Here is a 55,104-nt window from a genome sequence, read left to right on the forward strand (position 1 = left end):
AGAGCGGTGGCGAAAACCTCCATAGCGGCCGCCTTTCATAAATTGTCTTGTATGTAGAAAAGCGCGCGCCCTTCGTTGGGCGCGCGACGACGTGTCGGCTTAGTTCAACTCGACACCATAGGCTTCCTTCAGCCAGTTCAGGACATATTGCTTGGCATTGTCATCCACATTGGTCGCGGTTTGCAGCGCAGCTTTTGAGCCGTCGCCGACGAACACCGGATACTTGCCTACGCGTTTGGACGAAATGTCTGCAAAGTCACCACGCTCGGTTACAGCTTGGAACGCCGCGGTGTAGGCATCGACGACCTCTTGTGGCGTGTCACCGGGCAAGAAGGCCAGTTTCTGAACCGGGAAGCCCGCCACGAAGAAGGCTTTCCATGCGTCCCATGCTTCACCGCTGGTTTCACAGCCATCGGTCGCCTCGCAGACCTCTTTGAAAGTCGGGATATCCGGGAAAGTCGGATCGCGCACGATGTTGCCGTCTGCATCCAAGGCACCCCATGTCATCATCGGCACGGCCTGACCAGCCTCGACCAGCGGCGCCGAACCGCCCAGATAGCCCGAGGAGGTTTGATAATCGATGTTGGCCTCTCCACGTTCGAACATCAGGCGTCCGTCTCCACGGCCTTTGATGCCAAAGACAGGCTCAACATTCATACCCAACATCTGCCACGCCAGCAGCGGGACCAGATCCAGCCGGGTCGCGCCCTGCGAGCCGTAGATGAAGTTGGTGTCTTTCAGCGCGTTTGCGGAGCCATCAAACTTTGCGCCATCCTCAGCGTTCAGATAGGCGACGCCACCGGTTCCCGATGCCATAACCGGAATCCAGTCGTTATATTCATAACGCACGCGCGGATCGTTCAGCAGATACGGGAATTGAGTTGAACCCGAGGTGCCGAACAGCAGCGTACCGTCATCATGGCTTTGCTCCTGAAACCAGTTCGCACCCTTGGTCGAACCAGCGCCCGGCATGAATTTCACGACCACAGTCGGTTGACCCGGCAGCGCCTCGGACAGAAGCGGCGCAAAGAAGTTGGCCCATTTGGCAGACCCGCCGGTTTCCGAAAACGGGATGACCCATTCAATGGTCTTGCCCGAGAAATCGACCTCGGCTGCGGCGGGTGCTGCGATACCGGCGGCGGCGATCAGCCCCACGACGGCGCGACGGGTGAAGTTGGAAATGGCCATTGGTTCCTCCCTGTTGACCAGACAACCACGTCGGCGCCCTCCGCGCCACCGTGATCGCAAATAGAACTGTGGGGTTGATTCCCCCTCCCATCTGGCAATCATGGAGCGCCAACCTTGCGCGAAACTTGCAGGAGCCCGAATGCGGATCGTCATCGTCGAGGATAATGAGACCCTCGCCAACGCCATTGCCTATCGCCTGCGGGATCGGGGCCATGCTGCTGATGTACTAACAGACGGCGATGCAGCCGATCTGTATCTAGAGCAGGAAGGCGCGGACCTGATCGTTCTGGACATCAACCTTCCGGGTCGGTCAGGGCTTGAAATCTTGCGGTCGTTGCGCAATCGGGGTGACAGCGCCCCGGTTATTCTGCTGACCGCGCGCACCGAGACCAGTGACCGAGTGTCTGGTCTGGATATGGGCGCTGACGACTACCTGGTCAAACCTTTCGAGATGGACGAGCTCGAGGCGCGCATCCGCGCCCTGTCTCGTCGCAAGCAACTGGATTACGGCTCGCAAGAGACCATCGGAGAACTGGAATTTGACCGCACCGCGCGGCAGGTCAGCGTAAAGGGACAGGTGCTTGACGTGCCACGCCGAGAAATGGCTGTGCTTGAATGCCTGCTGGAACGGCGCGGCAGAATTGTCCCCAAGGGCCAGCTGACTGACTATGTCTACGGCGTTGGTGCGGATGTCGAAGACTCTGCCGTTGAACCTCATGTATCGCGATTGCGCAAACGCCTTCAGAACCTTGGCATTAGGATCAAGACAGCCCGCGGTCTTGGGTATCTGCTTGAGGTGCAGAAGTGATCAGGCATGGTTCGCTCCGGCTTAGGCTGTTCATTCTGATCCTGACGCCCTTGGTGTTGCTCGCGATCCTGCTTGGATATTGGCGCTACACGGTTGCCCGGGAAACGGCGCAAGAGCTTTTTGACGACAGCCTGTTATCTGCTGGTCTGGCGATCTCGCGCGATGTGGCGGTGTCAGACGGCGATGCTTTATCGCCCACCACCCGCAGCTTAATCCGCGATGCATCGGGGGGAGAGATTTTTTACCACGTGACCGGACCCGGCGGTATCTACGTAACCGGTTACGCATATCCACCTGCCTCGGCAAACCCGACAAAGCAGGACGTTTACCAACCCCAGTTTTTCGAAGCGGTCTATCGTGACGAGCCGGTGCGCGTATTGAAAATGACCGAACGGGTCACTCTGGATAACCTTGTAGGAGATGCGACGGTCACCGCATGGCAACGCATCGCGGATCGCAACGCGTTTGCCAATGAATTGTCGATCCGAGCAGCTATACTGATGGGCATCCTAATGGCCACCCTTGGCTTTGTCGTCTGGTTCGGCGTTGCGCGCGGCCTGCGACCGTTGCTGGACTTGCAGGACGCCATTGACCTGCGTTCGCCCGACGACCTCAGCAAGATAAAACGCCCGGTCCCGACCGAAGTCCATGGCATTGTTCAGACCCTGAACCGGCTGTTTGGGCAGGTCGAAGACAGTATAAACGCCCATCAAGTGTTTATCTCAGAAGCCGCGCATCAACTGCGGAATCCAGCAGCCGCAGTCCAGTCCATGGCCGAGGCGCTGCGAGATGCAAAAACGGATGAAGACAGGGACAAACGCATTGTCGAGCTTGTGGCAGCAGCAAAGAACTCGGCTACTGTGGCGGAACAGCTGTTATCACTGGAACGGCTGCGGCAACCTACGCATCAGGATCAGATGGAAAAGATTGATTTCCGCTTGGTCGTTGAAGAAGCTTGTGCAGAGATGGGCGTACAAATTCTGGCAAATGGGATCGATTTTGAGGTCACGATGCCGGAGTCTGCAATCATGGTAACAGGGGATAAGATCTTTTTGACTGAGGCCATCAAAAACCTGCTGGACAATGCAGTTAAACATGGTGGCGCTAAGTTGAGCCGAATTTCAATTGTGCTGCTCTGTGACGGAGGAAGTGTCAAACTTACTGTGGCCGATGACGGAACTGGTCTTTCACCCGCCCAAAGCGAAGCAGCATTCAGTCGGTTTTCGCAGCTAGAGTACTCGGAGGGCAGCGGCCTTGGATTGTCAATTGTCTCAGCGGTGGCAAAACGCCATGGAGGAGTGGTTGAAATCAACCAAGTCGAAAAAGGGGCAAGCGTTACACTTGAGCTTCCCATAGCCCTGTAAGTCGTTTCCAGCATTTAGCGGCCCGAAACTCTTCAATATCAAAGGGTACTCTTTGCGGTTGCAGCGAACTGGTGCTTCGTTGCGCATTGCGGTTGTTTCCGGACTATGTTCCGAACGGCTGGCCTCGCAACCGTCGGCTAATTTTGCGCGTCATAACAAACCGCCAACGTCGATAAAACCGATGTTGGGTCAAGCGATCTATGGTTGAGTTGTGGCCGTTCAGTGGAGGGCGTACGAGAGACTGCCTGGCGGAACAAAGCAAGCGCTCTTCTGAGACGCCTGTGTTCTGCTTTCAGACAAAAAGCCGTTCCTGACGACCACTTTAGTCTCACACCCGTTTTTTTCATGTATGTCCACGTCAGTGCTAATCAATGATGTCGCGTAGGCTGTTCAACGACCACATATAACGCCAGCAAGGTGTTTGATCCTGTACCAGTTGGCCCAACTTATCGAATGTTGTCCGCGATGCGGATACCTGCAAATCTATCTATGTTGCCAGCCGGAGCCATTCATTGCCTTTGAGATACGCTGATATCTATCCGTCAGAACCGCTGTTGAACAGCGATGCGATGCAGCGCCCTTCGGCGGCTGATTTGATGTCAGTGCGGTATTTTCGGGCCGAACCTGATCGGATGCCCGAGGAAGTTTTTGCAGAACATCATGTCCTTCTGAACCTTCAGGAAAATGGGCATCGTGTTCGAAACTGGCGAGATGGGACACTGCGTGATTTCACCTTTCGCAAGGACGAAGTCATCGTGACCCCGGCAGGCATGCGGTCAGGTTGGCGGTGGTACGGACAGTCTGACGTGATCGTGATCACCTTGCATCCGGACAAAGTCCAGCGCTTTGCACAGTCGGAACTCGGTATGCTGTTGGCGCCGGAGCAGTTTCACGACCAGCCGCAGTTTTCCGACCCTGACCTATGTGCTGCAGGCGTCATTTTGCGCGATGCGCTGGCAACGGACGATATGTCATCTGCGGTAATGTTCGAAGCCATGAGCCGGGTATTTCTGGTCAAGCTGATGCAGAAATACGGCAAACGCCGCGCTGAAGAGGTCGAGCTGTCCGCGCGCTTTACCTCTCAGTACTATCAACGGGTGCTGACCTATGTGCAGGACCGTTTGGATCAGACGATCACCGTCGATCAGATGGCGACCGAGGCGGGCATGAGCCCCTCGCATTTCGCGCGGGTTTTCAAGGAGACGCTGGGCTCGACACCCATGCAATATGTCATGGCCTACCGGGTCGAGCAGGCGATGAAGATGATGGAAGACCCGGCGCGCCCTCTGGGGATATCGCCATGGCCTGCGGGTTCTCAGATCAGGCGCATTTCACGCGCAGTTTCAAACAGGTAGTAGGGCAGACCCCCCGCGCATTCCGCGCGGCGAATGCCGTCTGAAGCAGAATCTTTCAAAAACGCGGCAGTCCGGTGCAAGTATCCCTGCCGTCGACAGCGTATCTCAGGTGTCATCGGGCTTATGCCCATCCAGACAGATTTTGGGAGATACGCCATGAACACCCTCGCTTTGAACACCGCCGCAGCGCTTATGGCGTCGACGGCCGCCGTCGCGCAGGTTGAAACCCGCCCCGTTACCTTCCAGAACGAAGGCGCCACCCTGTCCGGCACACTGTACCTGCCGGAAGAGCGCGGATCTGAACCGCTGCCGACGGTCGTCGTGACCGGGGCCTGGACCTCGGTTCAGGAACAGATGCCCGCCAACTATGCCCGCGAGATGGCCGAGCGCGGCTTTGCTGCCTTCACCTTTGATTTCCGCGGTTGGGGCAAATCGGGCGATCTGCCGAACAACGTGCGCTTCATCGAAAGCCCCGAGGCCAAGACATCGGACATCAAAGCTGCCCTCGCATTCGTCGCGACCCTGCCCGAAGTGGACGCCGATCACATCAACGGTCTGGGGATCTGCGCCTCGGCTGGCTACATGGTCGATGCGGTTTCCGGCAACCCGCTGGTTCAGCGGCTGGGCTTGGTTGCACCATGGTTGCAGAATGAAGAGATCGTCGAGGCGGTTTGTGGCGGCGCAGACGGTGTTGCTGTGCTGATCGAGGTGTCCCACGCTGCCGAGGCCGCAGGGGGTCAGATCATTCCTGCCGCAGGCCCCGAAGGTGCCGAGGGCGTGCTGACCTATCACCCCGCCGACAATCCGCAGCGTTTGGACAAGCCACTGGCCATTGTGCACTCGGAAAGCGCGGCGATCCCACAAGGCGTACAGACCTTTCTTGCCGGTTTCGCAGGCGATGCGACCGCGCAATGGCTGGAGGATGTCACGCAGTTCGATTTCTACGACAACCCCGAGGATGTCACCCGCGCGGCCGATACCGTCGCTGACCACTTCCGCGCCGGTTCGAGCAACTAAGCCCTGTCTGGACACCGAGCAGTCGTTCGGCGTCCACCCTCATCTATTCGGAGCATCCCCATGCATAGAAAACTCACATCGACTCTTGCTGCCGTCTCCATGATCGGAACCGCAGCTTTCGCCGAACCACAGGCAGGCATCTCGACCGCAATCACCGATATCGCGGCAGGCGCAGACCGCCACGACTGGGCCCGCGTGCGCGACGCGTTTGCCGATACCGTCACGACGGATTACACCAGCCTCTGGGGCGGAGACCCGGTTACACAACCCGCTGATGAGCTTGTGGCGGGATGGTCCGCCTTTCTGCCCGGTTTCGACGCGACGCATCATATGGTGACCAATCACACGATCACCTCTCTGTCCGATACATCCGCCACGGCACAGGCTGATTTCACAGCAACCCATCGCCTTGGTAAAGACTTGTGGGTGCTGGGTGGCCGCTATGACTATATCTTGGAGAAATCAGACGACCGTTGGGTCGTTACTTCGATGACAATGACGGCACTTTGGGAAACCGGAGATCGTGGTCTGGTGACCCTTGCCGGCCAGCGCGCTGCCGAGGCGAATTGAGGGAAGCAACATGACCAGTCAGCGCATCGCACTCGTGACCGGCGCCAATCGCGGTATTGGTAAAGAAGTGTCCCGTCAATTGGCCCGAGACCACGGGATGAAGGTTTTGATGGGTGCGCGCGATCTGTCAAAAGGGCAGGCTGCTGCGGATGAAATCGGATATGGGGCGGAAGCCTTGGAATTGGATGTCTCAAGTCCGGACTCTGTCGCTGCCGCCTTCTTTTTGATGGTTGAACCTAGCTACGGTCGTCTTGATGTTCTGGTGAACAATGCGGGTGTGGACTATGACACCGACCAACAGGTCCACCTCGCCGATCTGGATCGGGTTCGCCGCGCGTTTGATACGAACCTTTTCGGCCCTTGGGATACCACGATTGCGGCGGTGCCACTGTTGCAACGCGGCACGGATGCCCGGATCGTCAACGTCTCATCTGGCGCGGGGTCGCTGAACAGCATGTCCGCCGGCACACCCGGTTACGGCGTTTCCAAAGCGGCTTTGAACGCGCTAACCCTCAAGACCGCCGCCGCGTTGAAACCTCAGGGCATTCTCGTTAACGCCGTGTGCCCCGGTTGGGTCGCAACAGATATGGGCGGCGGAGGACGTCCGATTTCTGAGGGTGCCAAGGGCGTTGTCTGGGCCGCGACCTTGCCGAAAGGCGGCCCGACCGGAGGGTTCTTTCGCGACGGCGTTGCAATTGATTGGTAGGTTTATCCGGGCGCCATAAAATCAATCAGCTTCCTCACCCGCGCGGGCAAAAGGCGACGACTGGGATAGACTGCGAACAAATCCCGCGTCAAAGGGATAGTGTCCGTGACCTCAAGCCGTTGCAGGTCTCCGTCCACCATATCCAAAGGCAGCATCGCGACACCCAGGTTGCGGCGGGCCGCCTGAGCAATGACATCAAGGTCCGTTAAACTGTGCGCGGTGTGCTTCGGTTGCAGAGTTTCCCCGCTCTCAAGCACCCAGGGCTGACCAGCTGTCAGGGCGGGCAAAGCAAGAAAGTCCGGTCTGTATATCGGCCCGTCCAACGCACGCTCCCGAATGAAGCCCTGTCCCGCACAAAAGCAATAGGGAACCGACCAGAGCCGTTTCGCGACAAGGCTGGAATCTGTCAACGGGCCGACCCGAAAGGCTAGGTCGATATTGTCGCGAAAGAAATCCAACATGATGTTGGTCGTGGTCACCTCAAGTGCCACATCCGGATTCTGCTCCGCAAAATCCAACAGCCGAGGGCCAATGGTCGTGCGCGCGGCCAACGGAGGCGCCGTAATGTGGATGCTCTGGCGTCTGGTATCGTCGGTAAAACCCGCAATACCCTGCAACGACTCAATCGGGTCCTGGCATCGATCCAGAAGGCGGCGGCCCTCTTCCGTCAGGCGAACCTGGCGGGTTGTCCGCTCGAACAGTTTGGTGCCGAGATGGCCTTCCAACTCTGCAATCCTTCGGCTGACCCGGCTGAGGGGTATACCCAGGCGGTCCGCAGCCCTGGAAAAGCTAAGATGGTTGGCGACGACAGTAAACAGGACAAGGTCGTTATAAATCATTATCCTATTTTTGGGATTATATCTTCCGATATCAACTATTATCTTCCGATGACGTGACCTCTACCTTCTGCGCAACAGAAGGAGACAGCTCATGCCTTTCGCCATTGATATCACCCAGACCGGCAAACCGAACGTTTTGCGCAAGACCAACAGGCCGGCCCCGACCCCCGATGCCGGGGAAACCCTGATCCGCAACAAGGCCGGGGCGGTCAACTTCATCGACACGATCATCCGTCGCGGTGAGATGCCCGAGTGAAGGATGCCCGATCTGCCTCATGTACCCGGTGTCGAGGGGGCCGGAATTGTAGAGGCGCTGGGTGAGGGAGCCGAAGGCTTCTGTGTAGGGGACCGCGTGGCATGGATAGGGCCGATTGGTGCCGGTGGATACGGGACCCATTCGGTGATCGCAGCGCCCTATGTCACCCGGCTGGCTGAATCGGTGGACTTCGAAACCGCGGCCGCTATCCCTGTCAACGGGATGACCGCCTATCACATGCTGGTCAATTTGGGTGGCGCAATGGCTGGCAAATCCGTGCTGGTTCACGCGGCAGCCGGGGGCGTAGGGCCTATGGTCCTACAGATCGCGAAACATCTGGGCATGACGGTGATCGCCTCGACCAGCACCGACAAGGTTGGGTATGCCAAAGATCAAGGTGCCGATCACGTCATTGATTATCGCACTGAGAACGTCACCGAGCGAGTGATGGAAATCACCGGCGGGTGCGGCGTGGACCTGACGCTGAACCCGGTTTCCGGAGAGTCTCTGAAATCAGATCTCGATGTGCTGGCGCCTCTGGGTACCGCCGTTCTGTTCGGGTTTCTTGCCGGTCCGCCCGCAGGCAGTTTTGCCAAGGACTTGGCGAAGCACTTCCAGAAATCCGTCTCGGTCCGTGTCAGCGATATATACACCTATTTCGTCAATCGCCCCGATCAGTTTAGCGCGGATATGGCCACAGTGTTTGATGTGCTTGAGACGGGAATTCTGCGCCCGCAGGTCACCGCCCTGCCCATTGCTCAAGCCGCCGAGGCGCACCGCCGACTGGAAGCCGGTGAAACCACGGGCAAGCTGGTGCTGAGTACCGACTGATCAATCCAACAAAAAAGGAGCCATAGAAATGAGCACGGTTTTCGAAGCCGCCCTGAAAGGCAAGCACATTGTCATTGTCGGCGGTAGCAGTGGTATGGGGAAGGCAACAGCAAAGATGGCCACCGCCCTCGGGGCAAAGATCACAATTGCAAGCCGCAGTGCTGCCAAGCTGCATGCGGCGGCAGACGAGATCGGCGGCGGGGTGCAGATCGCACCGGTCGATACAACCGATGAGACCGGCGTGAGATCATGGGCTGGTGTACTGGGCCCGGTGGATCACCTGGTGATCTCAGCCTCAAGTGCTGCGCATGGTGCGTTCACCGATCTGCCCACAGACGATCTGCGCGCCATGTTCGAGGCCAAGTTTTTCGGCCCCTATTTGGCTGCGCGCGAAGTGTTGCCCGTGTTGGTCAAAGGCGGCTCCATCACATTCTTTTCCGGTGTGCTCAGCCGTCGCCCATCCGCCGGGGCCACGGGCCTCGGCGCCGTAAATGCCGCGGTCGAGGCGTTGGCGAAGGGGTTGGCGCTGGAGCTGTCCGGACGGGCGCGGGTGAATTGCATCAGCCCCGGCATGGTCGCAACCGAAGCCTATGCCGCAATGTCGGAAGAGGCACGTGAAGGCATGTATGCGCAGGTTGGTGGCAGCCTGCCTGTGGGACGCGTCGGAGAGTCCGAGGACATCGCGCAAGCCGTGATCATGGCGATGACGAACAGGTTTCTAACCGGCTCCGTTCTGGATGTGGATGGAGGCCATCTTGTACGCGATTGACGCCTGACCCAAGTCTGGCGTAAAGAACACAGCCTGCCCAAAACAGCCTTTGGTCTGGCTTTGGTCAAAGCTGGCAAATCGTTTGAAGGCGGTGCGCAAGTTGGGCCGAACGCAAGCGCAGGCGCAATTTCTTAGGCTCCCGGCTCATTGAGTTACAGCTAAGACAGAACGGTTGCCGCGAGAGCGCTTGCTGAGAGGGAGATCTTCGGGCGTCTGTCATACCGAGTGGCGACACGGCACCAGTCCTTCAGGCGTCCGAACATGATTTCAATCCTATTTCGTCGTTTGTAGCGGCGCTTGTCCTACCGGGCAGGCTTGCCGCGTGATTTGCGGCCTGGGATGCACGGATTTAATCCCTTGTCTACTATGGCTTCTCTGAACCCGTCGGCATAGTATCCGCGATCTCCCAACAGCCAGTCAGCCGAAGGCAGACTGTTCACCAGAACCCTGGCGCCCGTGTAATCGCTCACTTGGCCAGCGGAGATAAAGAACCGAAGAAGGCGACCGACGCTGTCAGTGATGGCATGCAGTTTGGTGTTCATGCCGCCCTTGGTGCGACCGATCAGTCTTTCACGCCCCTTTTTTCAACCGCAGGCTGGAGGCCGTGCGGTGTGCTTTGAGGTAGGTTGCGTCCACTGCCCGTCAGGGCAATACGCAGCAATGTCCCGGGAGGGGATCATGAGGGTCTTGTGATCGGTTCCCTCCGCAGCGAGCCCCATCATGATCCGAGCGAACACACCCATATCGCTCCACCGCTTCCAACGGTTGTACAGCGTCTTTGGCGGCTCATATTCGCGAGACGCATCAGACCACCGCAACCCATTGCGCTTGATAAAAATAATCCCGCTCAGCAAACGTCGGTCATCCACTCGCGGCTTGCCATGGCTTTTCGGAAAGTAGGGCCGTAAACGCGCCATCTGTTCGTCAGTCAGCCAGAAAAGGTTGCTCATGATACACCTCTGAAACTCAGCAGCTTGAAGCACGCAGCCAAGGCGACGGCAACCAAATCAATGGGTCCTGACCTTAGAGTGCGCCCGTAAGGCATCGTTTTTAACAATCCGAAGGGAGTTCGAATCTCTCATCACCCACCAGCCTTTCCCCAAAAATTCCTGCGCTGTTCCGCATCCGGGGCCAATCATCATTGATGCCGGTCCTGAAAGTCTATCGCAAATAAAACCCTTCTCGCAGTTCCTGTCTGAGACGCAAACGCTCGGGGTATTCTTTCAGAAATTGTTCGGGGGGCTTGCCTTCCCAAACTTGCGCGTAAACCCGCATCTTGTTGCCGCCATAAATCTTTTCGAGGTCTTCATCGGAATAACCCCTTGCCCAGAGATCATCGGTGATTGCCGCAAGGATTTTGGCCAGCTCACCGTTGCCGGTCGCCCCTTTGTTGAACGCGTCGATCATGTAGCCGCCATCATCATACATGCTTGCGTTTGCAGTCGCGAACTGCACAACCAATTCGGTCGAGAACATGTCGTCGGTGGCGATCCCAACGTGGTCGACCCCAACAAGTTGGACATAGTAGTCGATCATGTCGGCGGCTTGCTTGGGTGAGATATCTTCAGGCCAAACGCCGTCCATCATCCATTCAGTGAATGTCGGAGAAACATAGCCGCCCGATTTGGCCGCACGCAGGGCCTCGTCGTCGGGAATGGCCCGATAACACCCGCGTGGCGTCGCACCGGGTTCGTTTGCGTAAAGCCCGGCAGGAACCGAATGCGTGTAGACATAAGGCACGCCGGGAAAGTTTTCGTCCATGTAGTCCATGGCGTCGTTGGCCGTTTTGGAACCCGTGTGGCTCAGGTCCAGAAGGATGCCGAAACGCACCATTTCATCGATCACTGACTTGCCCCAAGGGGTCAGACCGATATCGCGCCCGTTATAGGCCGCCAACTGCCCCGACCCGGTGCGGAAGATATCGTTGTAGGCCAGGATCATACTCTTGATCCCCATATCCTTGAGCAACGCCATCTTCCTCAGGTCGCCATCCAGAATCGTCGCCGTCTGGCTGTTCCAGATGACCGCCGTCTTGCCTTGTAATTGGGCGGCTTCGATATCGCGGGTTTCATTCACGATCAGGTAATTCTCTGGCTGTTGCGCCATCGCCGACCGGAAGTGGTAGTGCTGATCAAGAAAGGTTTCAAAAGACATATCCGCTGCGGCCAGCGTCATCTCATGACCTGTTATTCCGTTGTCCCGAGCCCGCGCGAAGTAAGTGTGCAGCTGTTCGTCTTCAGTCCAGCCGGTGCCGTAGGGGCTGGCCAACATGCCAAGCACGATTGTGTCCTTCACAAATTGCTTTGCTTCATCCGACGCATCCCATGTCTTGCTTTCCTCGCTCGCGTGCAGCGCGGCACCGGATACGATTGCAATGGCGCTTGCGGCCAACAAAGTTTTCATGACTGAGCCTCCCAAATTGGCTTCGGGTGAGTTGCTGCTTTCGAGCCGCATCAAAAAACGATCCGGGTTCGCAGGCTGAACAATGTGATACTATCCTGATTGGGGTTCAGCAGCGGATTGGAGATGAACTGCAGTGACGGCGTGATTTGCAGCCCGGGTGAGATTGAAAAGCGATAGAATGCTTCCAGCGTGAACTGATCGCCGTCGATGTTTCTTGCTTCGGCCCAGTTCAAACCCAAACCGGCCAGATCGGTGTTTCGACCGTAATAACCCAGCCCGGCAGAAACCGAACGATCATACAGCGCTGCCGTGCCTTTCGACGCCCCTGCCCGAACGAACGGCATCCATTTGTTGTCGACAAACCAAGCCGCGGACAACACGGCGCCATAATCTTCTGCACGGCTGCCATCGTCGGCCGCATCTGCATGCCAGAGGGTCAAATGGACATTGTCGAAATAGATGCGATCAAAGCCCGAAGTGTAACCAATCTCAAAAGATTTGAAGAGATTGCCGTCGCTGAACACGTCAAGACTTGGATCAGACGGATCGGCGTTTGCGTCTGCAACGCTGGCAACGGCGTAGAAGTTTTCGCTCAGCTTTATCCCACCGGCAATACCAATTCCCTGGTTGGGCGTGTTGATTGTCGGGTTGGTGTTGAAAGACAGGTTTTGGAACCCGCTGTAGGGGCTGACCAACCCATAGATATCCACAAAGTCCGTCACATCAATCTGGCCGACTTGCAGCGTCCACGCGCCGTTCTCGGCCCTTTGGGTCCAAAACAGGTTGGTCAGCAACAAACCATTGTCGTTGAAGGCTGTCCCGGTGATCGACAATGCGCCTCCGTCCAGCCCAAGGACTTGCGGGGCAACATCGGTGTATCCGTGCCGATCTTCGATTTTGAATGTCAATGAACCCCGCTCGGTTGCCTGCCAACTGCCGTAGACGCGAGCGATTCCACTAGCGGCTTCACCAGCTCCCAAATCGGCGTTCGTGGATTGACCCAACGCCAGGTAATCCACGTTGAACCGAAATCCACCCTCAGCCAGCCGATCTTTCCACCGAAACCAACCCGGCGCGATGTTGCGCGGAAATTCGGAACGGTATTGCGGATCGGTCAGGCCATCGCCAGGTTTAAGCTCGGCCTCGACCGAAGAAGGCCCGGACAACCCCTGGGCAGACGCTGTACCCGCGCAGGCAATACTCAATGCGGCAACAAGGCGCCTTATCATTCCGACGCCTTTGCGCCGCCAGTTTTACGATTGCCAGCGGCTCGGGCGCGATCGGCTGCACGCTGCCGCCATTCCAGACCGTCGGCCTTGGTTTCCAGCGTTTCAACGCTGTCCGTCTCCAATTTGAAGGTTGCATTCATCGGCACAAGCCCATCCACGACCATCATGTTCTGAACCGAGGGTTCAATCGTCAGCCTACCTTTGAGCCGAACGGGTTCATGGAAGTAACTGGGGGCCCAGTCGCCGTTCAACCGCACCCGGATCATCTGATTGGGCGGAGGCGGGGGCATGTGGCTGCACATCCCGCGTTCTGGCACCAAATATGCAACCGCTCGCCCGTCCGGATCGTTCGGCGCGGGAATGGCAAAGCCTGTCAGCGTAACACTCTGGCCATCGAGTTGCGGATTTCCGTTTGTTCCTGCCTTTCTTCGCCGCTCTTTCACAGCCTCTCGCTGATCGAGCAGCCAGTCGACATCAACGCCACCCTCGGCCAAGGCGTCTTCAGTCTCGGTCAGAAGCTCTTGCCATTTCTGTCTTTCCTCAACGCTGCCGACATCCTGCTGCAACCTGCCGCGCAAGCGCACGACGAAGAGGACATCGTCAAACTGTTCAGGGCTCAGATCACGATAAGGGTCATCGAACACCTGCACCGACGGGTCCGGAAGGTCAGACCAGTCAAGCGTCGCATGGGGCGTTGCCATTGCGGAATGACCGCTCAGGACAAAGCCAGCGAAAACTGCGGCGCGAAACCAAGAGAACATCAAATCTCTCCAACCGTTATTTGGGTCAGTCCAGTGTGTTCTTGTATATCACACCGTCCTTCATAATCAGTCGGATCGTTTCCGGGCTTTCCGGCCTCGGGTCGGCGCCAAACCATTGATCCCCGGTTCCAACGACGGAAAAGTCTTCAAGTGGGTTTCCGTCGATCAGCAGGATATCAGCATAGGCCCCTTCCTCGATAACGCCCAGATTGCCCTCGGGATAGGGGCTCATGAACGGTCCGGACAAAGCGGCGATTTCACCGCCAGTAGATGTCATTGCGACCAACGATGCGTGAGAGCCAAAGAACTCATTATTGAGATGTTTTTCATAGGCAATTTGAATATTGCAGGCAGCTACAGAACCTACGCAATCCGTGTGAAACCCTCTTTTAGCTGGGCAATCATTCATGTTTTTTATGTAGTCGCCGAAAGCCTGCGTGGCGGACTGTGCCTTTCGTAAGCTGGCTGGGACATCTCGAATGGCAGGAATATCGAAGAGATTTGGATCAAATGCCGTGAGATTGGTTGTGATGTAGGCTCCTTTCTCTTCCATCAGCGCTGATATTTCACAATCAAACATGAACCCGTGTTCAATTGATCGCACACCAGCATTCAGTGCCGCCATGATCGTTTCCTTGCGGTAGGAATGGGCCATGACGTAGCTTTCGTATTCGTTGGCAACCTGCACGGCCGCTTCTAACTCTGCCGTCGATCCAGCCAACAACTGCCACGGGTCAAACACTGAAACTACACCGCCTGATTGCATGTACTTCAGTTGTGTTGCTCCCATCCGAAAGTTGTTACGAGCAAACTTGTACATTTCGGAGACACTGTCGACTTCTTGGGCCATATTCAGACGGCTGAAATTTGAAGACTGGCCAACAGGTGCTGTAAAGTTGGCGAAATCAGCATGGCCACCACGCGTACTTAGAAAAGCAGCCGCAGGGTAGAAACGCGGCCCGACAATAGTCCCGGTGTCGATTGCGCGGCGAAGCCCTCCATTAGCGCCACCTGCATCTCTTACGGTGGTAAAGCCTTGCATTAAGTACATCTCAGCCATTTGAGTGCCGTGAATCGCGAGGTCTTCCCAAGTGCTGTTGGCTTCCATTGCGGGCAACGTGGGTCCTGGCAGCATCAGGTGTGCATGATTTTCGATGAAGCCGGGGGGCAGTGTCCGCCCTTCTCCGTCAATAACCGTAGCATTGGGGGCATCAATCACTTCAGTTGATACGGCCTTAATCAGGTTGCCCTCGACCAATACGCTGGCATTCTCGATACGTTGCTCATTCACGCCATCAAAGACGTGCACATTGGTGAACAGCGTTTGAGGATCTTCTTGATCCTGAGCCTGCGCAGCCACCGAAAAACCAAAAACTGCCGCGACCATTACCGCCGGGCAAAGGGATATTCGCATGTTGGTCATAGGTCTTCCCTTCACATTCACGTTTTACCGAACGTAGTCCGAAAACTCTTGGGCGGGTTGCCACTTTTGGATTAACATGTGCGAATGTGACCGCAAAAAAGGCCACTGAACGAAACCATTGGTTTAAACAAGGGTGACGGGCGTGCCACTCAGCTCCACTTCTGAAGCGCATAGCGAAGGCTTTATCCGCCTCGCGCTGGCCGCCCCGTTTCTGCAATATCTCACCGACCGCAGGATCAATCCGCAACCGGCCTTGGATCAGGTCGGCTTGAAGGCCGACCTGCTGTCCGACCCATCTGTCTATGTCCACTCAGAACTGGTCTATGGTCTGTTGAATGCCTTCTCAGATTTGTCAGGGGATCGATACCTTGGCCTGAATGTAGGAGAGACATTTGACCTGCAAGGATGGCCGCCATTCGCTCGGTCGCTGCAATCCTCGAACACTCTGTTCGAGTTTTTTGCCCGGTTCGTAAGGCTTGTTCCACAAGAGTCCAACGCCGTCCGGCACAGTCTTGTCGTGGAAGCAGACAAAGCGATCTATCGGATCGCGCGGCAACAAGAACCAACCGTTCCGCCCGTTCAGGTTACCGGGTTTGGAGCTGCAATCTATGTGCGCCTGTTGCAAAGCGTGGTGGGAAATGCGTGGGATCCGTCCCGGGTGCGATGGGAAAGCAGATACATCCTTGGCTTGCCACGCGGTTACAAAGGCATCGAGGTCGGCCTTGGACCCAACCCCGGAATGCAGATCAGTTTTCCTGTGGAATGGTTGTTTCTACACCATGCGGCAGAGGAGTCCGAAGCGCCGCCGGCCACGATTCGGCACAATGAAGACGTCACCGTGGTGGCCGCTTTGCGGTCTGTCCTGCGTGGAAAACTGGATGAGTCAGAGCTGGGGCCGGAGGTTGTGGCCGGATTGCTGGGTATCCAGCCCGAGCGGTTCCTGAAAGCACTTCAGAAACATCAGACAACACTTCCCCGAGAGGTAAGGCGTCTGCGGGTCGATGTCGCCAAGGAGCACCTCAGAGAAAGCAAAATGACAGTTGCCGAGATCGGCCTCATGCTTGGCGATTCCGACAAGTCCCACTTCACTCGGTTTTTTCGAAGCCAGACCGGTGTGACGCCAACCAAATTCCGCCTTGGATAGCACCTGCGCTGCGAATGGGCGGGTTGGCGTTCCACTGCCTCTTTCATGTGTGTCCACCAAGGGATGGCCATGATTTGCGCCTCGTTCATGGATCAAAACCAAGGGTTGAAAAAGCAATTGCCCGAAGACCCTTTCGGCAACGCGTGCGCCGTCACGCATGCCTGTTGCGGCTCGATCGGACGTGATCTTGAAAGCGGCAGGAAAGGATATGCCCTTGAACCGTTCCGCAGTTTGTGCAACTTCAAATCGCTGACAGCACCGGGCATCTCCGGGAACCTGTGCCCTTGGCGGCAGTGCAAGACGGCGCTTGGGTGCATCTGCGGATTGGAAAATGCGCTTCGGTTATGCTGAAGATGTCAGGAGTTCGAGTGTCTCATCACCCACCTTTTTGCCTTCTGAATTTCGACGCTCAAACACGGTTGAATCGACGTGGTGGCGTTGCAACCGGTTGCAAGTTCAGGTCGATGATGCATAATGCTGGGGCAATGCCAAACTTACCTGTTTTCCTGCCTCGCTGTTATCGGAGTCCCGCAGCGTGAGTGTGACCCTGAAAGACGTGGCCGCCTTGGCTGGCGTGTCACGGTCCGCCGTTTCGCGCACCTTTACCGAAGGTGCCTCGGTTTCCGCAAAAACGCGCAGCAAGGTTGAAAAGGCGGCCCGTGAGCTGGGCTACAGCCCCAATGCTCTGGCTTCGTCGCTGACGACCGGGCGCACCAAGCTGATCGGGTTGATTTCGAACAACTTTCACAACCCGATCTTTCTGGAAGTCTTCGACCAGTTTACACGCGCCTTACAGGAACGCGGCCTGCGCCCGCTGATCGTGAACCTGACGGACGAGACCGAGCCCGCCAATTCCGTACGCATGCTGCGGCAATATTCGGTGGATGCGGTGATCGTCGCCTCGTCAACCCTGCCGCCCAGCTTTGCCAAGGCGTTCCACGACGCGGGTGTGCCGGTGGTGCATACGTTCGGACGGTCGGCGACCTCGCCCGAGGTGCATGTGGTCGGGATCGACAATGTGGAATGCGGGCGCATGGCCGCGCGCGAGCTGGTCGCGCGGGGCTATGCCAGCGTGGGCTATATGGGCGGACCGGTCGATGCGACCTCGTCGCTGGACCGGCAGCGGGGCTTTATCGAAGAAATGGCCAACCATCCGCAGATTCCGGTCAGCCAATCCTTCGCCGGGGCCTATTCCTTCGAAGCGGGGCGGGTCGAGATGCTGCGCCTGCTGGCCGGTGACCCGGCGCAGGCCTATTTCTGCGGCGACGACATCCTTTCGATCGGGGCGCTGTCGGCGCTGGCTGATCACGGGCTGAAACCGGGTTCTGACATCGGGGTCATCGGCCTGAACGACATGGAGATGTCGCGCTGGGAATATATCAACCTGACCACCATCCATCAGCCGATCAAGCAGATCATCACCTCGTCGGTCGATCTGGTGGAAGAGATGCTGAAAACGCCCGACCGCTACCCCGAGGCGCGGATTTTCCCCTGCCGGGTGGTCGAGCGGGGCACGTTGCGGCCCTGCCCCTGATCAGCGGAACATCGGCGGGCGCGCGTCCTGCCAGGCACCATCTGCTTTGCCCGACGCAACAGCCGCGTGGACCGCGGCGATCGATCGCACGCCATCCGCCGCGTTGGGCAGCCCATCCCGGCTTTCACCGCGGATTGCATCCGCCAGATCGCAATAGATATTGGCTACGGCCAGCGGGAACCCCTCGGGGTGCGCGATGGCGACCCGAGACAGGCGCTGCACTTCATCATGCAGACCCCCCTCGCCCTTTTCGATGATCTGGGTGCGCCCACCGACCGGGGTATAGATCAACTGGTTGGGTTGCTCTGACGCCCAGCGCAAACCGCCGGTTTCGCCAAAGACCTGTATGTCAAAACCATGCTGGCGCCCGATCGCCACTGAGGATGTCCAAAGACGCCCGACCGTGCCGCCTTGCATACGGAAGTTGATCATTGCATCGTCTTCCAGTTCCCGGCTTGCGATCGTTGAGGCCATATCGGCCGAAAGCGTCTTCACCTCGTCATCGCAGATAAAACTGGCCATATGCAGGGCATGGATACCGCAATCGGCGAACTGCCCGGAAACCCCTGCCATCGCAGGGTCATAGCGCCACCGCACACGCGGATTGTCGGCATCGGTGGCATCCCCGTGGTGGCCATGGCTAAAATTGGTCACCACAAGACGCACCTGTCCGATTTCGCCCGCGCGCACCATCGCGCGGGCTTGACGCACCATGGGATAGGCCGAATAGCAGTAGTTCACCGCGCAGATCTTTCCCGATGCTTCGGCGACGCGGACTATTTCCTCACCCTCTTCCACGGTCATGGTCATCGGCTTTTCACACAGGACATTGAAGCCTGCTTCAAGATACGCCTTGGCAATCTCGAAATGGGTCGAATTGGGTGTGGCGATGGTCACCAGGTCAACCCGGTCTTCACGGTCTTTCTCGCCTGCCAGCATCTCTTGCCAGTCGCCATAGGCGCGATCGGCCGCAACGCCCAATCGCTGCGCGTATTCCCGGCCCGCTTCGGGCCGGTGATCCAGCGCGCCAGCGGCAAATTCAAACAGCCCGTCAGCCTGTGCCCCCAAGCGGTGCGCGGGGCCAATCTGGCTGCCTTCACCACCACCGATCATGCCCCATCTCAACTTAGCCATGGTCATTGTCTCTCATTAGAACTTTTAGGTTGAGCGATCAGAAATCGCGGATGTCTTTCCACTGCCGCTGTTCTGACGACGCCAGGGCGGCAGCAAGCACGCGGTTGACCTCATGCCCGTCGCGAAAGGTGGGCCAGGTGGCTTTTCCGGTGTGGATGGCCTGAAGAAAGTCTTTGGCCTCGATAATGATCTGGTCCTGATAGCCCGTTCCGTGGCCCGGACCCTGGCAGAAGGGCTCGTAATCCGGATGCGCCGGGCCGGTCAGGATCTTGGCAAACCCGCGCGTGGCTTCGGGCCCTTCCCGCTTATACAGCCACAGCGCGTTCTGGTCTTCCTGATCGAAGCGGATCGCGCCCTTTGTTCCCGATATTTCATAAGCATAGCCCATTTTTCGCCCCGTCGCGACGCGGCTGAAATACAGGTTGCCCATAACGCCATTTTCAAAACGGCACATCATCTGGGCATGGTCGTCATTTGTCACCTCACCGCCCGGTCGGGTTTTGTGAACCGTTTCAACATCCGCCATCACTTGCGCGATCGGACCAACCAGCGCCAATGCACCGTTGACCATATGCGGCGCCAGATCTCCGATGGTGCCATTGGCCATGCCCGTCGTACGCCAAGAGGCAGGAGCGTGCGGGTCGGCATAGAAATCCTCGGTGTGCTCCCCCCGGAACCAGGTGATATCCCCGATTTCACCATTGGCAATAAGCTGGCGGGCGTATTGGGTCGCAGGTGTACGAACATAGTTGAACCCCACCATGTTGACCGCGCCAGACGCTTCGGCAGCAGCAACCATGGCCAGACTGTCGTCAAGGGATGCGCCCAGTGGTTTTTCACACAAGACCGACTTTCCCAGTGCAAAAGCTGCTTCGGCAATCCGACGATGTGTCGATTGAGGAGAGGCGATGACAATTGCCTCGACCCTGGGATCCTCAACCAATACCCGCCAATCATCGGTCGCTCGGTCAAAACCGTAGGCCGTCCTGTAACGTTGGGCGCTTTCGGGGCTGGAGGCACAGATGACCTCGAGCCGGGGTCGCAATGCCGTGTTGAACACCGCGCCGACCGCTGACATAGCCACGGAATGGGCCTTGCCCATATAGCCGCCGCCGACGATTCCAATTCCGATTTCAGGCATCTGCAACGGCTCCGAACATATCATTTGCAACCGGTTGCAAAATCAGTATCGTGTGAATCGATTCAACGCAAGGTCCAAACTTTGCCGACCCATTCTGCCGGAGGAAAAAACTTGAGCGCTTTGATGGATGGTATCAAAGGAAACCGCTTCGCCGTTCTGGGTCGCGCAGGCATGGACCTGTACGCTGACCCAATTGGCGTCAAAAGCGAGGATGCCAGCACGTTTCATGCCGACCTTGGTGGTTCTTCTGCCAATATTTGTGCCGGGCTGGTCAAGTTGGGCAGCGAGGCGTCGCTGATTACGTCCGTCTCGGACGATGCGATTGGGCGGTTCTGTCTGAACCGGTTGCGGCATTACGGTGTGGACACATCCTATATCCGCGTTCTGGGCGGCGAATACCGCATGTCTCTGGCCGTGTACGAAAGCCGGATCGACGACTTTCAGAATGTGATCTATCGCAACGGGGCCGTTGATTTCCAAGTCACCAAAGAGGATATGGACAGGGTCGATTATTCATCTTTCTCGGCAATCATCTCGGCTGGAACGGTCTTTGCGTCCGAACCGTCGCGCAGCGCCACATTCCGGGCCTTCGAGAACGCCCGGAGCGCAGGCCTGCCGATCATCTTCGACATCGATTACCGCCCATACAGCTGGCCCTCGGCCGAGGTGGCTGCCGAAGTTCTGTCGCGGGCTGGCGAAGCCAGCAACCTGATCGTCGGCAACGACGAAGAGTTCGGTTTCATGGCCGGCGGCATCGAAAAGGGTTTTGCCAAAGCGCAGGAACTTGCCAAAAAGCCGGGTCGGATCGTCATCTACAAGATGGGCGAAAAAGGTGCTGTCACCTTTGTGGACGGGCAGGAGCTGCGAACCGGTATTTACCCGGTTACGGCTGTCAAACCCAACGGGGCCGGCGACAGTTTCATGGCCGGGCTGCTGGCCTCGATCGCGGCGGGGCACGATCTGAAAGACGCCGTCATGCGCGGTTCGGCCTGCGCGTCGATCGTGGTGTCGCATCCCGGTTGCGCACCCGCCATGCCAACGACACCAGAACTGGACGCGTTTCTCGCTTCGCATCCCGGCCCGACCACATAGGAGAGTACCATGCATATCGCGCCCTATGACAATCAGAACAAACCCATCGTAGACGCCGATGATCCAACGGTTCCGCTGAACTATTTCAACATCGTCAAACTGAAAAAGGGCGAGGCCTTCGAATACAAGGTCCCGGGTTACGAGACCTGCATCGTGCCCGCCACCGGCAGCGTCGACGTGGACGTCGAAGGCGTGCGCTTTGCCCATCTGGGCAACCGGGGCGAAGATGTCTGGGATGGCGAACCCGAAGGCGCCTATGTCCCGTCGGGGGCACGGGCGCAGATGGTCTGCGTTTCAGAGACGGCCGAGGTGTTCGTGGCAGGCGCAAAGTATGACAAGGTGCTGGATCCGTTCGACGTGCGCGAGCATGACCTGGTGCAATATGGCAGCGACGACACCAAGACCCATCGCAAGATCAAGCATATCCTGGGCCAGAAACAGCATGACAAGGTCGGCCGCCTGCTGGTCAGCGAGTTGTTCACCGTGGGTCAGGGCGGCTGGTCGGGCTTTCCCAGCCACAAACACGACTCCAACCGCCTGCCGGACGAGACCCGGCATGACGAAACCTACAATTTCCGCTTCAAACCCAACTGGGGCTCGGGCCTGCAGATGCTGCAGCGCGAGGACAACGAACCGGGCGATGCCTATCACATCGTCGATGGCTCCACGATCTGCATCGACAAGGGCTATCACCCCTGCTGCGTGCTGCCGGGATACGAGATGTATTACTTCACCATCCTCGGCGGGCTGACCCAGCGGTCGCTGGTGCAGTATTTCCAACCCACCCATGCCTATCAGATCGAAACGATCCCGGGCATCAAAGACATGATCGCCAAATTCAAATGACCCTCGCTACGCTCAAAGACGTCCTGCAACCGGCCTATGAACAGGGCTATGCCGTCGGCGGCCTGGTGACGCTGGGCTGGGAGGACATGCGCGCCTATGTCGCCGCCGCCGAGGCCGAGAACGCCCCGGTGATCCTGCAAGCCGGACCCAGCTGCCGCGAGCACACCCCGCTGCCGATCCTGGGCAAGATGTTCCGGTATCTGGCCGAAAACGCCTCGGTGCCCGTGGTGGCGCATCTGGATCACGGCTATACCTTCGAAGAGTGCAAGATCGCGCTGGACAGCGGGTTCACCTCGCTGATGTTCGACGGATCGCGCAAGCCCCTGCAGCAGAACATCGATGAAACCGCCGCGATTGCCGAAATGGCCCATGCCGCCGGGATCTCGTGCGAGGGCGAGATCGGCTTCGTCGGGTATTCCGGCGGTGAAGGCTCAAACGGCACGGATCCCGAGGAAGCCGCGAAGTTTGCCCGCGACAGCGGCGTGGACGCGATGGCAATCTCGGTCGGAAACGTCCACCTTCAGCAGAACAAGGAAGGTGGTCTGGACGAAAACCGCATACGCCAGATCGACTCCATGACCGAGGTTCCACTGGTCATCCATGGCGGATCGGGTGTGCCGGTCGAACAGCGCGCGCGGCTGGCGCGTGAAACCGCGATCTGCAAATTCAACATCGGGACCGAGCTGCGCATGGCCTTCGGCGCCGCGCTGCGCGAGGCCGTGAACCGTGACCCCGACCGGTTCGACCGGGTGACGATCCTGAAGGAAACCCACGATCCGGTCATGGCTGCCGCCCGCACCGTGATCCGCGCCTTTGGTGCGCCACCGCAGCGGTGACGCTCAGAGCGTGAATGCCGACCGGAAGGCGTTTAGCGCGTCTTCCGGGTCGCCTGCGGCGAAGGCTTCCATCCCGACCGGGCCATGATAGCCCAGATCGTTCAGCGCACGCGCCACGGCGGCATAGTTGATCTCGCCAGTTCCGGGCTCGCACCGACCGGGATTGTCGGCCACCTGCACCTCTCCGATCCAGGGCAGGCATTTTTCACACCAGCGGATCAGATCCCCCTCGCCGATCTGGGTATGGTAGAGGTCGAGATTGATCCGCAACTGCGGACGATCAACCGACGAAACCAAGGCGAGCACGTCCGCCGTTGACCCGAACGGACAGCCAGGATGGTCCAGCAGGTTCAGGTTTTCAAGCGTGAACACCACATCTTCGGCCTGGGCCAGATCACAGATCCGGTTCAGGGTGTCCCTGGCCTTGAGCCACATCGGCCCTGTGACCTCGTCATGCTGCCAGATCGGTATGCCACCATCACCCAACCCGGTGCCGTGCAGATTCAGACGCGCAACGCCCAGACGCTTGCCGACCTGAATTGTTTCGGCGGCCGAGGCCAGCAGCATCTTGGCCCCGTCATCGTCGGCCAGCCGCCCCTGAAGATAGCCGTTCATGATGGTGAAACTGGCGCCGGTTGCGACCAGTCTGGGAATATCGAGCTCCGGCCAGTTCCACAGCCCGACGCCGAACCCCATCTCGGCCAGCCGGGCGGCACGCCAATCCATCGGCCTGTCCAGCCACAGCATCTCGGCACAGACCGCAAGTTGAAACGGTTGAGGCATTGATTTCTCTTTCGGTATGGAAAGACTTAGATCGACCCGCCTTCGACCATGAAGTTCCCGGCACTGCACATGGCCGCGTCGTCCGAGGCCAGAAACAGCACCATCCGCGCCACATAGACCGGGTCGATCGGGTCGGGCAGGCACTGACGATCCACTTGCTTTGCCAGAGCCTCGGGGGTGACCCACAGATCTTTCTGGCGTTGGGTCATGATCCAGCCGGGCACGACCGTGTTGACGCGGATGCGGTGATCGCCCAGTTCGCGCGCCATGGTGCGGGTCAGTCCATGTACAGCGGATTTGGCGGTGGCATAGGCAGGGAAACCCGCCCCGGCCTCCCACCACGAATTCGACCCGATATTGATGATCGAACCTGCACCCTTGGCGATCATTCCGGGTGCCACCGACTGAAGGGCAAAGAACATGTGGCGGATATTGGTCGCCATACGCTCATCCCAATAGTCAGGCGTGACGTCGCGCCAGTCGTGCCGGTCATCCCGGGCCGCGTTGTTCACCAGCACATCCGCGTCGCCCAGCTCTTCCACCAATTGCCCTATTGCGGCGTTCATCTCGTCAATGTTGCGCAGATCGCATTGGGCGAATGCATGCTCTCCGTCCAGCTCGGAAAGCAAAGCAAGCCCGGCATCGGCGTTGAGGTCCAAAAACCCAACCTTTGCCCCCTGTTCGGCAAAGGCCCGAACGGTTTCCGCGCCAATTCCGCCGGCGCCTCCGGTGATGAAAACCGTCTTACCTGCAAGGCTTGGGTAATTGGCGAAAGTATGGCTCATCCGTCACGCTCCATGATCCATTCGACCTCGGGGGCCGGAACGAACCGCCATTTCCGCAGCGGTCCGGCCATGACGTTCAGATAGTACATCTCAAACCCATAGGGCGCACCGCAAGGGTGATGGCCGCGCGGGACGATCACAACGTCGCCATCTGATACCGCCATCGTCTCATCCAACTGGCCGTCATCGGTGTAAACCCGCTGGATCCCAAACCCGTTCGACGGGTTCAGGCGGTGGTAGTAGGTCTCTTCCAGATAGGTGATGCGGGGATAGTCATCCTCGTCGTGGCGGTGGCTGGGATAGGAGGACCAGTGGCCGTTCGGCGTGAACACCTCGGTCACCAACAGGCTGTCTGCGTAGTCCTCATTCTCCATGGCGATATTGTTGATGTATCGCGTATTTACCCCTTTGCCGCGTTCGGTCAGGGTTATGCCATCAGGTCCAATCCGACGCGCCGTATGACCGCCCTTACCCGGCGCCGAACAGATGGCCACAACGCAGTCGGTTTCCGCCACGGCCTCCCACTCGGTTCCGTTGGGCAGATACAGGCAATGCGGCGGTGTTTTTTCGAATACACTCATCCGGTCGCCCAAAATGCCCCAATCCTGTCCGGCCCCGGTGATCCGCGCCTTGCCTTCAACCATCACAACGATGACTTCGCGATCCGCGGTCACTTCGTTTGCGCGATCCCCGGCCTTTAGATGATAAAGCCCAAAGCCCACATAATTCCATCCAGCGCTTGACGGAGTGATGTCATGTACCTTGCCGTGGGTTCCGATCGGTTTCTTCAGCAGGTCTGCCATTCTTGTTCTCCTTCTTGGGCGGCCCCCGAGTGCCCGCCTGTGTTGAATTCAAGCAGCTTGCCTTTGGTTCCGGGCCGATAGGGACTGGGCCAGCCGCGCCTGGGTCCATCCTTCCGCAACCGCGCGACGCAGAATATCCGCCTGGCTTTCCGGCGCATTGCCCCCGACCGGGGGGTCCGTGTCCAGATTGGTCGGGAAGGGATAGCCCTCTGCCGTGGCCGCTATGACCGCGTCCAGTTCTGCTACCGTCAGATCGCCCCGTTGTTTCAGAGCAATCAAAGATGGGAATACCGCCTCGGACATCGCCCGCCGATCCACCGACTCCATCGCGCGCCCGAAGGCGGATGAGATTTGCAGCAGGTTTGCCATGCGATTGATGTCGGCGCTGCTGTTCGCGCCCGCCGCATGGAACAGCGCCGGATTGAAGAACACCGCGTCCCCCTTTTCCAATGGCAACTGGATACAGCTGTCTTCGAAATGCGCCCGGTGTGCTTCATCGTGGAACGCCAGATAGCCCGGCGGGTAGAGCTGCGAGAACGGCAACAACTTGGTCGGCCCGCTTTCCACCGGCATGTCACAATGGGCAACCGCCCCTTGCAGGGTCAGCGAGGCCGTCACCAGATGCGCCTGTGCCGGATACCGGGCCGCGCTTTCGGCGCTTTGAAACCCAAGGTGATAATCCCGATGCGCCTGTTGCGCCTTGCCACCGGGGCGCACCTGATTGACCTGAGCAGTCACCTGATAGTTCGGCCCAAGCCAAGCTTCACAGGCCGCCGCAATCGCCGTGCTCCCGAAATAGAGCGCAAAGCCCTCGGGGTCGCGCAGGCACTGTTTCTGCAATGCGTTCCAGATCCGGTCATTCGCGCCCGAGGCAGCAAAGTGATCGCCCTCACCGGCGCCACCCTGGCGTTCTTCTTCGATGATTTCACGAAACACATCCGTCGCGCGATCAATGATCGACGTGTCGGGATACGCCCCTTTCAAGGCGATCACACCGGCGGATCTGCCCAGCACCCGGCCCCATTCCGCCAGCAAGGCCCTGCGCATATCAGGCTGTTCCAAACCGGAACGCAGTGCCTGCATATCGTAGACGGGCACGTTCTTTTCGACCGAGGCGGCAAAAGGCACCGTCTCGGCGGAAAGAGTCTGAGAGGTCAACACCTTGAATTCATCCAGATCACAGGATTCCCGGTCGAAATAGCCGACATATCCAAGGTCCTGTTGTACCATGACGTGCTCCTCTCTGATGGCTTCGGTGTTGCCCCGTTGTGGTGGTGATCTATGAGGTGATCTTCAGCCCGGCCTTGCCGCAGACCTCGACGATGTGGTCATAGCCCATTTTCGAGTACTCATAGGGCGGCGCCTTAACCGGGTCCTGCTCTGCCTCGACCACGATCCAGCCGTTGTAATCCATTGCTTTCAGTGCATCGGCCACGGCCTGAAAGTCGATGCAACCGTCACCCGGCACGGTGAACGCGCCCGCGATCACCGCATCCAGAAAACTGCGATTGTTCTCACGCGTGTCCTGTACGATTTCAGGGCGGATATCCTTGAAATGCACGTGATGCACCCGATCGCCCCAACGGTTCAGCGTGGCCATCACATCGCCGCCACCAAACAGCAGATGGCCCGTATCGAAACACAGGCTCAATTCGGGGCCTGACCCCTCCATCAGCCAGTTCACCTCATCTTCGCTTTCGATGATCGTGCCCATGTGATGGTGATAGGTCATGGGCATGCCCTGATCCGCCATCCACTTGGCAAGTTCGGTCAGCCTGCCCGCATAGGCCAGAACCTCGTCCCGCGACAATTTGGGGCGATCATTGACAGGCGTTCCAATCTGTCCCTGGACGGTATTGGAACATTCGGCATAGACGATGCACGGGCTGTTCAGCGCAACGAATTGTTCGACCTGTTCACGCACCACGGCGATCTCGGCGTGCAGGTCGTTGACCAGCGTGCTGCCCGAGCACCACCCCCCGCACAGCGCGATGTCATTTGCGTCCAGATAGGCCCGCAACCCTTCGGTGTCGGCGGGCATCCTCTGGCCCCGTTCGACACCTGTATAACCGATCTCGCGCGCTTCTTTCAGCGCCTGCTCCATCGTGTAAGCTGCGGTCAGGTCCGGCAGGTCGTCATTCTGCCAGGCAATCGGAGAGATGCCGATCTTCACGCTCATTTCGTGTTTCTTTCCTTGATGGCTGCTTCATAGGCCGCGCGCTTTTCATTCACTTCGGGGCGGGTGCTGACCTCGGGCACCGCCACTTCCCACCAGGTTCCGCCATATTCGGTCGATGGGTAGGGATCGGTGTCGATCACCACGACATAGGGGCCTTTGACCTCATCGCGTTTGGCCAGCGCGTCTTCAAGTTCGGCAATCGAACTGACTTTGACCGAAGTCGCCCCCATCGCTGCCGCATGGGCGGCAAAATCGATGGCTGATTTTGTCTCATGCACAGTGTGGTCGAGAAGGTTGTTGAACTCGGCCCCGCCTGTCCCCATTTGCAGACGGTTGATGCACCCAAACCCGCGGTTGTCCGTGACGACAACAGTGAACGAAATCCCCATCATCGCCGCCGTCGCCATTTCCGAGTTGGCCATCATATAAGTGCCGTCACCGGTAAAGCAGATCACGTCGCGGTCAGGCTGGGCCATCTTGATGCCCATGGCGCCGGCGATCTCATACCCCATGCAGCTGAAGCCATATTCCATGTGATAGGCTCCGGGGCGTGGTGCCTTCCAAAGCTTGTGCAGCTCACCCGGCATCGTGCCGGCAGCGCACATCGCAACAGTGTTTTCCTTGGCGGCCCGCTGCACGGCGCCGATCACCTGCATATCCGTGGGAAGTGCATTGCTGTCCGCAGGGGCATCCGTCAGCGCATCAACTTTGCCGAACCAATCTGATTTCAATGCCGCAGGCAGATCCGGCGCGCGATGGTCGCCCAGCGCTTCGCCGAGTTCACCCAGCCCAACCCGAGCGTCGGCCTGCAACGGCATCGCTCCGTGCTTTTCGGCGTCATAGGCAGCGGTGTTCAGGCTGATCAACTCACGCTCGGGGTTCGCGAACAAACCCCATGACCCGGTAGTGAAATCCTGAAAACGGGTGCCGACGCCCAGCACAAGATCCGCCTTTGCGCAGATGTCATTGGCGGGTTCGCCCCCGGTCACACCAACGGGACCAAGGTTGAGCGGGTTATCCCAGGGCAATGCGGACTTGCCCGCCTGTGTCTCGGCCACCGGGACATTGTGTGCTTCGGCAAAGCGCTGCAACGCGGCGGTTGCGTCCGAATAATGCACACCCCCGCCTGCAACGATAACGGGACGCTTGGCGGCCTTGATCGCGGCAACGGCACGGGCCAGTTCACCCTCATCCGGGCGAATGCGGCGCTGATACCAGACGCGTGGTTCAAAGAAGCTTTCGGGATAGTCATAGGCCTCGGCCTGCACGTCCTGACAAAAGGCCAGTGTCGCCGGGCCGCAATCCGCCGGGTCCGTCATCGTGCGGAAGGCACGCGGCAGAGCCGTCAGCAGATGTTCCGGGCGAGTGATGCGGTCGAAATACCGGCTGACCGGTCTGAAACAATCATTCGCACTGATCGTTCCATCCGAGAACACTTCGGGTTGCTGCAAAACCGGATCGGGGCCACGCGTCGCAAATACATCGCCAGGCAGCAACAAAACAGGCAGACGGTTTACATGGGCCAGAGCAGCGGCCGTGACCATATTGGTCGCCCCCGGTCCGATTGACGATGTCACCGCCATGGCGCGCCGCCGACCCAATTGCTTGGCATAAGCAATCGCGCTGTGTGCCATGGTCTGTTCGTTGTGACCGCGATAGGTGGGAAGACTGTCTTTCACGCCATGCAGCGCCTCGCCCAGACCTGCCACGTTGCCATGGCCGAAGATCGCCCACACACCTGCGATGAACGGCTCTCCGGCCTCGTTCATCTGCGCCCCGAGATAGCGCACCAGAGCCTGCGCCGCGGTCAATCGGACTGTTTTGTTCATCATGATCCCTTTCAGCTCGGAGCCGCTGTCGGCGGTCCGCGGGTTTTCTCATTTGCGAAGGTGTCAGGCCTTTTACCAGAGCCTGAAATCAGAGTGGCGTCAGGTGCCACCGCCCGATGGATGCCCCCGTGGGGGCATCCGTGTGTTTTGCTTTAAACAGTACCGCCCAGTGATCCCTCAAGCTCGGCCATTTCCTGACCGCCGGCCATCAGGTCCTGCAACTCTTCGGGTGTGATTTCACCGCGTTTGGCAGTGCCCAGTGTTTTGCCACGGTTCAGCACGGTAAACCGATCACCCACCGCCAGCGCATGGCGCACGTTGTGGCTGATGAAAACCACGCCGACACCCTGGCTGCGCACCCGGTCGATCGTGGCCAGAACATTCGACGTCTGACGCACCCCAAGTGCCGAGGTCGGTTCGTCCAGGATCAGGATCTTGGCACCGAAATACACCGCCCGCGCGATGGCCACCGTCTGACGTTCGCCGCCTGACAATGTACCAACCGCCTGATCCGGCGCGCGCAGATTGATGCCCATCTTGCGCATCTCTTCCATGCAGACTTCGTTTGCATGATCCACATCGAACCGCTTGAGCAGACCTTTGCCCTTGGTGGGTTCGCGCCCCATGAAGAAATTGCGCGTCACGCTCATCAGCGGGATCATCGCCAGATCCTGAAACACCGTGGCGATACCTGCTTCCATTGCATCGCGCGGCGTGTCGAAATGCAGCGGCTGACCTTCGAACATGATCTCGCCCTTGGTCGGTTTGTGCACCCCGGACATGGTCTTGATGAAGGTGGACTTACCCGCGCCGTTGTCGCCCAGCAGGCAATGGCATTCCCCCGGCTTGACGTCAAAGCTGACGCCAGCAAGCGCGATGATATTGCCAAAGTGCTTTTCGATGTCTTTCATCTGAACGATGGGCGCCTGATCGCCGACGGCATCGCCATGGTGGAACTTGGTGTCTTCGGTCATATCAGCGCTCCCCGGTTACGCGCTTGCGGATCGCGTTGTTGAACAGAACGGCAATCAACAGCATGGCACCCAGGAAGACCTGGAACCAATCCTGATCAAAGTCGGTATAGGTCAGGCCGATGACGACCATTCCAAAGATGATCGAGCCGAAGAAAGCCCCGATGGCCGAGCCGTATCCGCCGGTCAGCAGGCAGCCGCCGATCACCGCGGCAATGATCGCCTCGAATTCCTTCTGGAACCCCCGCCGCGCATCGGTCGAGCCCGCGTCCATGACGGTAATGATCGCCACAAGGGCGGCACAGCACGCCGTCAGCATGAACAGTGAAACCTTGACGCGGTTCACCGGAACACCCGAATTGGATGCAGCCGTGCTGTCTCCACCCGAGGCGAAAATCCAGTTCCCCACCGGGGTACGCAGCAGCACGTAGGTTGCCGCCAGTGTAATGACAATGAACCACAGGATTTCGACGGGAATTCCCGGGACCTTGGGCGCGCCGCTTTTGAATGTATCGATCATGCCGTTGGCGGCCAGCCATGCGAACAGGCTGCCGAATGCTTCGCCCGAAAAGAAGGGGGCCAGCCAGTCGTTTTCGACCGCGTCGCGCACACCGCGCAACTGGGTCGAACCGCCTGTCGCCATTTTCAGGCCCACCAGTGACAGGCCACGAAGGATGAACAGAAACGCCAGCGTTACAATGAACGAAGGCAGGCCCGAACGGATCACGATATTGCCGTTGACCGCACCGACACAGGCCGCAAATACGAATGTCATTGGGATGGCAAAGATCAGCGGCAGTTGCCAGGTCACGACGCAGACGCCGAAAAACAGCCCCGAAAACGCGACCATCGATCCGATCGACAGGTCGAACTCTCCACCGATCATCAGCAGTGCCGCACCGATCGCCAGGATACCCAACTGTGCCGCGGGGGTCATGAAGTTCATGACACCGGCCAGAGTGAACATCGATTCATCTGCGGTAATCGCAAAGAACACGAATACCAGAACCGCACCTGCAATGGCGCCCAGCTCGGGTCTTTTCATCAGTTTGGTCAGGAATGGTTCTTTCTTGACCCTTTCGTCCGACAGGACGGGCGCTGATTCACTCATGGTTTCCTCCCAATTCGGTGAGACCGGCGCGTTGGCGCCGATCCTGTTGTTTGTCGGATGGCGCCGAAATCAGCGGATACCCTGCGCGGACAGTTCGATGACCTGTGCGGCCTTGTCCTGAGTGATCAGGTTCGGACCCGAAGGCACGTCGCCGCCCGGCATCAGGCCGTATTTGGCGTGCAGACCCATGAAGTTCACCGACAGGTAGCCCTGAAGGTACTGCTGCTGGTCAATGGCAAAGGCCGCGTCACCATCCACGATTGACTGGAGGAAGTTGGCCGACAGGTCGAACGAGGCAACATTCAAATCCCGCCCCGAGGCTTTGGCCGCAGCAACCGAAGGCTCGCCGGCCGAGCTTGCGCCCAGCGCCATAACGGTATCGACGCTTTCGTCAGAGGCCAGAGCGGCAGCAACCTTGGACTCGATCTCGGACGGATCGTTCGAGGTCGGCAGAACGGTTACTTTACCGCCAAACCCCTCGGTGAAACCTTCGCAGCGCAGGTCAAGTGACACGTTGCCGACCTCGTGGTTGACACAGATCGCATTGGTTCCACCCATCGAGGCCAGCTTTTCACCAGCCGCCTTGCCCGCATCATATTCGTCCTGGCCTACATGCAGCAGAGCGCCCAGTTCCTTGGCCACTTCCGCGCCCGAGTTGATCGAGATCACCGGGATACCGGCGGCAACCGCACGTTCGATCGAGGGGCCAAGCGCATCCGCATCCGGGATCGAGACGATCAGCCCGTCAGGCTCCTGGTTCACGGCGGCGTCGATCAGCTGCGACATGGCCACCATGTCAAAGGTTTCAGGTGCACGATATTCCACGTTCACACCGACATCCTTTCCGGCCTGCTCAACACCGTTTTTCACGACGTTCCAGAATGCGTCATTGGCCTGGCCATGCGACACGACGACGATTTCCTGCGCAAATGCAGGTGTGGCCAAGGCCAGTGCCCCCGCAGCAAGCGCGCCTTTAACGAATTTCTTCATTTCAGTTTCCTCCCAATGGTTCAGTCTGATCTTCTGTCGGGGTACCAGCCCCGATCATCCGGCTGTGCCGAATCTCAGTGGCTGCGGCGCTGGGCCGAGCTGATGTTAGTTTGAAGAATTTCGATCATTTTGCAACCGGTTTCAAAATTTCTTCCGTCCGAACCGGTTTTCCTGCCCGCGCCGACAGGGTTGCGGCCTCGGCCATCGCCAGCGCTGCAACACCATCCTTCAGCGTGACCGGAACTTCGGACCCACTTTCAACAGCGTCGACAAATGCGGCCCATTCCACGCGGTATGCAGGCATGTAGCGTTCCAGGAAAAAATAGGTCGGCTTGGCACCCACGACACCGTCCGCCGTTGACTTTATGACAGTGTTTTCCAGCATGTTCTGAGCCTGTAGCAACCCCTCGGACCCCAGCAGTTCGACCCGCTGGTCATAGCCATAGGCCGCGCGCCGCGAATTCTTGATGACCGCGATGCGGCCATCCGCGTAAGTCATTGTAACTGCCGCTGTATCCACATCCCCCGCGGCGCCAATTTCAGCATCCACAAGCGAAGACCCAACCGCCGAGATTGTTTCGGGAACGTCCCCCATCAGGAAGTTCGCCATGTCGAAATCATGAATCATCATGTCCCGAAACAAACCGCCAGACACCTTTACGTAGCTGACCGGTGGCGGCGCCGGGTCAAACGATGTGATCGACAGGAGCTCTGCCTTGCCGATGTCACCCGCATCCAAACCCGCCTTCAAGGTCGCAAAATTGGGATCAAATCGCCGATTGAACCCTATCATGACCGGCTTGCCGCGTTCCGAGACCGAATTCAGACATTCCGTGGCGCGCTTCAGGTCCAAATCAACGGGCTTTTCACACAGGACGGCTTTCCCTGCGCCTGTCGCTGCTTCAATCAGGTCAGAATGCGTATCTGTTGGAGTTGCAATCAGAACCGCGCCGATTTCCGGATCCGCAATGATCTCTTCGGAACTGCGCGCCGCGGCCCCATGATCGCTGGCAAGGCTGGCCGCGGCCTCGGGCAAGGCATCGGAAACAGAAACGAGTTTGCTGCCCCGATGCGATGCAATCGCCTGCGCATGTACACGCCCGATGCGCCCGGCACCCAACAATCCGACGTTCAACATACAGATCTCCCGAATCTTGTTGTTGCGCGCAACAATGATTCTATTTGCAACCGGTTGCAATATTTTTTTCACAACCTTGGCGCTTTTACGGCCCAGGCCCCAATTCATCCTGAAGAATTCGCGTTATGACCCCGGATCCCGATCCGCCAGCTGCAACTCACACGCTGAAATCCGCGCATTGGCCGTCCTACGGGAATCCCCCAATTTCGGAACATGGTGAATCAGGTTAATGTTTGGTTAAGGAACACACACTACCACTCTGTGACCCCTTAGAAGGGCTGGCATGACCCCCTCGTCCAGCCCTTCATACCTCACCCAACAACCGCGAAGAAACAGCCCGCATTGCGGCCTGACGTGTTCATCGAAATCGAAATTCGAGAATGGCGATCCCTGAAGGACTCGAACCCTCAACCTGCTGATTAGAAGTCAGCTGCTCTATCCAGTTGAGCTAAGGGACCGCTGCACCCTTCTTGCGGTTTTTACGAGCGGGGTTCAAGAGCCAAGCGCATGAATGCGCTGTTCGGATCGTCACTGTACCCAAAGATCGGTCCGCAATAGGAATAACCCAACGCTTCGTAGAGCTTGCGGGCGGCATCATACTCTGGAAGATGCTCTGCCCCGGTTTCCAAAACCAAAGCTTTTACGCCTTCTGCGCGCGCCAGATCGGCCAGATGAGCCATCATGACACGCGCAAGTCCGCGCCCCCGTGCCTGTGCGAGGATATGCACCGACTTCACCTCGGCCGTGCCATCGGGCAACAGCTTCAAGGCGCCGCAGCCCAACGCCTGCTGATCGTCGTAAATCGCACAGAATCGAATGCCCGGTCCGGCCAGTGATTCTGCGCTCATCGTATGGTTGCTTTCAGCAGGGCCGGCCGATTCGCTGTGGGCGAAATGAGCTTCCACAATCGGGCGCAAAACGTCCGAGGTGGGGTCGGCCTCGCGAATTTCGATCATTCAGTGTGTCCAGGGCCCACGGCGGTCAGTGGCGAAGTTTTCTCCGTAGCCGCGTGCGCGCAGGTTGGGTTTGCGCTTGTGCGGCTCGCTGACCTGCGCATCGATACCATTGTCCCTGGCATAATCCATCGCCTCTTTCTTGGTGTCGAATTTCAGGCGTATCTGGGTTTGCGTGTCGTTGGATGAAGTCCAGCCCATCAGCGGATCAACCTCACGTGCCGAAGCGGGGGCATATTCCAGAACCCACTTGCGGGTCTTGGCCATCCCTGAAGTCATCGCATTCCTTGCAGGCTGGTAAATCCGTGCGCGCATGTCGCCTCTCCGTACTCACTTGGCTGGACCTGTTTATGCGTCAGAGTGCAGCCCGGGACAAGACAACAATTGTCGCGGATTGTCGAAGCAAGCCAATGACAGAAACTGTCATCAGGGCCAACTATGATCTTCGACAAATCAGCCGAAGGATAAGCAGATGATCCATAGTGAATGCATTCTGGGCGTCGACGCGAACCCCGGGAACAACCGGGCGATGCCCTCGACCGAAGCCCATACCGTAATCGCCGGCAAACCGATGATGACGAAGGCTCTCATCGGCGAGCTTGGCGCGTTGGCCGGCAAGGTTGGTTCGGATCACAATCCGGATGCGTATCTGCCCAGTGTCGAAACTGGGAGATTTGTACCGGATCAGCCCTTGCAGTTGGACAAAATAAGAACAAATGTAAGGGCCTGATCCGGAGCCTGCCCATGCCATACGCCCATTCCGACAAGACCCAAATGACAACCGAAGATGTTCGGGCCCGCCTGAAACTGGAAGGCGGCAAACGGTTTGTCATGCATACGGAGTTCGCCCCCGCAGGAGACCAGCCAACCGCGATCAAGGAGCTTGCGGGCGGCATTCTGGATGGAGAGCGCGATCAGGTTCTGTTGGGGGCGACCGGTACGGGCAAAACCTTCACCATGGCCAAGGTGATCGAGGAAACTCAGCGCCCGGCCATCATCCTCGCCCCCAACAAGACATTGGCGGCGCAGCTATATGGTGAGTTCAAGGGTTTTTTCCCGGAAAACGCGGTGGAATACTTCGTCTCCTACTACGACTACTACCAGCCCGAGGCCTATGTCGCGCGATCTGACACGTATATCGAGAAGGAATCGCAGATCAACGAACAGATCGACCGGATGCGCCACTCGGCCACGCGGGCGCTGCTGGAACGGGACGACGTGATCATCGTGGCCTCGGTCTCGTGCATCTATGGCATCGGCTCGGTCGAGACCTACGGGGCGATGACACAGGATCTGAAGGTCGGGCACGAATACGACCAGCGGCAGGTGATGGCCGATCTGGTGGCCCAGCAATACCGCCGCAACGATCAAGCCTTCCAGCGCGGGTCATTCCGGGTGCGGGGCGACAGCCTTGAAATCTGGCCCGCCCACCTTGAGGATCGCGCCTGGAAATTCTCGTTCTTCGGTGAGGAACTGGAAAGCATCACCGAATTCGATCCGCTGACCGGCGAGCGCGCCGCGACAATGGAACAGGTGCGCGTCTATGCGAACTCGCACTATGTCACGCCGAAACCGACGATGCAGCAGGCCATCATCGGCATCAAAAAGGAACTGCGCCAGCGGCTGGATCAACTGGTGGGCGAGGGCAAGCTGCTCGAGGCGCAGCGGCTGGAACAGCGCACCAATTTCGATCTGGAGATGCTCGAGGCCACCGGCGTCTGCAACGGGATCGAGAACTACTCGCGCTATTTGACCGGCCGCGCGCCGGGCGAGCCGCCCCCGACCCTGTTCGAATTCATCCCCGACAACGCCATCGTTTTTGCCGATGAATCCCACGTCAGCGTTCCGCAGATCGGCGGCATGTATCGGGGCGACTATCGCCGCAAGTTCACGCTGGCTGAACACGGCTTCCGCCTGCCGTCCTGCATGGACAACCGCCCCCTCAAATTCGAGGAATGGGACGCCATGCGCCCGCAGTCCGTCTTCGTCAGCGCCACCCCGGCTAAGTGGGAGATCGAACAGACCGGCGGCGTCTTCACCGAACAGGTGATCCGCCCAACGGGCCTTTTGGACCCCGAGGTCGAAATCCGCCCCGTCGAGATGCAGGTCGACGACCTGCTGGACGAGGTGCGCAAAGTTGCCGCCAATGGCTTCCGCACGCTGGTCACCACGCTGACCAAACGCATGGCCGAGGACCTGACCGAATACCTGCACGAACAGGGCATCAAGGTCCGCTACATGCATTCCGACATCGACACGCTGGAACGGATCGAGATTCTGCGCGACCTGCGGCTGGGGGCCTTCGACGTGCTGGTGGGCATCAACCTGCTGCGCGAGGGGCTCGACATCCCCGAATGCGGGCTGGTCGCCATTCTGGATGCGGATAAAGAGGGCTTCCTGCGCTCGGAAACATCCCTGATCCAGACCATCGGCCGCGCCGCGCGCAACGCCGATGGCCGGGTGATCATGTATGCCGACAAGATCACCGGCTCGATGGAGCGCGCGTTGGGTGAGACCAACCGCCGCCGCGCCAAACAGCTCGCCTATAACGAAGAACACGGCATCACCCCCGCGACGGTGAAAAAGAATGTCGAGGACGTTCTGGCCGGTCTCTACCAAGGCGACGTCGACATGAACCGCGTCACCGCCACCATCGACAAACCGATGCACGGCGCGAACCTCGAGGCCCATCTGGACGGGCTGCGCGAGAAGATGCGCAAGGCGGCCGAGAACCTGGAATTCGAAGAGGCCGCCAACATCCGCGATGAGATCAAACGCCTGGAAGCGGTCGATCTGGCCGTCGCCGACGACCCCATGGCACGGCAATGGGCGGTCGAGAAAGCCTCGGAAGACGCAGTGAAATCACGTGGACGGTCAACGGCCGGCAGGCCGGGGCAGCGGGGCGGGAATGTGAAAGGGCGGAAGCGTTAAGTTGAGTAAGCACAAGGTTCCGAGCAAACACCACTATGTCGCCAAGGCAATTCTTCGAAACTTCTGCGTTTCAGGAAAGTCACTATATTATGTATCCAAGCAATCTGACTCGAAGGTTCCCGAGCGCCGAAATATCGACAGTGTATTTCGGAGAATGCACTTCAACTCATTCGAACGCAAAGATGGCTCAAAGGATGATACGATTGAGAGATTCTTCGCTTACGAATTGGACAACTACATTCCTGATTGGGTGGGTACTTTTCAGCGAGCCCTCGACACTGGCAAGTTGACTTTTTCCACTCAGGATCTTCGGTACAGGTTCATTCAATTTTTTTATAACCATAAGAAAAGGTCCCCAGATTTCACTGACCCGCTTGTCCAAGAGGTAGCGAATGAAACTTTCACTGCTGACCTTGCACGCGAATTTGAGGCAACGTACCGCCCCTTAACCGACGACGAGAAACTACTTCTCGACGATGAAAGCTTTAGAGCGCGGGCTATTCGAAATAGTCGAGTATCGAATTTTGGACAGCAATCTGTAAAAATCCTCTCTAGGCTTGAGAAGATGAAGATAATTGTTGGCACTCCAAAGCGTGCGAATAAACAGTTCATAGTCTCCAGCAATCCTGTTGCCAGATTTGAAGATTATCCAAAGCAAGAGTTGGGTGAGTTGGGTGTAGAAGAGTGGACAACTTTTGCGCCCAATATTGCGGTTGGCTTTGTCGCGGACTCTTCGGCTCCTGACTGCGTATTGTTTGACGACGCCAACGTTAGAAACCTTAATCGAGCTTTGACTAAAAATAGCCAAGCGATTGCGTCTACCTCGCAATTATTGCTTCAGTCGCTTGCAACCTCAGAGTGGTGAGCGAGCTTATTATAGGCTTCGACCCTTCACTGTTGGAGCCTTCCTACACGTTTGAGTAAATCTACTAATCTCGTCACCCCCATACTCCACCCTTGCCACCCACCTCCCCCTCCTCCACGTTTGAAATCACAAATTGTGATTCCAAACGGCTGCCATGACGAACCCGAACACCCTGCCCAGCACGCATGAGGTCCAAAGCGCCATTCACCGGGTGCGAGGAACCCGCGTGGTGCTGGCCGAGGATCTGGCGCGGTTCTACGGAAAATCCGTCAGCGCCTTCAATCAGGCCGTCTCGCGCAACAAGGACCTGTTCGAGGGCTACCGCTTTCAACTGACCGATGCCGAGGTGGCCGATTTGCAATCACAGAATGTGATTTCAAAGCCCAAAGGCCGCGGTGGGCGGCGGGTCAACCCGTGGGTCTATACCGATTACGGCGTAGCCATCGCCTCGACCCTGTTCAAGGACCCGCGCGCGATCAAGATCACCCGCATGATCACCGAGGCCTTCGTCGACGGCGCCAACGCCCTGACCGAAACCCCGCGCAGCGCGCCCGAGATCCTGCCGCCCGAGGGCACCCCCGCCCCGTTGCTGCCCAATGGCGATCAGTTGCGGGCGCTGGCCGAAAACATCCTCGATTCCGGGCAGCAGAGCCTTGTCGACTATATCGCCAACCCCACCACCAAGCGCCAGCAGGCGGTGGCGGTGATCATGAAGACCCTGGCCGAAACCGCCGGCGAAGAGGTGCGCACCCAGCACGAGCGTCTGCGCCTGCGTATCGCCGAACGGTTGGCCGCCGGCGATTATGCCGATGATGACGACCGCAAGAGGTTGCTGGACCTGCTGAATGCGATGAAAGGCTGACGCAGCCCTTGCCCCGGACCTTTCGGCCGCTAGACTCCGCCCCATGCGCGTTGTCCTGTTATCATTGATCCTTGGCACACCCGCCGCCGCGTGGGAAGCAACGGTGGGCCAGATCTGCACCCTGTCACACGTGACGGACTCGGCAGAGATATTCCTGACCTATGACCCGGCAAAACCGCTTTACACCCTGTCCGTGACCCGCAAGGCCGAAGGTTGGACCAACACCCCATGGTTCGCGATGCGGTTCGAGGGGCCAAACCCCATCGAAATCGCCACTCCGCATCATTTTCTGTCCGACGGTGCATCGATGCTGACAGTTACCGATACCGGATTTGGAAACGTGCTGGACGGGCTGGAATACAACCGGACCGCCTATGCGTTTACGCAGGACAGGGTGAGTGAATTTCCCTTGGACGGTGCAGCGCCCCAGGTTCGCATTTTCCGCGAATGTGCCGGGGCTCAGCTGTCCTGACCGGGTCAGAAATCGAACAGATCTTCCAGAAAACCGCCACGCTTCTTTTTCTTGCGATAGCCGTGATCCGCCCGGTCATCGTAGCCGGGTCGTGGCTGAGAATACGCTGTCGAACGCTCGATGATCTTGTCCAGTTCGCCCCGATCCAGCCAGACACCTCGGCATTGCGGACAATAGTCGATTTCAACCCCGTTTCTGTCCGTGATGACCAGTTGAGTTCCGTCAATCGGGCATTGCATCATACGATCTCCTGTTTTGCCATCTAATCTATATGAGATGGGGTTGATCCGCTGCATTGCCATCCCTCTGTGACATGACGCCCGTTCGCTTGGGTCAAGCGGGATGACACAGGCAACTGGCCCCGGCCCAGGCAGAATTTCTGGACTTCGCGATTACAACCGTCAGGGGCGCACGAACTTTGCCGTTCCAAGAGACCGCTGTTGCGGTTCGGGACTGTTGTGAACTTGCGGCGCAGTTGCCCGGGGCGCGCTGGCAGCGCCACAGGCGACCCCGTCGCCATCCGGGTCATTACGCTTGTGATAACCCGCCTGCCCCGCGTAAAACGGCCCCACCCCCAACGACTGCGTTGCATCACAACCTGCCAATGCGATCAGGTGGATCACCGCCTCTTCCCGCTCAAATTCGGACAGGCGCAGAAAAACACCCGTGGCGATCAGCACGGTGGTCAGCGGCAACAACAGAACCATGACCAATATGCGTAGCGGAGACAGCGCGTGCCTGCGCGTCGCCTCTGCGCGCCGGTGTCGTCTGGACGGCCGTGGCTTCGGATCAGGCGTATCCTGCGAGGGTTTCTTGAACAGCATTGCCTGATCTGTAACGTCGATTTGTGGCAAAGCCGAGGCAATCCCATAACGCTGAGGTAAAACAAATGGCGCAATCCATTTCAGGCACTTAAGATGACAGGGAACCGTCATCTGCCTGTGTTTTTTGCTGCCGAACCGATATCGTAACCCTATCCGATCCTTATCAGACGCCCGACGCAGCGGCGCGCTTGCAAGCACAGGACCTTCTCGTTCAGGCCAAATTTGCCGCACTGGCCTTTCTGCGCCCTGACACCGGGTTGCCGTCTGTCTCACGGATCGCGTTGGCCACGGATGAAGCAGGTTGCCCTGTCTCGCTGATTTCAACCCTTGCGGAACATACGCGCGCGCTGAGCACTTGCCCCAACTGCGCCCTTCTGATCGGAGAGCCCGCAGACAAGGGCGACCCGCTGACCCATCCGCGCTTGACATTGCACGTGATCGCTCAGCCAGTTCACCGGGACTTGGCAGGCTATGGTGACTTGCGCGACCGGTACTTGGCGCGACGGCCCAAAGCGAAACTCTATATCGATTTCGCCGATTTCGGACTGGTCCGGTTCGCCATTCAGGACGGTCTTTTGAACGCCGGATTTGGCAAGGCCTATCGCCTTACCGCACAGGATTTCTAGCCATCAGCGGACCACATGCACGGCACATCCCGCATGACGAACGACATGAGACGCGGTAGAGCCCAGAAGCAGGTCCTGCATCCCCGGCCGGTGGGACGCAATTATGATCAGATCGGGCTTGTTCGCCTCGGCCCAATCCAGAATGGTCCGGCCGGAATGTCCCTCGATCACCAAACCCTTGGCATTCAGCAGCTGCGATGCCAGTTCATCCAGTTCTGTCTGAATCGCCTTACGCGCCTCTGTCAGATATTCGGACGGCATATACGAGATTGCATAGTTGGGAATATGCTCGACCACATGCAACAATGTCACCTGCGCGTCTGGCGTGGCCAGAATCCGGGCCAGCTTCAAAGGCCCAGATGTATCTCTTTCAGCATCGAACGAGATGGGGACCAGAATGTTGTGATACATGATGTGAGCCTCCAATTTTGCAGGCTAACTTTGAAACAGATATGAATTGCAGGCTTTGATTCAGGTCAGGAACTGCCGAATGTCTCAGCGACGTCATACATGACCGGCTCAAAGCTTTTGCAGAGTTCGTTGATCTTGCGGTTGCGATCGCGCATCTCCGGCGTGCGCAGCATGGCAAGGAAATCTTCGCGGCGTTCCCATTGCGAATAGTTTGCTATTCGGGTTTGTGCGTCATTGACGTGCAGCCCGGCGGAAACGAAACCTGGCTGCTTCGAAATGAACTCGGCATAGGCATCCGTCAGAGCTTCCAGAAGGTCCTGGCAGGTGCCAGGCGTCATTTCAAAGGTCGTGATAACTGTTTGAACACTGGCGTTTTTGGCGATTTTCAGCATCGGGATTCTCCACTTTCTGTCCCAAGCCTAACACATGAAAATGAAACGTAGCCTATTTCCTGCCGACCGTGCAAACCGGGTCAGTCATTTACGGTCAGATCAGAGTGAAATGGCCACCCTTTTCGGGGTGGCCAGACAGCCTTTTAACGTTCCATGCGCATCAGAACCGAGGCCGTACCTTTCACATGCTCTGGCCAACGCAACAGAAAAATGTCGCCTGTCGCCCCCTGTTCGACCTCAACATGAGGCGCACTGAAGACATGGTTGTTGAACACCCCTGAAAGCACACCGATCGTCGCAACCCCATCGCAGCCTCGTGCCTTGCCGTCGAAAGGCAACTGCCCGTTTGCCGAAACAGGCCAAAGATTGGACACCGAGTGCTGCGTATAGCGAACCCTCAACGGGTTTGCGGATTTCCTGGTTACGCCATGATACGTATTGTTCTGGAAAGTCACGTTCGTGTGCCTGTCTTTGTTCAAGTCGGCGAAGGTTGTATCTACACGTTCCGCTCGAAAGATCCCACCGCTCGTGGCACGAAACTTGTTGCCGGTCACGACCAGGCCATTGAGAAAATGCCCGGGCCCATAGGGGCGAATGACGATGAAACTAAACCAGGACGGGGCCTGACTAGAATAAAAGATGTTGTCCGTGATGCTCATCGCACTGAACGAAAAACCACTCGTGTATGTCGGCGACGGGTCGCGTTCATTCGTCCATTCGATGAAACAGTTGTCGACATAATTCTCGGCGATAGTGGAACTGTTGTAGGTGCCAATCATGATCAAACCGGCCGTACGCACACCTTGCGGGATGCTATCGCCCTGAAAGACATGGTTGCCCAGAATCATGTTGTTGTCACCGCCCAGAACAGCGAAATGTCTGAAACGCACGGCTCGGTTGTGGCGCAGCTTCACATCGTTTGAATTGGTATTCAACGCAATGGAATACCGGTCCGTAACGACAAGGGCTTCTTCTGCTGACAGGAACTGGCAATTGTCGATCAGCATGCCCTTGCACCCCGTTCCGGTCGACGTGATCCCCCGGTCTTTCGGGCGGCTGACAAAACAGTCGTTCAACGAAAATGTACTGCCGGCGGCCGCCAAACGAATTCCGCTGCATCGGCTGTTGCATTGAAATTCGATCTGCTCCATGCCGAATTTTCGAAGCGTGCTGAAGCCGCTGAAATCCAGCAGGTACTTGAATGAATAGAACGAAAAGGACTGGGTCCCCGACGCCCCCACAAGGGGCGCGCTCAGTGTGATCTCACCCGCACCGACGTTCTTTGACCGTACATAGATTTCACGCCCGACTCCGCTGCCGGCAACGTAGGACCCGACGGGAATGTTGGCGACATTCGCGACATTGGTCAGACGCGTTTTGTCCGACGGATCATAGGTCGCAGTCGAGGTGAACGTTTCCGTATCCCAAGCCGAACTGCTTTTGACGTCAAACTGACCATTCCGGATCACGCGACGGGTTGAAAAACCACTCTGCTTGTTGGGAACCGCTGCGGCCATGTCGATCGGCGCGGTGACGGAAATCTTGCGACCACCCAAATCCAGCGAGTCATGATCCGAATTGTTCAAAAGGGCCTGAAACGCTTTTTTGAACGCCAGTTCTTCGTCTCCGAAAGCCGAAATGTAAGACGGCAGATGGAAATCCTTTGTCAGCAACAGCATCTTGTCATCCGGCATGGTGACTGTGCCTTCAAAGTCCATTTCGGACGTCATACTGGTGTTTTCGGCCAGATGATAAGTCCCTTGCGGAACGTAAACCCGACGGCCACCCGCCGCCTGATCGGCCGCTTCAAACGCAGCTGAATCATCCGTCACACCGTCGCCGATGGCCCCATAGTCGCGCACATCCACAACACTGATCATCTCACGCAGGAAGACACCGGTGACATCCGTGATCTCCAGGTCGTCGACGCGCACCAGCGCCCCATTCGCGCCCTCAATATCCAGACCAAAATGGCCATACAGGGCGGCCAGCCCCCAAGGCATGTCCACGCCGGGGCGTTTGCCGGTTCCGACGGTCGCCGTTATTTCATGCACGCTTCCATAGCCCGACAGCTGTGTGGCAGGCCCCTGCTCCACGACTCCTGCCACATGCGTGTCCCCTGCGCCCCCGGCCCAGGCCGCTATGCGCACCGACGGCAAAGGGCCGCTGATCGCCTTGACCCGCGCTTTGATCTGCAAATAGCAACCGGGCAAAATCGGCGTCTGGCCCATATACCGAAGCTGTTGGGTGGTTTGGACTTTCAGGATCTCCAGACAGCCACCAAAATCGGCATCCGCAGGCACGAAAACCCCCGTGCCGGATCCGCCATATGTGGGCGAGCCGGGCGTTCCGTCCCCCGCAGACCAAACGGTCAGGCCATTCGCGAATTGAGGCGGCATGAAGACGATGCCGTCAGTGATTGCCTTGTTCATTGAAAACCCTTTCTAAATCGCGCCGCACCAATCTGGCGACGCGTCCAAACCCCGTGTCCAGGTCCGCCCCGAACGCGTCAGTCTGAATACCGAAAGAGAGTTAACCACGGCTCATATCACCGTGACGGTGGTGTTGCCTCAGGCCGCAGGGTCAGCGTTGCCCAACAATTGGACGCCGTTGACTTTCCAACCGCCTTCCAGAGGGATCATCTGATAGTCCAGTATGTGCACACGCCCGTTTGCGTCGGTGATCATCACCTTCTGCCACAGGGCTCCTGCAATTTCACGCAACTCCAGAAAACGAAATTCGGAAGGACGCCAGACCATCGGATACCCATTGCGTACCATTGCTCCGAAATTGTCGGGGTTCTGAAAAAGGCGCTGGATGCTGGGGCTGGCAAAGGTGAAGGCCGTGGCAAAATCGTCCGCCTTGAAGGCCTGTATCTGCGCCGAAATGTTTGCTTCGATCTCTGCGTTTTGCGCAAACGCGCTCGACCCCAGCCCAACACTCAGGGATACAGCAAGCAAAAATCGACGCATGGGGCCACCTCCTGCAAAAAAGAGTAGCCCCATACGGGATCAGGTCAAATCAGACCAGCTCTCCGGCCAGCGCCTTGTCGATCAGGGCAATTGTTTCAGGCACACCGTACAGCGCGATAAAGCCGCCAAAACGCGGGCCCTGCGATGCACCCAGAAGCACTTCGTACAACGCAGTGAACCAACCGCGCATGGGGTCGAACCGCTCACGCCCGATGGAATAGACCACAGATTGCAGCGCCTCGTCCTCGGTCGGGCCATCATAAGCCTCAAGCGCGGCTTTCAGCGCTTCCAGCGCCTCGCGCTCCTGATCCGTGGGTGCGCGATGTTTGCGCGTTGGTTTGACGAAGTCGTTGAAGTAGCGAACCGCAAAGCCCGCAGCCTGATCCAGATCGGGATGGCTTTCAGCCGTTGCTTCCGGCGCATAGCGGCGAATAAAGCCCCACAGCGTCTCCTTGTCTTCCGCGCCCGAGACCGACGCCAGGTTCAGCAACATCGCAAACGGTACGATCAGGGTCGATTCGGGAACGTCGCCACCGTGAATGTGCCAGACCGGATTGTTCAGCTGAGCTTTCAGGTCCTGCCCCGGATAGGCGCGCAACTGTTGATGATATTCGTCATAAGCCTTCGGGATCACGTCGAAATGCATCCGCTTGGCTGTTTTGGGCTTTTGATACATGAAATACGCCAGGCTTTCGGTCGGCGCGTAGGTCAGCCATTCGTCGATCGACACGCCATTGCCGGACGATTTCGAGATCTTCTGGCCATTCTCATCCAGGAACAGTTCATAGGAAAAATGCTCGGGCGCACGGCCGCCCAATGCACGGCAGATCGCGTCATAGATCTTTTCGTTGGTAGCATGTTCCTTGCCGTACATCTCGAAATCGACGCCCAGCGCCGCCCAGCGCGCCCCAAAATCAGGCTTCCATTGCAATTTCACGTTGCCGCCAGTGACGGGCACGGTCCATTCCTTGCCGTCCTCGTCATCGAATGTGACGGTATAGGTCTCTGCACACACTTTCTTCATCGGCACATACAGAACCCGCCCGGTTTCCGGATGGATCGGCAGGAAAATCGAATAGGTCTGTTGGCGCTCTTCCCGCAGGCTTTTGAGCATGATGGCCATCACGTCATCATACTTGTCGACCGCGCGCTTCAGGATCTCGTCGAACTGGCCTGACCGATAGAAATCGCGTGCAGAATAGAACTCATAGTCGAATCCGAAAGTATCGAGGAACCGGCGCAACATCGCGTTGTTGTGCTCGCCGAAGCTGGGGTATTCGCCAAATGGATCGGGAACCGAAGTCAACGGGCGCTGCAAATGTTCTTCAAGCGCCTCCGGGTTGGGCACGTTGCTGGGCACTTTGCGCATCCCGTCCAGATCGTCCGAAAAACAGATCAGCTTGGTCGGTATGTCCGAAAGCGCCTCGAACGCGCGCTTGACCATCGTAGTCCGCGCGACCTCGCCGAATGTTCCGATATGCGGCAAGCCAGACGGGCCGTAACCGGTTTCGAACAGCACATACCCCTTTTCCGGAGCGCCCTTCTGATAGCGTTTGAGCAACCGGCGCGCCTCTTCAAAAGGCCAGGCCTTGGACGACATCGCGGTTTCACGCAGTTCAGACATTTCAATGTGCTCCATCGGGGAAAGTGTCGCGGTCACCCCATGCAACCGGACCGGCCCCTCCTATTGTGCCAGTGCAACATGAGTCAATAAAGCAGTGGCGCAATTCGCGACACACTGCGCCAAAAAACAGTCGCCCTCGGGCAGGTAGGGAAACGTTCCTTGGCCCGCAAACACTCTGCCCGGGATATCTGCGCTGCATTTTCACCGGCCAGCCTTGCTCAGGCCACAATGGTGGGCCGATTGTTCCCCCGAAACAAAAAAGACACGGGCGCGGGCGCAAACGTGACCCGGTTGTTTCGCACGCTCACCGGGCAGTGTTAGACAAAGGCGACACGGGGGAGGTCCCCGGACCAGAGGAAACGGGATGCGACGCGAAACCACCAACCGTATACGCTTTGTACTCGAAGATATCGTGCCGCCTATCCTGCGTGACAGCGCCGCGTTTCATTGGCTGGCATGCAGGGTTTGGGGCGACCATATCACGCGCCTTGCCGAATTCCGTGAACGCGCAACCTATCTGACGGATGACGAATACGAAAAACTCTACCGCGATCATCCGCGCGTGCATCAGGGCACCGACAATTCCGAAGCCTGCATCAAGCGGATTGCCAAGGATATCGTCGGGCAAAGCATCTGCGATATCGGCTGCGGCACCGGAGTTCTTTTGCAACGCATAAAGGCCGCCCGGCCCGACATCACGCAACTGACAGGGGTGGATTTCGTCGTCGATGATGCGGCTGCCATCGACAATATCGACTATGTTGCAGCTCGGATCGAAGAACTGCCGTTTGAAGACAACAGCTTTGACACCGTAATCTGTACCCACGTGATCGAGCATCTTCTGGAATACCGTCAAGCAATCGCTGAACTGCGTCGTGTCGCGCGAAAACGCGTCATTATCGTCGTCCCGCGTGAACGCGAAAGCAGGTACACCTTCAATCCGCATTTCAACTTTTTCCCCTACACCCACAGCTTTCTGCGCGCGGTGTATCCCAGCCCGGACATCCATGCCTGCGAAGACCTGGGGCGCGACATCTACTATTGCGAAGACCGCCCCCAGGAAAAACCGGAACCGGAGCACCAAGGATGACTCCGCCCGCCCCAACGACACTGGTCTGGGCTGGTTTGCTGTTCACACCAGTTATGATCTCGGCCGGGCAGATTCTGTTCAAACTGGCAGGAAACCGGATTGACGGGCGCGAAGCCACCGGATTGGCGGGCCTCATCCAGACGCTGTTCGATCCTTTCCTTTTGACAGCCTTTGCCATCTATGGCTCGGCTACGGTGCTGTGGGTGTATGTCCTGCGGTATCTGACTCTGTCCCAGGCCTACCCTTTTATGGCCCTCAGTTTCGTTCTTGTGCCACTGGCCTCGCACGTCTTCTTCGGCGAAACACTTGGGCTGCGCTATTGGCTGGGGGCCGCGCTTTTGATTTCGGGAATGATGGTCATGAATACCTGATCGCGCGGGATGGATGAAACAAGGTGTTGAACCTGACCCGCTGCGCTCATATCGTGCGTCCTCGAACGACCCCAATCAGGACCATCCCATGACCGAGCAAGTGCCCCACCCGATGTCCCCGCAGGATTGCCTTGTGGCGATCATGGTTGCAGTCTCGGCCTCTGACGAAAACATCCGAACCGCCGAGCTGGTCAAGATCGAGGTTGCCGTGAACATGCTGCCGGTCTTTGCCGGGTATGACATCGATCGGACCCGTCGTGTATCACAGATTGTTTTTGACCTGTTCGAACAGGAAGACGGTTTGGATGCGCTGTTTGGCCTGATCCGCGAAAACCTGCCCGAGCGTCTGAACGAAACGGCCTATGCTCTGGCGTGCGATGTTGCGGCTGCCGACGGTGCGCTGGCCGAAACGGAACTGCGCCTGCTGGAAGAAATCCGGTACGAGCTGAATATCGACCGTCTGCATGCCGCCGCAATCGAACGCGGGGCGCGCGCACGCCACACGGTCTGATCCGGGCAATCTACGGGTTTCAGCTTCCGTAGAGTGCGCCCCAACGTTCCAGCAAGGCCCGTTGCAGTTTCCGCGACCTGCGGTTCCAGCTTCGCGCGCCTTCAGGCCGTTCGCGTTGTGCGCGAGGAATCTTGGCGCGATGGGCCACGTCCGCCGTAAAAATGGCAAAGGCCAGATCGACCCCATCCGCCGTTGTCAGGAAACCGCCCAACCCGGATACGAAGTTCAATGTGCCTGTCTTGGCATCGACCTTGATCGGGTGGTTCTTTACCGGCCGCCCATTTCGATCCGTCAAGGCAAAAGGCTTCATCAATGGGCGCAATACGCCCATTTTCCGGGCCGCGACAAGGGCCGCAACCAGATCCGCCGGCACCATACGCGAGGCATCGCCAAGACCGGAATGATCGACCATCGCGATCCCGTTCACGCCAAAGCTCTGAGACGCCCAACGGTTCATCTCGGCCGCCGACTCCGCCAGGTTGCGCGGGCCAACGCCCCGCGCTTTGGTTGCGGCCAGTCCGACCATCTCGGCCGTCAGGTTGGTTGAGTATTTCAGCATCCCGCGCAAAATACTGTCCAATGGATCGCTGCGATGCACGACGAGGTCGACACCTTTTGGCGCCTCTCGTGTCACCTGCACCCGATTCAGAACGATTCCATTGGATCGGGCCAAAGTACGAAACACATCACCCGCGTACAATGCGGGTTTGCGCACAGGCAGCCAGCGCGCCCCGCCATTGCCCAGCGCGCCCTTGGCCACGGTCCAGCGGTCCTGCCGCGCACTTGGCTGATAGGTATAGATAGGCAAGCTGCGGTTCTCGACCCGCATGGCTGCCACATCCACTGCCGGCACATATCGTGCGCTGCGTGCATCCATGGTCACATCGTAACCCTTACCAGCACGCTTCCACTCGAAATGGACCCGATTGAAATTCAACGATATCCCGCTTACCGCCGGGCTGTACCCCACATGATCCGGCTGACCGGGATCAATGCTGAACACGAAGGGCAGCGCCCCGTCATAGACCTTGAAGGCTCCTCGAACCTCGGTGATTCCGGCTTCGCGCAGGTTGGCCGCCATCGTGGCCAGCGCATCCGTATCCAACAGCGGGTCACCCCCGCCTGCCAGTATCAGATCGCCACGCAGAATCCCGTTTTCAATTGGCCCATCTGCGATCAAACGGGTTTCGAACCGGTGGTCGGGCCCCAGAACGTCCAGCGCGTAAAGCGCGGTCATCGCCTTGCCGACACTGGCCGGGGGCAAGCCCGCACCTTCACCAAAAACCTCCAGCGGCTTTCCGGTCGCCACATCCGCGACGGCGAAAACAACTTCGCCCGTCAACCCTGCGGCTGCAACCAAACGCTCGGCGCCACTCAACAGCGCCGCACGCGCGCGCGGCCTGAGCGAGACCAGCGGCGCCTGCGCCAGACCAGCTGCCGGGATCAGAGACGCCCCCAATCCTCCCAGAAACACACGACGTGAAAAACGACCAGCCATAGTTGGAATAAAATCCCACAGATCAAATGCGCGCAACCACTCGCTGCGATTATGCGCCGGGCAAGGCTATTCCGGCAACACTTCCGCGCGCCATTCGCCGCGCGTCCGAATTTCCGTGGAACTGACATCAACCATCGGCACATTCACGAAACACCAGGCCGGAGCTTGCGCCCGCCCCAAAAGATGCCGCGCCTGCCCGTCGATCCTGTACTTGGCATAGACCCGCGCCGCCCTGGACATCCGGGCAGATATCCGGTCGCCGGGCCGTGCGACCACACCGACAGGGACACTGTCCATGATCCCTCGCCAATCTTTCCAACGGTGAAATTGCGCCAGATTGTCCGCCCCCATCAGCCAGACAAATCGCACCTGTGGATACAATCGCTGCAACGCTGTCAGAGTATCCGCAGTCGCGCGTGTTCCTGTCAGCGCCTCGATGTCCGTCACCTCGACACGCGGATGCTGCATCACATTCCGCGCTGCCGCCGTTCGCCTGTCCATGGGCGCGGGCCCGCGTTCCTTCAACGGATTGCCCGGCGATACCAGCCACCAAACCCGATCCAGCCCGAACGCCTTCATCGCCTCAAGCGTGACGTGCACATGGCCCTGATGCGGTGGATCAAACGACCCGCCGAACAGACCGACGACCTGTCCAGGTCGCGCATAGGGTATGCCGTACCGCTCCATACCCTGCTGATGTTCAGAACTGCGAGGCGTTGTCAATCAACAGGTTGCACCACATCACCCAGCTGAACCCGCCCGGGTCGCACGACTTCGGCGCACCATCCTCCGTGCCCACGCACGGAGGAATAGCCACCCTTGCCCAGCGCTTCTTCCATCCGGCTGCACGGCGCACAAATCACGGTGAGGCGCAAAATTGCCTCGCCCACCTGCACCTCGCGCCCTTTGAGCGCCGTCAGATTGATCCCCGAAACCACAAGGTTGCGCCGCGGGATTTCAGGCGCAACCGGCCCCTGCCCCAGATATGACCCAATCGCCGCCAGATGCTCCTGCTGGATCAGAGTCACCGCTCGCTTGCCAACGCGGGCACGGTCACTGATCAGACCGGCCTCGGTAATCACGGATTCCTCCAGTGACACCATCTCGGCCCGGCGCTGTGGTCGCGCTCCGATCCAAGTCACGCAACCGGGCTGCGCCCAACCCGCAATCAATTCGGCCAGTTCCGACATAACACCCCCATTTACAACGCACCCACACTATGCCGCCCGACCCAAAGACGAAATTCACAATACCACCAGCTTGCCCCGCCCGTCCCGCTCGGATATCCAGCGTTTCAACCAAATTTCCCGACCCAGAGGACGCGACATGGCCGCCTATCAATATGTCTACCACATGCAGGGTGTCACCAAGACCTATCCCGGTGGCAAGAAGTGCTTTGAAAACATCCACCTCAGCTTTCTGCCCGGCGTGAAAATCGGTGTCGTCGGCGTAAACGGCGCCGGTAAATCGACGCTGATGAAGATCATGGCCGGCCTCGACACCGACTTCACCGGCGAGGCATGGGCCGCCGAGGGCGCCAAGGTCGGCTATCTGCCGCAGGAACCGCAACTGGATGAATCCCTGACCGTTCGCGAAAACGTCATGCTGGGCGTGGCCGGGAAAAAGGCCAAGGTCGACCGGTTCAACGAGATCGCGATGGAGATCGCCGAGAACTACTCGGACGAGCTGATGGAGGAAATGACCACCCTTCAGGACGCGATCGACGCGGAAAACCTGTGGGATCTGGATAGCCAGATCGATGTCTCGATGGAGGCGCTGCGCTGCCCGCCGGACGACGCCGACATCGCCAATCTCTCGGGCGGTGAAAAACGCCGCGTGGCGCTGTGCAAGCTGCTGCTGGAAGCGCCCGACATGCTGCTCCTGGACGAACCGACCAACCACCTGGACGCGGAAACCATCGCCTGGCTGCAACAGCACCTGATCGCCTACAAAGGCACCATCCTGATCGTCACCCACGACCGTTATTTCCTGGATGACATCACCGGCTGGATTCTCGAGTTGGACCGCGGTCGTGGCATTCCGTACGAAGGCAACTACTCTTCGTGGCTGGAACAAAAGGCCAAGCGGCTTGAGCAAGAAGCCCGCGAAGACAAATCCAAGCAGAAGACGCTTCAGCGCGAACTGGAATGGATGCGTCAGGGTCAAAAGGCGCGTCAGGCCAAATCCAAAGCCCGGATCAACGCCTATAACGAGTTGGCGGAACAGTCCGAACGTGAAAAGCTGACCCGCGCTCAGATCGTCATCCCCAACGGCCCGCGCCTTGGCAGCAAGGTGATCGAGGTCAATGGGCTGGCCAAGCACATGGGCGACAAGCAACTGATCGAAAATCTCTCGTTCAGCCTGCCGCCCGGTGGCATCGTCGGCGTGATCGGCCCCAACGGCGCCGGTAAATCGACCCTGTTCAAAATGCTCACCGGCCAGGAAAAGCCCGACGCCGGCACCATCGAATACGGCGATACGGTGCAGCTGTCCTATGTCGATCAGTCGCGCGACGACCTCAACGACAACGACACCGTGTGGGAGGCGATCACCGGCGGCGCCGAGATCATCCAGCTGGGCGACGCGCAGGTCAATTCCCGCGCTTATTGCTCGTCCTTCAACTTCAAGGGCGGCGACCAGCAGAAAAAGGTTTCACTGCTGTCAGGGGGTGAGCGTAACCGCGTCCACATGGCCCGCCTGCTGAAAGAGGGCGGCAACGTCCTGCTGCTGGACGAACCGACCAACGATCTGGACGTCGAAACCCTGCGCGCGCTGGAAGACGCGCTGGTCGATTTCGCCGGCTGCGCCGTGGTGATCTCGCACGACCGTTTTTTCCTCGACCGGATCTGTACGCACATCCTGGCCTTTGAAGGTGATGCCCATGTGGAATGGTTCGAGGGCAACTTCGAGGATTATGAAGAGGACAAAAAGCGGCGGTTGGGGCCGGATGCGCTGGAACCCAAGCGGTTGAAGCATAAGAAGTTTGCGAGGTGAGGGTTTGAACCACATCTCTAAGGGCAGGAGTGAGTAGGCTTCTACCACACCGATTAAACCCGCCTACACGAACTATGATGTTAAATCTGGGCCTTCCGTTGCCGCTTTTTGAGTACTGATGGTTCGACTATTTAGCTTTTGCCTAGCTCAGTATGTAGCATGAGCCCTTCCTCATACACTATCCTGTCGAGTTCCTTGATCATGTCCCCAAGGAACCCGACAGTACTAAGTTGAAGGGCCCGCGCGATTTCTGATGGCCTCTTGCCCTCGACGCTTCGAGAAAAAAGATCCGGCGAAATCGAATTGAAATCTTCATCTCCATTAATATCCTCCCAAATTTTCAATGTTCTTCCATACAATTTTTCTCTTGAGATATATGTTACTAGTATACTTTGCTTTCCCCCAAATCTTACAAAGAATAGGCCATCCAATGTTGGTATTGGCACCGTCGACTGATGACCTAGAAGGTTCATAGTTGAAACCCATCCAGAAATTTTTCTGATAAATCCCCTAACCTCCCTAAGTGATTTTGCGCCACCCCTTAGATACAATCGCTGCAACGCGTGATTTGTAATGACAGAATGCGGGCTTTCGCAATGCGTCCAGCGGCCCAAAGTTTCTTGGTCAAAAAAGTGATTTCGCAAAACTAAACGTGGAAAATCTCCCTGTTCTTGGTGCGCAACCATAAATCTAAGTTTGCGATAGTTTTTTTGGCATTGAAATCCAAATATTTCGTCTTGAAAAGAACTCCTTAAAGACAAAACTAATCTCTTTCGGTCTCGTTGGCTGTTGTCCTTCCAATTCAATTTTCTCATTTCTTTTTCTGAAAACCTAAGGAAATCGCCTTCAAACAACTGGCACTCCTCGACGATTTGACGGGCATGACCTTTCGCCAAATAATCTTTCTCTTTCAATAGATAACTCCATGATTCTGCTGATTTCACCAGTCAGATGGCTAACAGCACATTGCAATTCAAGACGTGATGGCAAACGTAAGATGAGCACTCGCACCCCTCACGCCAACTGGTAGGCCGGGCTTCAGCCCGGCAACCCTCGAAACACCCACACCTTTACCAAAATCCGCCGATGAATGGCCTGAAGACACTTCAATCGCTCTGAGGGGAATGGTGGATGCCGGGCCGAAGCTCGGCCTACGGGGGTGTTCTTTGTATCACGGCTCTCCGAATGCCCCGCCAGTGACACCGTCGCTCCAACCCGGATCAACCCGACCCGCAAGAATACCGCGATAGATTGACGATTGCGGTCACTTGGTAGTGTGCTTCTCCAGCCCACTCATGAATGCGGCCGCCAAGAAACAGCGGCTCAAAATAAAGTACATTGGACTGATTGCAGGGGCAGCACCTTTCCAGATCGGTTTCCGCGAAACCTTCCGACTCGACACCAATAAACCCGGTCCCCGAGCCTTCCGATCGGGGCTCACTGCACCAAAGTTCAAAGGAAGCGATTTCAACCTTTTCTGTCAGGTCCTGTTCACGCTCTGAAAGTTCCAGCGACAGTTCGTGCATTTCTGGGTTTAACATCCGGGCCATAAACCACAACGCGTTTGGCCAGGGTGCGGTTTTCACGGCCACAGAATTAGTTTGACACTCTCTCTTGTCACCCGGCCCCAACACTGTTAGATGCACCCAATCTTGCGGCCTCGGATTCGTTCCGGGGCCTTAGATATTTTGAACCGGGGACCTTCGGGGCCCTATACCCTTGGCACCTACGGGGGCCTCTCACATAGCGGGGAACCCCCTCGCACTTGCTAAACGGAAGACAGAAAGCATGGCACTCAAGTCGTACAAGCCGACGACGCCGGGCCAGCGCGGGCTGGTGCTGATCGACCGTTCGGAGCTTTGGAAAGGACGTC

The 55,104-nt window shown here is 58.0% G+C and carries 57 protein-coding genes, 1 tRNA gene and 2 pseudogenes (2 of these 60 running past the window's edge); 25 read left to right on the forward strand and 35 right to left on the reverse strand.

From position 1 onward, the window contains the following. Together GS614_RS07620 and GS614_RS07625 are read right to left on the reverse strand one after the other, a co-directional pair. Positions 1-23 carry the start of a tripartite tricarboxylate transporter permease gene (locus tag GS614_RS07620; protein ID WP_171638858.1) on the reverse strand. Its footprint begins 2,008 nt before the window's first position, so only the first 23 of its 2,031 coding nucleotides appear in the window; it begins with the start codon at positions 21-23; its stop codon lies beyond the left edge, outside the window. A gap of 76 nt (positions 24-99) precedes the next feature. Continuing rightward, complete coding sequence (locus GS614_RS07625; protein WP_171118945.1) at positions 100-1,188, reverse strand: tricarboxylate transporter; 1,089 nt, start codon at positions 1,186-1,188, stop codon at positions 100-102. A gap of 139 nt (positions 1,189-1,327) precedes the next feature. Here GS614_RS07625 and GS614_RS07630 point away from each other — a divergent pair, with 139 nt between their 5' ends. The 6 genes and pseudogenes from GS614_RS07630 to GS614_RS07655 all read left to right on the forward strand — a co-directional run bounded on the left by GS614_RS07630 (position 1,328) and on the right by GS614_RS07655 (position 7,008). After that, positions 1,328-1,996, forward strand: a complete 669-nt coding sequence (locus GS614_RS07630) for a response regulator transcription factor (RefSeq protein WP_171118947.1) — start codon at positions 1,328-1,330, stop codon at positions 1,994-1,996. Then, a complete protein-coding gene (locus GS614_RS07635; RefSeq protein ID WP_371809384.1) occupies positions 1,993-3,360 on the forward strand; it encodes a sensor histidine kinase in 1,368 nt (455 codons plus the stop codon). The genes GS614_RS07630 and GS614_RS07635 overlap by 4 nt, the downstream gene beginning before the upstream one ends. Positions 3,361-4,526: 1,166 nt before the next feature. After that, positions 4,527-4,759: pseudogene (locus GS614_RS22095) on the forward strand (helix-turn-helix domain-containing protein). 112 nt (positions 4,760-4,871) lie between these two features. Further along, on the forward strand, positions 4,872-5,732 hold the full coding sequence (locus tag GS614_RS07645) for an alpha/beta hydrolase (protein WP_171665999.1): 861 nt from the start codon (positions 4,872-4,874) through the stop codon (positions 5,730-5,732). A 60-nt stretch (positions 5,733-5,792) separates the two neighbouring features. After that, the gene (locus GS614_RS07650) at positions 5,793-6,302 is read left to right on the forward strand and encodes a nuclear transport factor 2 family protein (protein WP_171118949.1); all 510 of its coding nucleotides are present in this window, start codon (positions 5,793-5,795) and stop codon (positions 6,300-6,302) included. A 10-nt stretch (positions 6,303-6,312) separates the two neighbouring features. Continuing rightward, on the forward strand, positions 6,313-7,008 hold the full coding sequence (locus tag GS614_RS07655; protein WP_171363995.1) for an SDR family oxidoreductase: 696 nt from the start codon (positions 6,313-6,315) through the stop codon (positions 7,006-7,008). Positions 7,009-7,010: 2 nt separating this feature from the next. Here GS614_RS07655 and GS614_RS07660 read toward each other — a convergent pair whose 3' ends face one another. Then, positions 7,011-7,847, reverse strand: a complete 837-nt coding sequence (locus GS614_RS07660) for a LysR family transcriptional regulator (protein ID WP_171725869.1) — start codon at positions 7,845-7,847, stop codon at positions 7,011-7,013. A gap of 91 nt (positions 7,848-7,938) precedes the next feature. Here GS614_RS07660 and GS614_RS07665 point away from each other — a divergent pair, with 91 nt between their 5' ends. Genes GS614_RS07665 through GS614_RS07675 form a run of 3 tightly spaced genes read left to right on the forward strand, consistent with a single transcriptional unit; the run spans position 7,939 to position 9,703 of the window. After that, positions 7,939-8,103 carry a hypothetical protein gene (locus GS614_RS07665; RefSeq protein WP_171615422.1) on the forward strand — a complete coding sequence of 55 codons (165 nt, stop codon included), beginning with the start codon at positions 7,939-7,941 and terminating at the stop codon, positions 8,101-8,103. A gap of 3 nt (positions 8,104-8,106) precedes the next feature. After that, positions 8,107-8,934, forward strand: coding sequence for a zinc-binding dehydrogenase (locus GS614_RS07670; RefSeq protein WP_171725870.1), 828 nt, complete (start codon positions 8,107-8,109; stop codon positions 8,932-8,934). Positions 8,935-8,962: 28 nt separating this feature from the next. Continuing rightward, on the forward strand, positions 8,963-9,703 hold the full coding sequence (locus GS614_RS07675; RefSeq protein ID WP_171725871.1) for an SDR family oxidoreductase: 741 nt from the start codon (positions 8,963-8,965) through the stop codon (positions 9,701-9,703). A 158-nt stretch (positions 9,704-9,861) separates the two neighbouring features. Here the strand turns inward: GS614_RS07675 and GS614_RS07680 are convergent. The 5 genes and pseudogenes from GS614_RS07680 to GS614_RS07700 form a co-directional block, all read right to left on the reverse strand. Beyond that, positions 9,862-10,653: pseudogene (locus GS614_RS07680) on the reverse strand (IS5 family transposase). Positions 10,654-10,864: 211 nt separating this feature from the next. Further along, on the reverse strand, positions 10,865-12,106 hold the full coding sequence (locus tag GS614_RS07685) for a dipeptidase (RefSeq protein ID WP_171725872.1): 1,242 nt from the start codon (positions 12,104-12,106) through the stop codon (positions 10,865-10,867). A gap of 50 nt (positions 12,107-12,156) precedes the next feature. Then, entirely contained in the window at positions 12,157-13,335 is a 1,179-nt protein-coding gene (locus GS614_RS07690; RefSeq protein WP_171725873.1) for a carbohydrate porin, read from the reverse strand. Further along, the gene (locus GS614_RS07695; RefSeq protein ID WP_171725874.1) at positions 13,332-14,096 is read right to left on the reverse strand and encodes a DUF3299 domain-containing protein; all 765 of its coding nucleotides are present in this window, start codon (positions 14,094-14,096) and stop codon (positions 13,332-13,334) included. The genes GS614_RS07690 and GS614_RS07695 overlap by 4 nt, the downstream gene beginning before the upstream one ends. A gap of 25 nt (positions 14,097-14,121) precedes the next feature. Further along, entirely contained in the window at positions 14,122-15,519 is a 1,398-nt protein-coding gene (locus GS614_RS07700; protein WP_171725875.1) for an amidohydrolase family protein, read from the reverse strand. A 142-nt stretch (positions 15,520-15,661) separates the two neighbouring features. On the opposite strand from GS614_RS07700, the gene GS614_RS07705 reads away from it, so the two are divergent. Next, on the forward strand, positions 15,662-16,663 hold the full coding sequence (locus GS614_RS07705) for an AraC family transcriptional regulator (RefSeq protein WP_171725876.1): 1,002 nt from the start codon (positions 15,662-15,664) through the stop codon (positions 16,661-16,663). Between the two features lie 535 nt (positions 16,664-17,198). After that, positions 17,199-18,197, forward strand: coding sequence for a substrate-binding domain-containing protein (locus GS614_RS07710; protein ID WP_171725877.1), 999 nt, complete (start codon positions 17,199-17,201; stop codon positions 18,195-18,197). Here GS614_RS07710 and GS614_RS07715 read toward each other — a convergent pair whose 3' ends face one another. Beyond that, positions 18,198-19,331, reverse strand: coding sequence for a Gfo/Idh/MocA family protein (locus GS614_RS07715; RefSeq protein WP_171725878.1), 1,134 nt, complete (start codon positions 19,329-19,331; stop codon positions 18,198-18,200). Positions 19,332-19,368: 37 nt separating this feature from the next. Continuing rightward, positions 19,369-20,472, reverse strand: coding sequence for a Gfo/Idh/MocA family protein (locus GS614_RS07720; RefSeq protein WP_171725879.1), 1,104 nt, complete (start codon positions 20,470-20,472; stop codon positions 19,369-19,371). Between the two features lie 123 nt (positions 20,473-20,595). Here GS614_RS07720 and iolC point away from each other — a divergent pair, with 123 nt between their 5' ends. From iolC to GS614_RS07735, 3 genes are read left to right on the forward strand one after another with little or no spacing between them, the layout of a single operon-like run. Continuing rightward, complete coding sequence (gene iolC, locus GS614_RS07725; RefSeq protein WP_171169311.1) at positions 20,596-21,564, forward strand: 5-dehydro-2-deoxygluconokinase; 969 nt, start codon at positions 20,596-20,598, stop codon at positions 21,562-21,564. A 9-nt stretch (positions 21,565-21,573) separates the two neighbouring features. Further along, positions 21,574-22,410, forward strand: coding sequence for a 5-deoxy-glucuronate isomerase (locus GS614_RS07730; RefSeq protein ID WP_171725880.1), 837 nt, complete (start codon positions 21,574-21,576; stop codon positions 22,408-22,410). Then, a complete protein-coding gene (locus GS614_RS07735) occupies positions 22,407-23,246 on the forward strand; it encodes a class II fructose-bisphosphate aldolase (protein WP_171206818.1) in 840 nt (279 codons plus the stop codon). Before GS614_RS07730 ends, GS614_RS07735 begins: the two co-directional genes overlap by 4 nt. 3 nt (positions 23,247-23,249) lie before the next feature. Here the strand turns inward: GS614_RS07735 and GS614_RS07740 are convergent, their stop codons facing one another. The 13 genes from GS614_RS07740 to GS614_RS07800 all read right to left on the reverse strand — a co-directional run bounded on the left by GS614_RS07740 (position 23,250) and on the right by GS614_RS07800 (position 35,103). After that, positions 23,250-24,029, reverse strand: coding sequence for a TIM barrel protein (locus tag GS614_RS07740; RefSeq protein WP_171206819.1), 780 nt, complete (start codon positions 24,027-24,029; stop codon positions 23,250-23,252). A gap of 26 nt (positions 24,030-24,055) precedes the next feature. Then, entirely contained in the window at positions 24,056-24,814 is a 759-nt protein-coding gene (locus GS614_RS07745) for an SDR family NAD(P)-dependent oxidoreductase (RefSeq protein WP_171329148.1), read from the reverse strand. Continuing rightward, positions 24,811-25,617 carry a 5-deoxy-glucuronate isomerase gene (gene iolB / locus GS614_RS07750; protein ID WP_171329146.1) on the reverse strand — a complete coding sequence of 269 codons (807 nt, stop codon included), beginning with the start codon at positions 25,615-25,617 and terminating at the stop codon, positions 24,811-24,813. The genes GS614_RS07745 and iolB overlap by 4 nt, the downstream gene beginning before the upstream one ends. 48 nt (positions 25,618-25,665) lie before the next feature. Then, entirely contained in the window at positions 25,666-26,847 is a 1,182-nt protein-coding gene (locus GS614_RS07755; RefSeq protein WP_171725881.1) for a phytanoyl-CoA dioxygenase family protein, read from the reverse strand. 49 nt (positions 26,848-26,896) lie between these two features. Beyond that, positions 26,897-27,796, reverse strand: coding sequence for a myo-inosose-2 dehydratase (gene iolE, locus GS614_RS07760; protein ID WP_171725882.1), 900 nt, complete (start codon positions 27,794-27,796; stop codon positions 26,897-26,899). Next, positions 27,793-29,625: a 3D-(3,5/4)-trihydroxycyclohexane-1,2-dione acylhydrolase (decyclizing) gene (iolD, locus tag GS614_RS07765; protein ID WP_171725883.1), complete on the reverse strand. Its 1,833-nt coding sequence runs from the start codon at positions 29,623-29,625 to the stop codon at positions 27,793-27,795. The genes iolE and iolD overlap by 4 nt, the downstream gene beginning before the upstream one ends. Before the next feature lie 152 nt (positions 29,626-29,777). Next, a complete protein-coding gene (locus GS614_RS07770) occupies positions 29,778-30,599 on the reverse strand; it encodes an ATP-binding cassette domain-containing protein (protein ID WP_170347331.1) in 822 nt (273 codons plus the stop codon). Position 30,600: 1 nt separating this feature from the next. Next, the gene (locus GS614_RS07775; protein WP_171118992.1) at positions 30,601-31,707 is read right to left on the reverse strand and encodes an ABC transporter permease; all 1,107 of its coding nucleotides are present in this window, start codon (positions 31,705-31,707) and stop codon (positions 30,601-30,603) included. Between the two features lie 69 nt (positions 31,708-31,776). Continuing rightward, complete coding sequence (locus tag GS614_RS07780) at positions 31,777-32,697, reverse strand: sugar ABC transporter substrate-binding protein (protein ID WP_170347329.1); 921 nt, start codon at positions 32,695-32,697, stop codon at positions 31,777-31,779. A 124-nt stretch (positions 32,698-32,821) separates the two neighbouring features. Continuing rightward, the gene (gene iolG / locus GS614_RS07785; protein ID WP_171725884.1) at positions 32,822-33,835 is read right to left on the reverse strand and encodes an inositol 2-dehydrogenase; all 1,014 of its coding nucleotides are present in this window, start codon (positions 33,833-33,835) and stop codon (positions 32,822-32,824) included. A gap of 381 nt (positions 33,836-34,216) precedes the next feature. After that, positions 34,217-34,293 (reverse strand) — tRNA-Arg (locus tag GS614_RS07790). Positions 34,294-34,314: 21 nt separating this feature from the next. Further along, positions 34,315-34,791 (reverse strand): GNAT family N-acetyltransferase, encoded by a 477-nt coding sequence (locus tag GS614_RS07795; protein ID WP_171725885.1) that lies wholly within the window; start codon positions 34,789-34,791, stop codon positions 34,315-34,317. Next, positions 34,792-35,103 (reverse strand): ETC complex I subunit, encoded by a 312-nt coding sequence (locus GS614_RS07800; protein WP_152459136.1) that lies wholly within the window; start codon positions 35,101-35,103, stop codon positions 34,792-34,794. It lies immediately after the preceding gene. 157 nt (positions 35,104-35,260) lie between these two features. On the opposite strand from GS614_RS07800, the gene GS614_RS07805 reads away from it, so the two are divergent. The 5 genes from GS614_RS07805 to GS614_RS07825 all read left to right on the forward strand — a co-directional run bounded on the left by GS614_RS07805 (position 35,261) and on the right by GS614_RS07825 (position 39,918). Beyond that, complete coding sequence (locus GS614_RS07805; RefSeq protein ID WP_171725886.1) at positions 35,261-35,518, forward strand: hypothetical protein; 258 nt, start codon at positions 35,261-35,263, stop codon at positions 35,516-35,518. Between the two features lie 14 nt (positions 35,519-35,532). Further along, entirely contained in the window at positions 35,533-37,719 is a 2,187-nt protein-coding gene (gene uvrB / locus GS614_RS07810; protein ID WP_171725887.1) for an excinuclease ABC subunit UvrB, read from the forward strand. A 1-nt stretch (position 37,720) separates the two neighbouring features. After that, positions 37,721-38,584 carry a DUF4238 domain-containing protein gene (locus tag GS614_RS07815; protein WP_171725888.1) on the forward strand — a complete coding sequence of 288 codons (864 nt, stop codon included), beginning with the start codon at positions 37,721-37,723 and terminating at the stop codon, positions 38,582-38,584. 154 nt (positions 38,585-38,738) lie between these two features. Then, positions 38,739-39,446 (forward strand): ORF6N domain-containing protein, encoded by a 708-nt coding sequence (locus GS614_RS07820; RefSeq protein WP_171725889.1) that lies wholly within the window; start codon positions 38,739-38,741, stop codon positions 39,444-39,446. A gap of 43 nt (positions 39,447-39,489) precedes the next feature. After that, positions 39,490-39,918, forward strand: a complete 429-nt coding sequence (locus GS614_RS07825; RefSeq protein WP_171725890.1) for a hypothetical protein — start codon at positions 39,490-39,492, stop codon at positions 39,916-39,918. Positions 39,919-39,923: 5 nt separating this feature from the next. Here GS614_RS07825 and GS614_RS07830 read toward each other — a convergent pair whose 3' ends face one another. Then, positions 39,924-40,157 carry a zf-TFIIB domain-containing protein gene (locus GS614_RS07830; RefSeq protein WP_171725963.1) on the reverse strand — a complete coding sequence of 78 codons (234 nt, stop codon included), beginning with the start codon at positions 40,155-40,157 and terminating at the stop codon, positions 39,924-39,926. 162 nt (positions 40,158-40,319) lie between these two features. Next, positions 40,320-40,742, reverse strand: a complete 423-nt coding sequence (locus tag GS614_RS07835) for an excalibur calcium-binding domain-containing protein (protein ID WP_171725891.1) — start codon at positions 40,740-40,742, stop codon at positions 40,320-40,322. 188 nt (positions 40,743-40,930) lie between these two features. Between GS614_RS07835 and GS614_RS07840 the strand changes: the two genes are divergently transcribed. After that, a complete protein-coding gene (locus GS614_RS07840; RefSeq protein ID WP_216601098.1) occupies positions 40,931-41,368 on the forward strand; it encodes a HugZ family protein in 438 nt (145 codons plus the stop codon). 3 nt (positions 41,369-41,371) lie between these two features. On the opposite strand, the gene GS614_RS07845 is transcribed toward GS614_RS07840, so the two are convergent. The 5 genes from GS614_RS07845 to GS614_RS07865 form a co-directional block, all read right to left on the reverse strand. Then, positions 41,372-41,779, reverse strand: a complete 408-nt coding sequence (locus GS614_RS07845; protein ID WP_171725892.1) for a universal stress protein — start codon at positions 41,777-41,779, stop codon at positions 41,372-41,374. A gap of 65 nt (positions 41,780-41,844) precedes the next feature. Beyond that, positions 41,845-42,171 carry an antibiotic biosynthesis monooxygenase gene (locus GS614_RS07850; protein ID WP_152459145.1) on the reverse strand — a complete coding sequence of 109 codons (327 nt, stop codon included), beginning with the start codon at positions 42,169-42,171 and terminating at the stop codon, positions 41,845-41,847. Between the two features lie 143 nt (positions 42,172-42,314). After that, positions 42,315-44,603, reverse strand: a complete 2,289-nt coding sequence (locus GS614_RS07855; RefSeq protein ID WP_171725893.1) for a glycosyl hydrolase family 28-related protein — start codon at positions 44,601-44,603, stop codon at positions 42,315-42,317. Positions 44,604-44,741: 138 nt separating this feature from the next. After that, positions 44,742-45,143: a DUF4864 domain-containing protein gene (locus tag GS614_RS07860; RefSeq protein ID WP_171725894.1), complete on the reverse strand. Its 402-nt coding sequence runs from the start codon at positions 45,141-45,143 to the stop codon at positions 44,742-44,744. 49 nt (positions 45,144-45,192) lie between these two features. Continuing rightward, entirely contained in the window at positions 45,193-46,767 is a 1,575-nt protein-coding gene (locus GS614_RS07865) for a lysine--tRNA ligase (protein ID WP_171725895.1), read from the reverse strand. A 364-nt stretch (positions 46,768-47,131) separates the two neighbouring features. On the opposite strand from GS614_RS07865, the gene GS614_RS07870 reads away from it, so the two are divergent. The 3 genes from GS614_RS07870 (at position 47,132) to GS614_RS07880 (ending at position 48,739) form a co-directional block, all read left to right on the forward strand. After that, positions 47,132-47,857 carry a bifunctional 2-polyprenyl-6-hydroxyphenol methylase/3-demethylubiquinol 3-O-methyltransferase UbiG gene (locus GS614_RS07870; protein ID WP_171725896.1) on the forward strand — a complete coding sequence of 242 codons (726 nt, stop codon included), beginning with the start codon at positions 47,132-47,134 and terminating at the stop codon, positions 47,855-47,857. After that, entirely contained in the window at positions 47,854-48,228 is a 375-nt protein-coding gene (locus GS614_RS07875; protein WP_216597870.1) for an EamA family transporter, read from the forward strand. The genes GS614_RS07870 and GS614_RS07875 overlap by 4 nt, the downstream gene beginning before the upstream one ends. An 88-nt stretch (positions 48,229-48,316) precedes the next feature. Further along, positions 48,317-48,739: a tellurite resistance TerB family protein gene (locus GS614_RS07880; protein WP_117872968.1), complete on the forward strand. Its 423-nt coding sequence runs from the start codon at positions 48,317-48,319 to the stop codon at positions 48,737-48,739. Between the two features lie 19 nt (positions 48,740-48,758). Here the strand turns inward: GS614_RS07880 and dacB are convergent, their stop codons facing one another. The 3 genes from dacB to GS614_RS07895 form a co-directional block, all read right to left on the reverse strand. Beyond that, positions 48,759-50,237: a D-alanyl-D-alanine carboxypeptidase/D-alanyl-D-alanine-endopeptidase gene (gene dacB / locus GS614_RS07885; protein ID WP_171725897.1), complete on the reverse strand. Its 1,479-nt coding sequence runs from the start codon at positions 50,235-50,237 to the stop codon at positions 48,759-48,761. A gap of 66 nt (positions 50,238-50,303) precedes the next feature. Beyond that, on the reverse strand, positions 50,304-50,924 hold the full coding sequence (locus tag GS614_RS07890; RefSeq protein ID WP_171725898.1) for a nicotinate-nucleotide adenylyltransferase: 621 nt from the start codon (positions 50,922-50,924) through the stop codon (positions 50,304-50,306). A gap of 32 nt (positions 50,925-50,956) precedes the next feature. Next, positions 50,957-51,427: an MOSC domain-containing protein gene (locus GS614_RS07895; RefSeq protein WP_171725899.1), complete on the reverse strand. Its 471-nt coding sequence runs from the start codon at positions 51,425-51,427 to the stop codon at positions 50,957-50,959. Between the two features lie 136 nt (positions 51,428-51,563). Here GS614_RS07895 and ettA point away from each other — a divergent pair, with 136 nt between their 5' ends. Next, complete coding sequence (ettA, locus tag GS614_RS07900; RefSeq protein ID WP_171725900.1) at positions 51,564-53,231, forward strand: energy-dependent translational throttle protein EttA; 1,668 nt, start codon at positions 51,564-51,566, stop codon at positions 53,229-53,231. Between the two features lie 131 nt (positions 53,232-53,362). On the opposite strand, the gene GS614_RS07905 is transcribed toward ettA, so the two are convergent. Both GS614_RS07905 and GS614_RS07910 read right to left on the reverse strand, forming a co-directional pair. Continuing rightward, on the reverse strand, positions 53,363-54,145 hold the full coding sequence (locus tag GS614_RS07905; protein WP_171725901.1) for a hypothetical protein: 783 nt from the start codon (positions 54,143-54,145) through the stop codon (positions 53,363-53,365). A 306-nt stretch (positions 54,146-54,451) separates the two neighbouring features. After that, positions 54,452-54,757, reverse strand: a complete 306-nt coding sequence (locus tag GS614_RS07910) for a hypothetical protein (RefSeq protein ID WP_216601099.1) — start codon at positions 54,755-54,757, stop codon at positions 54,452-54,454. A 262-nt stretch (positions 54,758-55,019) separates the two neighbouring features. On the opposite strand from GS614_RS07910, the gene rplB reads away from it, so the two are divergent. Beyond that, positions 55,020-55,104, forward strand: the 5' portion of a protein-coding gene (gene rplB / locus GS614_RS07915) for a 50S ribosomal protein L2 (protein ID WP_120633917.1). It continues 758 nt past the right edge of the window; 85 of the gene's 843 nt are visible here — the first part of the coding sequence; the start codon lies at positions 55,020-55,022; its stop codon lies off the right edge, out of view.

The sequence above is a fragment of the Ruegeria sp. HKCCD6604 genome (assembly GCF_013110635.1).
Classification (GTDB): domain Bacteria; phylum Pseudomonadota; class Alphaproteobacteria; order Rhodobacterales; family Rhodobacteraceae; genus Ruegeria.

What these genes read in the sequence shown, in the direction of transcription:
- GS614_RS07625 (WP_171118945.1), bottom strand. Translation starts at nt 1,188, where the DNA reads ATGGCCATTTCCAACTTCACCCGTCGCGCCGTCGTGGGGCTGATCGCC.
- GS614_RS07630 (WP_171118947.1), top strand. Translation starts at nt 1,328, where the DNA reads ATGCGGATCGTCATCGTCGAGGATAATGAGACCCTCGCCAACGCCATT.
- GS614_RS07645 (WP_171665999.1), top strand. Translation starts at nt 4,872, where the DNA reads ATGAACACCCTCGCTTTGAACACCGCCGCAGCGCTTATGGCGTCGACG.
- GS614_RS07650 (WP_171118949.1), top strand. Translation starts at nt 5,793, where the DNA reads ATGCATAGAAAACTCACATCGACTCTTGCTGCCGTCTCCATGATCGGA.
- GS614_RS07655 (WP_171363995.1), top strand. Translation starts at nt 6,313, where the DNA reads ATGACCAGTCAGCGCATCGCACTCGTGACCGGCGCCAATCGCGGTATT.
- GS614_RS07660 (WP_171725869.1), bottom strand. Translation starts at nt 7,847, where the DNA reads ATGATTTATAACGACCTTGTCCTGTTTACTGTCGTCGCCAACCATCTT.
- GS614_RS07665 (WP_171615422.1), top strand. Translation starts at nt 7,939, where the DNA reads ATGCCTTTCGCCATTGATATCACCCAGACCGGCAAACCGAACGTTTTG.
- GS614_RS07670 (WP_171725870.1), top strand. Translation starts at nt 8,107, where the DNA reads ATGCCCGATCTGCCTCATGTACCCGGTGTCGAGGGGGCCGGAATTGTA.
- GS614_RS07675 (WP_171725871.1), top strand. Translation starts at nt 8,963, where the DNA reads ATGAGCACGGTTTTCGAAGCCGCCCTGAAAGGCAAGCACATTGTCATT.
- GS614_RS07685 (WP_171725872.1), bottom strand. Translation starts at nt 12,106, where the DNA reads ATGAAAACTTTGTTGGCCGCAAGCGCCATTGCAATCGTATCCGGTGCC.
- GS614_RS07690 (WP_171725873.1), bottom strand. Translation starts at nt 13,335, where the DNA reads ATGATAAGGCGCCTTGTTGCCGCATTGAGTATTGCCTGCGCGGGTACA.
- GS614_RS07695 (WP_171725874.1), bottom strand. Translation starts at nt 14,096, where the DNA reads ATGTTCTCTTGGTTTCGCGCCGCAGTTTTCGCTGGCTTTGTCCTGAGC.
- GS614_RS07700 (WP_171725875.1), bottom strand. Translation starts at nt 15,519, where the DNA reads ATGACCAACATGCGAATATCCCTTTGCCCGGCGGTAATGGTCGCGGCA.
- GS614_RS07715 (WP_171725878.1), bottom strand. Translation starts at nt 19,331, where the DNA reads ATGGCTAAGTTGAGATGGGGCATGATCGGTGGTGGTGAAGGCAGCCAG.
- GS614_RS07720 (WP_171725879.1), bottom strand. Translation starts at nt 20,472, where the DNA reads ATGCCTGAAATCGGAATTGGAATCGTCGGCGGCGGCTATATGGGCAAG.
- iolC (WP_171169311.1), top strand. Translation starts at nt 20,596, where the DNA reads ATGGATGGTATCAAAGGAAACCGCTTCGCCGTTCTGGGTCGCGCAGGC.
- GS614_RS07730 (WP_171725880.1), top strand. Translation starts at nt 21,574, where the DNA reads ATGCATATCGCGCCCTATGACAATCAGAACAAACCCATCGTAGACGCC.
- GS614_RS07735 (WP_171206818.1), top strand. Translation starts at nt 22,407, where the DNA reads ATGACCCTCGCTACGCTCAAAGACGTCCTGCAACCGGCCTATGAACAG.
- GS614_RS07740 (WP_171206819.1), bottom strand. Translation starts at nt 24,029, where the DNA reads ATGCCTCAACCGTTTCAACTTGCGGTCTGTGCCGAGATGCTGTGGCTG.
- GS614_RS07745 (WP_171329148.1), bottom strand. Translation starts at nt 24,814, where the DNA reads ATGAGCCATACTTTCGCCAATTACCCAAGCCTTGCAGGTAAGACGGTT.
- iolB (WP_171329146.1), bottom strand. Translation starts at nt 25,617, where the DNA reads ATGGCAGACCTGCTGAAGAAACCGATCGGAACCCACGGCAAGGTACAT.
- GS614_RS07755 (WP_171725881.1), bottom strand. Translation starts at nt 26,847, where the DNA reads ATGGTACAACAGGACCTTGGATATGTCGGCTATTTCGACCGGGAATCC.
- iolE (WP_171725882.1), bottom strand. Translation starts at nt 27,796, where the DNA reads ATGAGCGTGAAGATCGGCATCTCTCCGATTGCCTGGCAGAATGACGAC.
- iolD (WP_171725883.1), bottom strand. Translation starts at nt 29,625, where the DNA reads ATGAACAAAACAGTCCGATTGACCGCGGCGCAGGCTCTGGTGCGCTAT.
- GS614_RS07770 (WP_170347331.1), bottom strand. Translation starts at nt 30,599, where the DNA reads ATGACCGAAGACACCAAGTTCCACCATGGCGATGCCGTCGGCGATCAG.
- GS614_RS07775 (WP_171118992.1), bottom strand. Translation starts at nt 31,707, where the DNA reads ATGAGTGAATCAGCGCCCGTCCTGTCGGACGAAAGGGTCAAGAAAGAA.
- GS614_RS07780 (WP_170347329.1), bottom strand. Translation starts at nt 32,697, where the DNA reads ATGAAGAAATTCGTTAAAGGCGCGCTTGCTGCGGGGGCACTGGCCTTG.
- iolG (WP_171725884.1), bottom strand. Translation starts at nt 33,835, where the DNA reads ATGTTGAACGTCGGATTGTTGGGTGCCGGGCGCATCGGGCGTGTACAT.
- GS614_RS07795 (WP_171725885.1), bottom strand. Translation starts at nt 34,791, where the DNA reads ATGATCGAAATTCGCGAGGCCGACCCCACCTCGGACGTTTTGCGCCCG.
- GS614_RS07800 (WP_152459136.1), bottom strand. Translation starts at nt 35,103, where the DNA reads ATGCGCGCACGGATTTACCAGCCTGCAAGGAATGCGATGACTTCAGGG.
- GS614_RS07805 (WP_171725886.1), top strand. Translation starts at nt 35,261, where the DNA reads ATGATCCATAGTGAATGCATTCTGGGCGTCGACGCGAACCCCGGGAAC.
- uvrB (WP_171725887.1), top strand. Translation starts at nt 35,533, where the DNA reads ATGCCATACGCCCATTCCGACAAGACCCAAATGACAACCGAAGATGTT.
- GS614_RS07820 (WP_171725889.1), top strand. Translation starts at nt 38,739, where the DNA reads ATGACGAACCCGAACACCCTGCCCAGCACGCATGAGGTCCAAAGCGCC.
- GS614_RS07825 (WP_171725890.1), top strand. Translation starts at nt 39,490, where the DNA reads ATGCGCGTTGTCCTGTTATCATTGATCCTTGGCACACCCGCCGCCGCG.
- GS614_RS07830 (WP_171725963.1), bottom strand. Translation starts at nt 40,157, where the DNA reads ATGCAATGCCCGATTGACGGAACTCAACTGGTCATCACGGACAGAAAC.
- GS614_RS07835 (WP_171725891.1), bottom strand. Translation starts at nt 40,742, where the DNA reads ATGCTGTTCAAGAAACCCTCGCAGGATACGCCTGATCCGAAGCCACGG.
- GS614_RS07845 (WP_171725892.1), bottom strand. Translation starts at nt 41,779, where the DNA reads ATGTATCACAACATTCTGGTCCCCATCTCGTTCGATGCTGAAAGAGAT.
- GS614_RS07850 (WP_152459145.1), bottom strand. Translation starts at nt 42,171, where the DNA reads ATGCTGAAAATCGCCAAAAACGCCAGTGTTCAAACAGTTATCACGACC.
- GS614_RS07855 (WP_171725893.1), bottom strand. Translation starts at nt 44,603, where the DNA reads ATGAACAAGGCAATCACTGACGGCATCGTCTTCATGCCGCCTCAATTC.
- GS614_RS07860 (WP_171725894.1), bottom strand. Translation starts at nt 45,143, where the DNA reads ATGCGTCGATTTTTGCTTGCTGTATCCCTGAGTGTTGGGCTGGGGTCG.
- GS614_RS07865 (WP_171725895.1), bottom strand. Translation starts at nt 46,767, where the DNA reads ATGTCTGAACTGCGTGAAACCGCGATGTCGTCCAAGGCCTGGCCTTTT.
- GS614_RS07870 (WP_171725896.1), top strand. Translation starts at nt 47,132, where the DNA reads ATGCGACGCGAAACCACCAACCGTATACGCTTTGTACTCGAAGATATC.
- GS614_RS07875 (WP_216597870.1), top strand. Translation starts at nt 47,854, where the DNA reads ATGACTCCGCCCGCCCCAACGACACTGGTCTGGGCTGGTTTGCTGTTC.
- GS614_RS07880 (WP_117872968.1), top strand. Translation starts at nt 48,317, where the DNA reads ATGACCGAGCAAGTGCCCCACCCGATGTCCCCGCAGGATTGCCTTGTG.
- dacB (WP_171725897.1), bottom strand. Translation starts at nt 50,237, where the DNA reads ATGGCTGGTCGTTTTTCACGTCGTGTGTTTCTGGGAGGATTGGGGGCG.
- GS614_RS07890 (WP_171725898.1), bottom strand. Translation starts at nt 50,924, where the DNA reads ATGGAGCGGTACGGCATACCCTATGCGCGACCTGGACAGGTCGTCGGT.
- GS614_RS07895 (WP_171725899.1), bottom strand. Translation starts at nt 51,427, where the DNA reads ATGTCGGAACTGGCCGAATTGATTGCGGGTTGGGCGCAGCCCGGTTGC.
- ettA (WP_171725900.1), top strand. Translation starts at nt 51,564, where the DNA reads ATGGCCGCCTATCAATATGTCTACCACATGCAGGGTGTCACCAAGACC.
- GS614_RS07910 (WP_216601099.1), bottom strand. Translation starts at nt 54,757, where the DNA reads ATGCACGAACTGTCGCTGGAACTTTCAGAGCGTGAACAGGACCTGACA.